This window comes from Ulvibacter litoralis, from assembly GCF_900102055.1.
In the GTDB taxonomy this organism is placed as follows: Bacteria; Bacteroidota; Bacteroidia; order Flavobacteriales; family Flavobacteriaceae; genus Ulvibacter; species Ulvibacter litoralis.
The window spans coordinates 115,343-172,603 of the sequence record NZ_FNBA01000005.1 but is presented as its reverse complement, the minus strand read 5'-3'; the positions used below and the strand labels follow the sequence as shown (position 1 = coordinate 172,603).

Sequence of the window (57,261 nt, the reverse complement as noted above, 5' to 3'; positions counted from 1 at the left end):
ATTCATGCAATACCAAAAAAGGAATTTGCACATGGTAACTTATTTTCGCTACTTGAGGTTTAAACAAAATACGTTGGAAAAAATTTAAGTTTTTTGCAATCATTGCAACCATATCTATTTGCATTGTAGTTACAAAAGACTGTAATGCGTTGTCTAGGTTTGGGTCTTCAATTACATGAAAACTAAGCGGAATATCACTCAAGCGCTCTTTTAATTCTTCTCTTTTTGTATTCTGAAAATTATCCAACGGTTTTTGAGTTTGCGCAACTCGTAAGACTTTTATGGATGACTGAAACATCTTAGTAACCTCATACAGCGTATCTATTACTTTTTGTTTATAAGACATGTTGAAGTCTGTTGGAAACCCAATATTGATAGGGTATTTGAAAGAAGCCTCTTCGGGAATCACTAAAATAGAACATTTAACACGCGTTATGACCGCTCCTGTTTTACTTCCCAATGTCATTTCTTTTACTCCTGAAGCGCCTTTAGTCCCCATAATTATAAAATCAATGTCCTTTTTTAAAATATAGTCTCGAATGCCCGAGATAAAAGTTGTTTGAGATATTAAATACTCGAAACTATGGTTCTCATTTGGATAATTGGATTTTATTCTTTGAATCCATTGTTCCATTTGATCTTTTAAGTGTTTAGGAATTTCTTTTTTTATAGAAAACCCAGCAACATGTAAATCTTCTTCCTTTACACTTGGCAATGAGATATCTATGTGTAAAAAATGAAAAGTAACCTTCTTTTTTTCAAAAAAACGTAAGGCGTACTTGGTTGCATTCCAAGCATTCTCAGAAAAATCGGTAGGTAATAATAATTGCTGCATTATAGGTATTGTTAAAACAAATGTATTAATGCAAACTATTAGGTTATATGATAAAAATCAGTTCTAGGAATTATTCTACAGTTTCGAGTTCCTGTAAGTTTAAAATGGTGATATTTCGTCCTTCAATTCCGATGAGCCCTCTTTTCTTAAATTCTGAAAGTGTTCGTATCAAACTTTCTGTTGCAATACCAGCAACACTCGCTAAATCACTACGGGAAATTTTAATAGCTTCATCAGGCTTCTTATTCAAAACACGGGCAAATTGAAGAATTGTCTGTGCTGTTTTTTTTCTTACAGAGCTATATGCCATTTGCAACAATTGTTCTTTAATTTCAGCAATGTTATTCGTTAAAACATTCATTAACTCTAAAGATAAATTTTGGTTTTTACCTAGAATGTTTTTTAACTCACTTTTTGAAATCCCCGCTACCGATACATTTTCAACGACAGTTGCCGTTTCTTGATAAGGTATATTTTCAATAAAAGACGTAAAGCCTAAGAAGTCGTCAGGCTTGTGCAAGGCTGTGATAAGCTCTTTTCCACCTTCTTCCATTTTATGGCTTTTTACAATCCCTTCAAGAATAAGATAAATCGTATTTGAATGGTCTCCTTCTTGATAGATTGTCTCTCCTTTCAAAAATGATTTTATGACTCCTGTATCATCAAAGAGATTTTTAAGTTCGTTGAGATTTCTTACAGTGTCTTCATCCTCTTTTTTTTTAGAAGAAACATCAAGGGCTTTTGTAAGTATTTCAGCTTTGGCTAACCTGCTTTCTACAGCGCTCAGCAATTCTTCTTCTTCAAAAGGTTTGGTTAGGTAATCGTCTGCCCCCATATCCATTCCTTTACGAATTTCTTTATGCTCTGTGCGCGCTGATAAAAAAACAAAAGGGATATGTGAGGTTGTTGGATCCATAGAAACGGCTTCCAACACCCCATAGCCATCAATTTCTGGCATCATGATATCGCATACAATAATATCTGGAAGCTGTTTTTTAGCGACTTCAATCCCTATCCTACCGTTCGTCGCTGTAAATACTGTATAATTGGCTAGTTCAAGTAATTCGGCCGTATTTTCACGTAAAGCTGCGTCGTCTTCAATTAAAAGGATGGTTTTCATAGTGCTGTATCAATGCTTAAAGGAATTGTCACTGTAAAAGTGGTCCCTTCGTTTTGTTTACTTGTAAAGGTAATTGTACCACCTAAGTTTTCCAAGTGAGTTTTCACAATATTAAGGCCAATCCCTGTTCCTTGATTCAACAATGCGTTTTCAGCTCTAAAATAGCGGTTAAAAACATGCTTTTGATCTGCTTCAGGAATTCCTATTCCTTCATCTTTTAGGCTTAGCACTAACGTTTCCTTTACTTGTTTAACGGTTAGATAAATTGTCGTATTTTCAGAAGAGTATTTAATTGCATTATTGATTAGATTGGTTAAAATTAATTCAATAATTTTTTCATCAAAATCTAAAAAGATACCATCTATGTTTTCAGGGTACTCTATATGTTGCCCATCTTTTAATAACATATTAGCATCATAAATTACCTCATTCACCACTTTACTCAAAGGAAAATGCGTAAACTTATAATTCACTTTTCCATTCTCTAAGCGTTCTATCGATAAAAAGTCATTGAGAATATTGTTAAGATATTTGACTTTACCCTGAATGGTTTTTATATGTTTTTCACGTTTATCTTGTTGTTCTTCTTTCTCATATTTCCCAACCAAGGTAGCAGAGGTAAGGATTCCGCTTAATGGAGTTTTAAATTCATGCGACACTAAAGAAAGAAATTTTGTTTTTAATTCGTTCAGCTCTTTTTCCTTGGTTAATGCTTCCTCAAGTTGTTTGGTACGCTGTGTAACGGTATTTTCAAGTTTTTGGGTGTATTGCTCCTGTTCGGTAATATCCAGAATAATAGCCACCATCATATCCTTTTCTCCTTTTGAAGATTTCTGTAAATGAACTTCTACAGGATAAATAGTTCCATTTTTCCGTTGGTGTCTAGTATTAAATTTTAATTTATCTACTTCTCCATCTACCAATGGAGCTATTTTAGCTAGAAATTGGGCTTTATTGTAATCGGGTTTTATATCAGCGGGAGTCATTTTCCGAAGGGTTTCTAAATCGTATCCAATATTAGTTAACGCTCCTTTATTTACATCTATAAAACACAGTGTTTTGGCATCAAAAATAAAAATCTCATTTAGAGATTCATTAAAAATATTTGCCCAATGTTGTAGTTCTTGCTCTGCTTCTTTACGCACAGAAATATCAATAACCAACGCCATCACATAGTCGTTCCCATCCATTGAAAACGGGTTTAACCCCGCTTCAACAGGAAATTGAGAACCATCTTTTCGAACACCGTATAAATCTCTTCCATGACCCATTTGACGTTTGTTACTGTCTTGCATAAAGCCATCAACATGTTTGTGATGATGCCCATGGAATTTTTTAGGAATAAGAACATCTAATTGCTGACCAACCAATTCATTTTCATTGTAACCAAATAATTCATTTGCAGATACATTTGCCATCACAATGGTTTGCGCTTTGTTTACAATAATAATTCCTTCTGAAACAGCTTCTGAAAGCAACTTAAATCCGTTGCCACCATTTTTAAATACATCCATCCTTCAAAAATACCAAATATATTTACATCTAACTGACAAATATCATAGTCTAATTCATGTATCAAAATTATTTTTACCTTATAAAAAACATTTATAAAAAATGAGCACAGTAAGTCCTCCAGAATTATTATTCTATCAAAAATTAGGTGAGCTATTTTATGCTGTAGCCGCTGCTGATAAAGTAGTACGCGAAGCAGAATACAAAATGCTAACAACTCTTGTGGAAGATGAATGGAAACAAATGGACGATTACAAAGATCAGTTTAAAACTGATGCTGCATATCAAATATCCATCGTTTTTGAATGGTTCGATTATGAGCGTATGGATGCTGACGATTGTTTTGAAAGCTTCACTAATTATTACAAAAATCATCAAAACCTTTTTTCAGAAGAAAGAAAAGCGCTTATTCTTAAAACAGTCCAAAAAATTGCTGATGCCTTCAATGGAATCAATAAAAGCGAATTAATAATGTTGACCAAACTTGGATTGTTATTCAAAAAAAACTAATTTACCTACTATGAAATACTATATAATATTACTTATCTCTGTATTGCTTTTATCTTGTAAAAATGATGTAAAAAAGCCTATAGACGATGTAAGATTAGAGTCTGACACCTTGCCTAAAACAGCTGAACCTTTTGAGAAAGTATTGCCTTTTGATTCTATTTATACAACCAATGAAACGGAATTAAAAAAAACAAAATCGGTAATCATAAAACGGCAAAACCTTATCGATAAGAAAGATGACAAGGAAGAGCTACAAGAGTTAGTAACTAAAAAAACATTCGTTAAAGATGAAGATTTATATCTTATAGATTTTACCTACCCCTATCTTAATGAAGGTTTTAAAGAATCCTATCACAACTTCAACGAATATTTAGAAGAAACTTATTTAGACATTGCTGGGGTTGAAGCTAGTATTCTTGAAGACAAAGAACTTATTTGCGACACTTTAAGCATCAACCGTTTTAAAGAAAAACGCTTTATAGATTACAAAGTGTACAACTTAAATAAAACACTGATTAGTGTTCTTTTTTACAAGGAAAACTATTATTCAGGAACGCTACACCCTTCTTATACGTTTGATTGTTTAAACTTTGACTTACAACGATCTGTATTTATGAATTATGAAGATTTTTTCAATGTAGGTACTGAAGAAGAAATGACTCACATTTTAAATGAAGTATTAGCCGAAAAAATTAACAGTGGTGATATGTATTATGATTGTTGGGAAATTTCTTTCGACGATTTCTTTGAGTATAAAAACAACTTTGTAATTGACGATATGAAGGTGGAATACTACTTCGACGATTGTGTAATTTGCCCTTCCTATACTGGAACTTTTTCTGTAGAAATCCCTTTAGAGCGTCTACTTCCTATTCTTAGAAAGTACAAACTAAATCCACTTTTACTTTAGTTTTCTTCTGAAACTTACACCTTAAAACACAATCAAACGTGAAAAACCTACATACATATATTGAACATACACTTCTTAAATCGACAGCAACGACTGAAGATATTACAAACTTATGTAACGAGGCTATCGAATATAACTTTTACGGTGTCTGTGTAAATACTTGTTATGTAACATTAGCCGCCAACACATTAAAAGATCATTCAGCAAAAGTGATTGCGACTGTAGGGTTTCCATTAGGTGCCAACTCCACAAAATCTAAAATTGAAGAAACAAAACAAGCTATTAAAGAGGGTGCAGATGAAATTGATATGGTATTGAACGTTGGTTTTTTAAAATCGCAACTCACAAAATCGGTCAGTGCAGAAATTAAGGCCATTAAAAAAGTTATGGGGCGTCGCATTCTTAAAGTTATTATTGAAACCTGTTATCTTTCTCAGGCAGAAATGAAATTAGCCTCTGAAATTGCAAGATTGGCAGGAGCCGATTTCGTAAAAACATCGACCGGATTTGGTTCTCGAGGCGCTACGGTAAAAGACATCATAACAATCAAAAAAAAGGTGGGCGACCACATGCAAATAAAAGCTTCTGGAGGAATAAAAACTGCGAGTCAATGTATCGAATTAATTGAAGCTGGCGCATCACGCATTGGCACTTCAAACGGAATTGGAATTCTCTACGATCATAAAAACCACGAAGCATGAGTACACACATTGAAGCAAAAAAAGGTGACATTGCCGAAAATGTTTTATTGCCTGGAGACCCAATGCGCGCCAAATGGATTGCAGAGACTTTTTTAGATGACCCCAAACTTTACAACGATGTTCGAGGCATGTTAGGATATACAGGCTCCTATCAAGGAAAGCTAGTTTCGGTTCAAGGGACAGGGATGGGAATTCCCTCTGCACTTATTTATTGCCACGAACTCATTAACGATTATGGCGTTAAAAACTTAATTCGGGTAGGAAGTGCTGGCTCATACCAAACCGATATAAAAGTTAGAGATATTGTTATTGCGATGGCAGCTTCTTCAAACTCAGGTATTAATAACTCCCGATTTGCAAATGCAGACTATTGCCCTACTGCCAATTTTGAGTTATTCATGAAAGCTGCTAAGTATGCTGAACAACAACACATACCCATCAAAGCAGGAAATGTACTTTCTAGTGATCAATTTTACGAAGATAGTAGTGATACTTTTAAAAAATGGGCCGAATTTGGTGTGCTCTGTGTTGAAATGGAAGCTGCAGGACTATACACCATAGCTGCCAAGCACAATGTAAAAGCACTTGCTATTCTAACAATTTCAGACTCATTGGTATCACAAGAAAGCCTTTCGGCAGACGAACGTGAACACAGTTTTAAAACCATGGTCGAAATAGCCTTACATACTTTATAATCTATCAAAATGAGCTACACAATTACAGCTACCTCAACTTCTGGAAAAGAAGGAGAACTTCATTTAAAAAACACCTCGGTTGCTTTTGGCACAACAAAAGCTACTGAAACGCTTCTTTCTAGTCCAGCAGATATTTATATAAGCTCGTTAGCAGCGTGCATTCTTAAAAATATTGAACGGTTCTCTATAATGATGAAGTTCGAATACACTACAGCTAGTGTGAGTATAACAGCAACCCATCTAACAAAGCCTCCTAGATTAGAAGGCATTGTTTATGAAGTGATTGTTTTCAGTGAAGAGAACAACATAAATATTGAACTACTTAAGAGAAATTTAGAAAAATTTGGAACAATTTATAATATGGTTTCAAGAGCGTGCGAAATCACCGGTGAGGTTTTATTGCGAAAGCCTTAATACCTTACTAAAAATTATTTCAATAGCGTTTAATTGCAATAATTACACTTTAAAAGTCATGATAGGTCGGTCGCTATGATTTACCAATGCTTCTCCTACATTTTCTGAAAAGAAATGAGCCAATCCGCGTCTTCCATGTGTTGGAATTACAATTAAATCTGCATCAAACGTATCGGAAAACCCATAAATACCACGCTCTAAATTGTAGTCGCAATAATACACGATGTTTTCAAATGTTTCTGAAGAATTAATCCCGCTTACATCCATAAAATGTTTGGCTTTTTCTTCCATTTCTTCACTTGCTAAAAAGCGTTCTGGAGTATTTACATACAACAACTGAAATTCAGTTTCTGAATCTTTAAAGAAATTCCAAGCCTTTTTAAATGGTGTGATATAATCTGTATTAAAATCGCATGCAAACACAATTTTCTCCATTTTAAAACTACTAGATCTGCTTTTTACAACGAGTACAGGCACTTCAGCGTTACGAACGACCTTCTCTGTATTAGATCCTACAAATACTTCTTTGTATCCACTTGCGCCATGAGACCCCATTACAATAAGATTTGCATTGAAAGAGTGTGCGACACTATTAATTTCATGAAATTCTTTATAATTCTGAATGGTTGTTTCTACTGTAACTCCTTCAAGAAAATCTTTATCAAGAAATTCATTAAAGCGTTTTTCAGCAAGCTTCATATAATAGATGGCCTCAAACATTTCCTTTGATTCATCTTTAGTTAGTACTGCTTCAGAAAGCCCCATCATATGTAAAACAACTAATGAAGCATTGGTCTTTTTAGCTAAGGTTGCCGCAACTTCGAGTGCATATTCAGAATGTTCAGAAAAATCAATAGGAACAAGAATCTTTTTCATAATACGATATTTAGGTTTTAGTTTTATTCTTTCAAAAGTATCTCTTAAATGAAAGAATTTCCATGATATTTATCACCTAAAACCAACATCCTAAACCACTCTCTTTCCATAAAAGAAAATAAGTTTAGAATTATATACATAAAACATTGAGAAATTATTCTCAACTCTCGTCTTGGTTACAGAAGATATCTCTTATTTTTATCCTGTGATAAAAATATAGGCAACTGAATCGCTTATTAAATTTGAAATAAAATAATAAACGTATGAAAACTGGTTTGGTTTTATCGGGTGGAGGTGTTCGAGGTGTCGCACACATTGGTGTAATTAAAGCGCTAGAGGAAAAAAACATTTCAATTACTCATATAGCCGGAACAAGTGCTGGAGCCATTGTAGGTGCACTCTACGCTGGCGGACTATCATGGGAAGAAATGCTTACTTTTTTTAAAACAGTACCCATTTTTCATTACAAACGATTTGCTCGAAATAAACCTGGGTTTATTGATACGAATAAATTTTACAAAGATTTTTTCCCACTCTTTCAAGAAGATGATTTTAAGGCATTAAAAAGAAAATTATTTATTCCTGCAACCAACCTCGCCAAAGGAACTGAAAAAATTTTTCATGAAGGAGAACTCATTAAACCTGTCCTAGCTTCAGCTGCTTTTCCAGGAATTTTCACTCCTGTGGTAATTGACAAAACACCCTATGTAGATGGTGGAGTGCTCAACAATCTTCCCATAGAACCCCTTCAAAATATTTGTGATACCATTATTGGTGTTTATGTAAATCCGTTAATTGATATAGAGCCCGCGAAATTGAAACACTCTTATCAAATAGCCAATAGAGCCTATCACATAAGTTTTGGTAGCCAATGTGTTTCTAAATTTAAAGATGTGGATGTATTAATTGCTCCAGAAAAACTAACCAAATTCGGAATGTTCAGTCTTAAAAATATTGACGCTATTTTTGAAATTGGTTATGAAGCCGCCATTCAACGTTTAGAAAATCAAGAAGCGCTATAACCCATCTTTGTTCTTTTATTAGGTACTTCCCACTGAATCATTTCTTTTAAGAATTCATCTACTTTTTCTATGATCATTTTTTCTGTTACTTCGGAAGGGTTTATCGTTCCAAATTCAGCCATATTATTCTCGATAGGCATTCCGTCTACTTCAGGAAACAGTACAAACATATAAACATCACCGCTATACGTCTGTGTAAATACCAATGCGCCACCAGGAATGAATTGATAGGAAGGAATTCGATTGGTGCAGTCCATCAATTCTTCTGGAAAAGATTCAAAACTAATATTAACTGCTTCGTTATTATGAATCCAATTGAGTTCTTGAACTTTCCAGCCAATAGCATATTTCGCTGCTATTGTTTTCAAGGTTTTTAACAAGAGTGGTTTCGCTTTTTGGGTCCACTCCTCCTTTTTAGAAACAACAGTTTCAATCGATGTTTTATAATCTAAAACGCGTTCTTGCAAATGTTCTATTTTCATTGCTTATATTGTTTTGAGGTTTTAGCTTTTTTCTTCTCAAGTCGCTCTTTTTTGTTGAAATAGCTTCGGAAGAAGAAATTATGCTTCAAGGCTTCCATATTTTCGTTTAGTTTCTTAGAGGCTGCTTTTATTTCCAACATGGTCGAATCTATGTGCTTCGGAAGTATTGTATCCTTCGTTAGATAGTTGAAGGCACTTTCAGAAGCATGTATTTCAGAAATCATGGCCTCTAACTGCTGTGTAGTTTCAGAAATATCTAAACTTGAACGCTCCAAATTACTTACAATATTTTCAACTTGATTCCCTACGAGCGTATCGCTTAAAAGCACACCTGCAGCACTTTTTTCAATATTTATTTTTGAAATTTTTTCATCCAAAGAGACGATTAACTGATTCGCTCCCTTCGTAGTTTGCTTTAAATTGGTTAAAATAACTCGAATGTCCTGGGTAACTAACGAATCGGTAATTAACATACCTAAAGCCCCCTCTCCGGTTAAAATTTTATTTGTTATTTTCAACAAATCTGACGTTAGTAATGCAGCGTTATCACTAGCTACATTTAACGTAGAAAGCATGTCGTCGGCGCCAATTTTGCTATAGGTAGGAATGGTATCTCCTGAAACTATCGGTTGCAGATTTTCTTTTCCTGGTAAAATATTTACAACCATACTCCCCACCAATCCGTCAGATCCTATCGTGGCAATAGCATCTTTTTTAATGAAAGCTCCCGTTTTTTCATCTACCATCATTTGTATCACAATTTTGGCTTCGTTCACCATTTCAATTTTACCTACGGTACCCACGTTAATTCCCGAGTAGCGCACATTATTTCCTAATTGCAATCCATTTACGTTTTGAAAAATAGCATATACCTTTATGTTTTTACTGAAAATGTGTTGTCTATTTCCAATAAAAAAGAGAGCGGCTACCAAAAGAAGCGTCCCAACAATAACAAACAATCCGACGCGGGTTTTATACGAAGCTGTTTTTTTCATAGCATTTAATTTTTAAAAAAGGCTTTCACTTTTGGGTCTTCGGAATTAGATAGTTCTTCAAACGTTCCTTCTATGTAGTTAATTCCGTCAATCAACAAAATCATTCTGTTACTAATTACTCGTGCACAATCTACATCGTGAGTAATAATGAGTGACGATGTGTTGTAGGTAACTTGAATTCTTCGCATCAATTCAATAATTTCTTTTGATGTAATTGGATCGAGACCGGTAGTGGGCTCGTCGTACAATATAATTTTTGGCTTTAAAATAAGCGCTCTCGCTAATGCGACCCGACGTTGCATTCCTCCAGATAATTCTGAAGGCATTAAATCGATTGTATTTGCCAATCCAACGTTTTCAAGGGCTTCTAAAACGAGTTCATCGGTACTCTGCCCTGTTTTTATTTTATCTTTATTTCTTCTAAGCGGGAATTCTAAGTTTTCACGTACCGTCATAGAATCGTACAAAGCACTTCCCTGAAATAGAAACCCGATTTCTGTGCGTAACACATCTAGTTCTTTCCGCCCCAGCGAAACAATATCGAAGTCATGTATTTTTATCGACCCACTATCCACTGCCATCAATCCGACAAGACATTTTACCATCACCGATTTTCCAGAACCCGATTTGCCCATAATTACGAGATTCTCACCTTTGTGTAGTTTTAGATTAAATCCGTTCAACACATGGTTATCCCCGAAACTTTTGTACACATCTTTTATTTCTAACACGACTTCTTTCATACCTCGTAAAATATATCCGTTAGAAAAACAGCAATAAAATCGATCACAAAGAGTAACATAGACGTGTACACAACGGCAGCATTGGACGCTTCCCCTACGCCCACAGTACCTTTTGAACAGTTATACCCCTTATAACAACCTACAAGTCCGATAGCAAAGCCAAAAAAGAATGATTTGACGGTGGCCGGAATCACGTCACTAAATTTTAATGCATCAAATACCTTATTAAAGTACAATAAATAAGAGACCTCCCCTTTTAAATTTTCAACGATCGCCGATCCCAATAATGCGATGGCATCTCCCATAATAATTAACAATGGGAGCATTAAGGTAGTTGCCAAAATTCGGGTTACGACTAAATACTTAAACGGATTGGTTCCTGAAACTTCCATCGCATCAATTTGTTCGGTAACCTTCATACTTCCTAATTCTGCTCCAATTCCAGAACCGATACGTCCAGCGCAAATAAGTGCAATAATTACAGGCCCAATCTCTCGAACAATAGAGATACTCACCATAGAGGGCATCCAAGAAGCCGCTCCGAATTCGAGTAAGGTAGGTCTCGATTGTAAAGTAAATACCAAACCAAGTATAAAACCAGTGACACTTACCAAGAGAAAAGAGCGATTTCCCATTTGATAACACTGTCTAATAAGTTCTTTCCATTCAAAAGGAGCCGTAAACACTTCTTTTAAAAAACGAATGGCGAAATAGGTCATATCGCCAACTTCTTCAAAAAAGCGTTTCGTTTTAACTACTATGGTATTTGATGTGCTCAATATCTATGAATTATAGCTTTAAAAGTAGGTTGTTAATTAGTACGGACAAATGATATAAATCAGTTGCAGTAGCTGATAATTGTCATTGTATTAAATAGCACATACCGTTATTTTTATTCCTTTAACAAAAGTTCTACTTAAAAGTTATTTCAAATACAACACTCATGTGTGATACTAGACTCTGTGTAACTTAAGTTACTGCATACAACTCTATTCTATCATATTTTTGAGTACGAAAAAAAATAAAAAATCATGAACATAGAACAAATTTATACAGGCTGTTTAGCACAGGGAGCATACTATATAGAAAGTAATGGCGAAGTTGCTATTATTGATCCCTTACGAGAAGTAAAACCGTATATCGACAAAGCTGAAGCTGCAAATGCAAAAATTAAATATATTTTTGAAACCCATTTTCATGCCGACTTTGTAAGCGGTCATATTACCCTTGCCAAAGCAACAGGAGCTTCCATTGTCTATGGACCAACGGCAAAGCCCGCATTCGACGCTGTTATCGCTACAGACGGTCAAGAATTTAAGTTAGGAAACATTACCATCGTTGCGCTACACACGCCAGGACATACAATGGAAAGCACCACGTATTTGGTGAAAGATGAAAACGGTAAAGACACCGCAATTTTTAGTGGAGACACCCTCTTCCTTGGTGATGTGGGGCGTCCAGATTTAGCTCAGAAAAAAGGAGTCGTAACTAAAGAAGATTTGGCCGGTTTCTTGTACGATAGTTTACGAAATAAAATAATGCCACTTGCCGACAATGTAATTGTATATCCTGCGCATGGTGCTGGTTCTGCCTGCGGAAAAAACATGATGAAAGAAACGGTTGATACGCTCGGCAATCAGAAAAAAATGAACTACGCCTTACGAGCAACTATGACGAAAAGTGAGTTTATTAAAGAAGTAACTGAAGGTCTGTTGCCTCCTCCAAAATATTTTCCACTCAATGTTCAAATGAACAAAGAAGGATATGAAGACATCGACGTCGTGCTGCAACGAGGAACGCAAGCCTTATCACCAGATGCTTTTGAAGTAGCTGCTAATGAAACTGCTGCCATTGTTTTAGACGTTAGAAGTAAAGAAGATTTTGCGAAGGGACATATCCCTAGATCCATTTTTATTGGTTTGGATGGAAACTTTGCTCCTTGGGTGGGTGCGCTAATTGCCGATGTAAAACAACCTATTTTATTGGTGTGTCTTCACGATAAAATAGTAGAAACCATTACTAGACTTTCAAGAGTAGGATTTGATCATACCATTGGGTATTTAAAAGGAGGTTTTGATGCTTGGAAAAAAGAGGCTAAAGAGTACGATACCGTAAGTACTGTAAATGCAAAAACGTTCAAAAGCATTTCTGAAGAGAAAAAAACAATGGTTTTTGATGTTCGAAATGAAAATGAATTTCTGTCTGAGCATGTGGTGGACGCTATAAATACACCACTAGACTATTTGAACGACCATCTAGCATCATTTCCTAAAAATGGTTTGTTTTATCTTTATTGTGCTGGTGGATATAGAAGTATGATTGTTTCTTCTATTCTGAAAAGCAGAGGCATTCATAATCTTATAAATATTTCTGAAGGTTTTAATGAGTTAAAAGAAGCTGGACTCCCTGTTTCAAACTATATCTGCCCTTCAACACTTAAATAAATAGAATCATCTAAATAAACATATATGAAAACTTCAATAATTGTACAAAATCTGAAATGTGGAGGTTGTGCAAATACCATTTCAACAAAATTAGCATCCATTAAAAACATATCAGGAATCCATGTGGATGTAGATGAAAGTAAAGTTTCTTTTAATTATCAAAATGAAATGGACGCTTTTTCGGTTAAAGATAAACTGAAGGCTCTAGGATATCCTTCTATTGAAGATGAAAATACATTTACAGCCAAAACTAAATCATTCGTAAGCTGTGCGACTGGAAAGTTTTCAAAATAATAACTAATGAAAAATATCACCTACCTTATTTTTTTATCCGTCCTACTTTATAGTTGCCAAGAAACAAAACATAAAGAGTATTCGGCTTCGCAAAAACAAGTTGAAGTTAATCATCCTGGCAAAAAATTAATGGAAACCAATTGTTATGTTTGTCATAGCCCTTCAGCAACAATGGAAGATCGAATAGGACCACCTATGATTGCAATAAAAAAACATTATATAGGTGAAAATACTTCAAAAGATGAATTTGTAAAAGCCATGCAAGCTTGGATTGAAAACCCGAACGAAAAAGATGCTAAAATGTATGGTGCAGTGAAGCGATTTGGTGTCATGCCGAAGCAGGCATACCCTTCTGAAACTATTGCTCAAATAGCTGATTATATGTTTGATTATGACATTGAACAACCTGAATGGTTTGAAGAACATTACAACAGTAAAAATGGAGGGAAACAATCTCAAGGCCAAAAGAAACAACACAAGAAAAAGTTTCAAAAACAACAAGCTAATGCTACCATTGACACTTTAGGTTATGGAGAACGCGGGTTACAATATGCTTTAGCAACCAAAGCGGTTTTAGGTAAAAACCTAATGGGAACTATTCAGAAAAAAGGGGTAAATGAAGCTTTGACTTTTTGTAATGAAAGAGCATATCCCTTAACAGATAGTATGTCTACGGTGTACAACGTTGCTATTAAACGTGTATCTGACAAGCCTCGCAACCCAAATAATCAGGCAAATGCAGCAGAATTAAAATACATTAATTCCTTCAAAAATGATATTAAAAATGCTGTTGAACCTACTCCTATTGTAGATCGTCAACAAGATGTGGTTAAGGTTTACTATCCTATTACGACCAATACTATGTGCTTACAATGTCACGGAAAACCAAATGAAAATATTGAAGCCACAACATTAAAAGAAATAGCGAGTTTATATCCTTCAGATAAAGCCACAGGCTACGAAAGTAATGAGGTAAGAGGAATTTGGAGCATTACGTTTCCTAAAACAAATAACAAATGAGTAAATTTTCAGAAATAATAAATCAAGAGACCCCAGTATTGGTCGACTTTTTCGCAGAATGGTGTGGCCCGTGTAAAATGATGAGTCCTATTTTAAAACAAGTAAAAGACACTTTAGGAGAAAACGTTTCTATCATAAAAATTGATGTCGATAAAAACCAACCTTTGGCAGCAAAATATCAAGTGAGAGGGGTTCCTACATTAATTCTTTTCAAAAAAGGAGCCCAAGTGTGGAGACAATCGGGTGTGCTTCAAAAAGACGAACTGATTAACATAATTACAAAAGCTTCTTAATGAATCTATCAGAAGATTTTTGGGATAGTAAATACAAAGCAAAAGATATTGGATGGGATTTAGGTAAAATTTCTCCTTCTTTAAAAGCGTACTTTGATCAGTTAACAAACAAAAATCTAAACATATTAATTCCTGGTGGTGGAAATAGTTATGAAGCAGAATACCTATTTAATAGTGGATTCAAAAATGTATTTGTAGTTGATTTGTCTAAAACCGCTCTGGATAATTTTAAAAAAAGAGTCCCCTCCTTTCCTAGCTCTCAGCTTATTCATAGTGACTTTTTTAAATTAGATAAGACCTTCGACCTACTAGTAGAACAAACATTTTTTTGTGCTATTCATCCAAAATTAAGAACCGACTACGCTTCCAAAGCCTTTGAATTATTAACTAAAAAAGGAAAAGTTGTAGGCCTCCTTTTTAATGTGCCCTTAAATCAAAATCATCCACCTTTTGGAGGATCTAAAGCAGAATATTTAGAAATTTTTAATCCGAAGTTTACCATTGATACTATGGAAATAGCCTATAATTCTATTGCATCAAGACAAGAAAAAGAATTATTCTTTATTCTAAAAAAGAATGAATAAAAACTTTTCAGTAAAATGTCGGAGAAAATAATTTTAACACTTTTTTAAGCTTAAAATTGTTCCTTGTGTAACCTAAGTTTCAAATAGATATTATTTATAGATGTAAATTTGTTGTATAGAACAAAACAATCATTAAAAATACATATTATGGAAGCTACACAGCAACAACAAGAAGTTTTTACAATGCCTAGAATTGGTGACAAAGCACCAGAATTTACAGCAACTACAACGCAAGGAGAAATTAATTATCCATCCGATTATAAAGGAGAATGGTCTATATTATTTAGTCACCCGGCCGATTTTACTCCTGTTTGTACTTCGGAATTTATGACATTTGCGCATTTGGAAGAAAAATTCAACAAAGCAAATTGTAAACTTATAGGATTATCGATTGACGGTTTATACAGTCACATTGCTTGGTTAAGAACAATAAAGGACAAGATAAAATTTAACGGTATGGAAAATATCGAAGTTAAATTTCCTTTAATTGAAGACATCTCGATGAATGTCGCAAAAAAATACGGAATGATTCAGCCAGGCGAAAGTAAAACGCAAGCCGTTAGAGCCGTTTTCTTTGTAGATCCTGAAGGAATAGTTCGTGCTATTATTTATTATCCGTTAAGTTTAGGACGTAATTTTGATGAATTATACAGAGCTTTAATCGCAATGCAAACCTCAGACAAATTCAATGTTGCAACCCCAGCAGACTGGAATCCAGGTGACGATGTCATCGTTTCTCCAGCAGGATCTTGCGGTGTTGCTGAAGAAAGAATGAGTGGCACAGACGATTTAGAATGTGAAGACTGGTTTTTCTGTACCAAGAAATTAGACAAGGATATGGTTTTAAAAGAAATTCTTAAAAACTAACATCAATTTTAATTAAAAAGAGTCTCAATTTGAGGCTCTTTTGTTACAAAAGTTACTTAATGTTTGCGAAGTGCTTTGTATTTTTATAGTCTAAATAGCCGAATATGGAAGACATGCTCTTTTATGATAGAATGCAGTTTGCATTTACGATCACATTTCACTACTTATTTCCACAATTAACCATGGGCCTTTCGCTTATGATTGTCTATTTTAAGTGGAAATTTCTCCGAACTCAAATTGAAAAATACAACGACGCCGCAAAATTTTGGATGAAAATTTTCGCGCTCAATTTTGCCATGGGTGTGGTGACAGGTATTCCAATGGAATTTCAATTTGGAACGAATTGGGCTAAATTTTCAGAGCTTACGGGCGGTATTATTGGTCAGACCTTGGCTATGGAGGGTATGTTCTCCTTCTTTTTAGAATCCTCCTTTTTAGGGCTCTTCCTGTTTGGAGAAAAACTATTGGGCCATAAGCTCCATTTTCTAACAGGATTCTTAGTCTTTTTAGGCTCTTGGGCTAGCGGTTATTTAATTATTGCCACACATTCTTGGATGCAATATCCTGTAGGTTACGAGATTTTAGAGAATGGAAAATTTGTCTTAACCCATTTTGGGGCATTGTTTTCAAATCCGTGGTTGTTACCTTCATACTTGCACAATCAAGCAGCTTCTTTAGTAACCTCATCTTTTGTAGTCGCTGCCATTGGCGCCTTTTACTTACTGAATAATAAGCATAATGAATTCGGGAAGCTATTCGTAAAAACAGGTGTTGTTTTCGGATTGATATCTAGTCTTATCGTAGCATTCCCAACAGGTGATTGGGCTGCTAAAAACGTGGCAAAACATCAGCCTGTAACTTTTGCTGCGATGGAAGGTATTTTTGAAACGGAAGACGGAGGATCGGAAATTGTTCTAATTGGACAACCCAATATGTTGGAAAAAAAATTAGATAACAAAATCGCTGTTCCCAATATTCTAAGTTTTTTAACCTATCAAGAATGGGATGCAGAAATAAAAGGACTCAACGAGTTTGACCCTAAAGATTACCCCACAAACGTTCCAGGATTGTATTACGCATATCATATTATGGTTGGCTTGGGCACCATTTTTATAGGTTTAATGCTACTAGCAGCGGTGCAGTTATTCAGAAAAAAATTATATAAAACAAAATGGATTTTATGGTCCATCATGTTTATGTTGCCTTTTCCATACATCGCAAATACTACAGGTTGGTATACGGCAGAATTAGGAAGACAACCTTGGCTAGTCTATAATTTGCTACGTACCGCAGATGGTGCTTCTCCTACTGTGTCAGCTGGAAACACTTTGTTTACTTTATTGGGCTTTATAGGGTTGTATTTACTTCTCGGACTCCTGTTTTTAATGCTCGCAGGGAAAATTATTAATAAAGGACCACAACTTAATCAACACTAACTATGGAATTATTTTGGTATATCGTATTAATGACAATGTTAGCGGTTTACGTTATTTTAGACGGCTATGATTTTGGCGCAGGTATTATTCATCTATTCTTCGCGAAAACTGAAAAAGACAAAAAAGCCATCACCAACGCCATCGGTCCGTTTTGGGATGCTAATGAGGTCTGGTTAATTGCCTCAGGAGGTGTTTTATTCTTCGCCTTCCCTACTTTATACGCGTCATCATTTAGCGGGTTTTATTTGCCTCTGATAATGATTTTGTGGCTGCTAATTTTTAGGGCGATCGGTTTAGAACTAAGAGGTCAAATTCACAACAAAATGTGGGAAAGTATTTGGGACAAGGCTTTTGGTATTTCAAGTTTATTATTAGCACTATTTTTTGGTGTGGCACTGGGTAACATTGTACGAGGTGTTAACTTAGGAAATGTAGTGGATGGTATTTCTACCTACGAAGGACATTATTTCTTTTTACCTCTTTGGAATCCGACGTTTAGCCCACAAGCGGAACAACTAGGGATTATCGATTGGTTCACTTTACTTTTAGGTATTGTTGGTGTTGTGGCACTAACCATTCATGGAGCTAATTGGATCATCTTCAAAACAAACTCTGACATCAATGAAAAGCTAAAAAAAGTAGCCTTCAATCTCAATTTTGTATTACTAGCCTTAGTAATTGTTTCATTGCTTGTTTGGCATGTTATTGAACCCAAACCCTTTCATAACTTTATCGAAAATCCTTGGTTATGGATCTTTCCTATCATCACATTTACAGGCTTGTTCGGACTCTTCAAAGTGAAATCCTTTCAAAAGCACGGAAGAGGTTTTTTATTTTCATCGTTATTTCTCTTAGGCGGATTAGCTTCTACAGTAGCTTCCATATTTCCGAAGGTATTGCCATCTACCAACATTATTAACCCAGACTTGACAATTTACAATGTCGCGGCTCATGAATATGGTCTATCGGTAGGGGTATATTGGTTTGTAATTGCAGTGGTATTAGTAGCTATTTATATGATAATCCAATACAGAGTGTTTAAAGGAAAGATGGACGATGTTGGATATGGAGAACATTAACTAGAATTTCAATACTATGACTGCTACCTTAATTTCTTTACTAAGTGTTTTTATTGGGATTATTGCAGCGAACCTAACTGGGTATTTTAAGAAAAAGTTTTCCTTCGGAAGCACTGGAAATACGTTAATAGGTGTTTTTGGTAGTATTTTATTCATCAAATCGTTTGGAAGACTCGGCTTCGACCCTTTGCGCATAATGTACAACGGAACATTTCATACTTCACTATTTATAATTAACGCAATCGTTTCTGCTCTAGGAGGTGTTTTCGGACTCATTTTAGCAAAATTTATATACCGTAAAATGAATCCTTAGCTCTTTAAGCTTTCTCCTTTCTATGTAACAAAAGTTACTGTTCAACTCCTTTATTTTCACAACCTTTATACTATATAAGAGGGTGTTTTTCAAGTAAATAATCGAACTGATATATATCATTTCACACCCTTTACATTAATAGTAATTTCACTTAACTAAATTATAGATAATGTCTAAAATTGTCATTTTAGGAGCTGGTATTTCTGGTCATGTGGCCGCAGCTCATTTACGGAGAAAACTGCCAAAAGAACATGAAGTTTTGGTAGTTTCTCCAAACAGCAACTATCAATGGATTCCTTCCAATATTTGGGTAGGAATTGGTAGAATGAAATCGAGACAAATTTTATTTCCATTAGCGCCCTTGTACAAAAAGAAGGGAATTCATTACAAGCAAGCAAAGGCGATCTCTTTTTTTCCTGAAGGTGATAACACCGAAGTCAAGCCGTATGTTCTAGCTGAATATGTTGCAGGAGACGAACAAGGACAACAAGAAAAAATTACTTACGATTACTTGATTAATGCCACCGGTCCTAAATTAAATTTTGAAGCGACTGAAGGTTTAATCCCTGGACAAAATAAAGTCTATTCCGTTTGCACATACACACACGCAAATCATGCTTGGGAAGGCCTTAAAGGCTTAATTCAAGAAATGAAAAAAGGAAAGAAAGCTAAAATACTTATCGGCACTGGCCACGGAAAATCTACGTGTCAAGGGGCAGCCTTCGAATATATTTTAAATGTAGAACAAGAATTACGTCGGCATAATGTACGAGATATGGCCGAAGTTACTTGGATTTCTAACGAATATCAATTAGGTGATTTTGGAATGGACGGTATGTTATTATCCTACGGAAGCATGACCATGAAGTCACATGAGATGGTAGAAATGGTGTTTGAAGATAGAGACATAAAATGGATACTTGGAGCCGGAGTCAATAAAATTGAAGATGGAATAGCGCATTATGAAAATTTAGACGGTGATTACAAAACCGAAACCTATGATTTTGCGATGCTGATTCCGTCGTTTTCTGGTCATGGTTTTAAAGCCTATGATAAAAACAATACCGACATTACAGATAAACTTTTTAAAGGGTTTATGATAGTCGATGCAGACTACACACCCAAACCTTATGAAGAATGGTCTGTAAAAGACTGGCCAGAGACTTATCAAAACCCAAATTACAAAAACATATTTGCTCCTGGAATTGCATTTGCACCGCCACATGCCATTTCAAAACCTAGAGTGAGCAAAAATGGAACGGTCATATCTCCCGCACCACCTCGTACAGGAATGCCTTCTGGTATTACTGCAAAGTTGGTCGCAGACAATATTATTGATTCTATAAAAAGTGGCAAAGAATCGTTAGAACACAAAGGCTCGATGGGAAATATGGGGGCTGCTTGTATTGCTTCAGCTGGCTTCGGAATGACAAAAGGAAGCGGTGTGAGTATTACCACCTACCCAATTGTTCCCGATTATGAAAAATACCCAAATACACAAGGAAGACAATTAGGAAAAACTTTTGGAGAAATAGGTCTTGCAGGACACTGGCTAAAACTAGCCCTGCACTACGCCTTTATTTACAAAGCTAAAATGAAACCATTTTGGTGGTTGATTCCTGAATAGGAATCAAACTGAAACTAGAAGATTCCTGAATAAAAAACAAAATAGTATGACCCAAAGAATTTCAAAATACCAACGATTTAAAATGATGAATCCAATTCTTCAATTTTTTAAATTCATTTATTTAAGTATCAAAATAATGCTCGTGGTAGCGGGTGGACATGGAGGTACAAGGAAGGTAAACTGATTGCTATCAGTGATTTTTAGTTGTTTTTGAAGAAGGCACTTATATGCAGTTATAAGTGCCTTTTTTCTTTTATATAACTAAATTATATTACTCTCAATTAGAATTGATACTGAACAAAAGCAGTAAAGTTTCTTCCTGGTTCTGTGATTGGAGTTCTTCCAAAATCCTCTTGATTTGTGAAACTAAAGTTTAAATGGTTGTTATACGCTTCATCAAAAACATTCAACACAGCAACGCCCAACGTTACATCTTTAAGCGGTGTAACCCCAAATTTAACATCTAAAGTTTCATAACCATCGGTTGTGGTTTCTCCAAAACTTTCAGCAATATCTTTTTGTTTGCTGGTTACATTATAAGCAATATTGGCCCAGTATTTTTCGCGTTTCAATCCTAAATTAAAATTTGTGGTTAAAGGAGGAGTAAGCGGTAGCGATTCATTTAAATCATTATTTTTTGCATAGACATAAGCCAATTGAGTTTTAAAATAAAAGTCGCTTAAAAAGTTAACTTGTCCCATTACTTCAAAACCAGTTTTGTAAGCATTGTTTAGATTTCTAAATACTTTTACAAACTGTGGATCTGCTGTAGGCATAAATTTGCGAGTAATCGTTGGGTCTTCAACGGCTACGATATAGTTTTCAAATTTTGAATAGTAAAAACTAGAAGCAAATTTAAAACTGTTGTCCTTGTTGTGACCTTTAAAACCAATTTCAAATTGATTGTTAACCTCGGGAACTAAGTTTGGATTTCCTAAATATTCATAAGGATCTTGTCCCACGGTAAAATGATTAATGTAACGCTCTATCATATTTGCAGAACGAATTCCTCTTCCGTAGGCCACTTCCATAGTAACATTCTTACCAATTATCTTTTTAATAGATACAGTTCCGCTAATATTATTGTCTGTTTTTTCTTCTAGATTGTATCGTGTTGCAAAACCTTCTTCAGGATCATTTATATTACTTTTTACCATGTCATATCGTATTCCTGCGGTTACAATCGCCGTAGAATCTATGGCCCATTTTGCTTCCGTAAAAACCCCGAAATCATCAATGTAAGAGTCTTGCCAAACCTTATCGTTAAAAACTAACGGTGTTTCTAAAGGCATCCCCATCATATTTAGTTTTACGGTTCTCGTTCTCCCTCCATCTCTTGCAATATGCATGGCATCAAAACCACTAAAAACAGTGATCTCTTCAAAAGGGTCCCAATTCAATTCTAACTTCCCTCCTATGGTTGTTGCGTCTACAGCAGATTCCGAAGCAGTAGTTTCAAATGAGGGTCTGTCAAAATTAGTCATTAAATGGTCCACATAACTATAGTAAGCTTTGGCTGAAAAACTCTTAAACAAATCACCCAAATCAGAAATTTTATAATCTAAAGAAAGAATGCTACTATTATCATAATCTGTATCCATTGCTAAAGCAGCATGTAATACGTCACGTCCAAACGATTGTCTCCAATGGGCTTGTAATCGTTCATTTTCAGAAAAATTATAACCGTATTTCACTCCGTAATCCGTACTTCGGAAAGAGGACGGAATCTCAACACCATTTCCGTCTTCATAGCTACCAAAATCTCTATACCCTACATTTCCAACAACATCATATTTATCTTCAATATACTGAAGCTGAAGCATGCTAGCGAGCGAACTTCCATTCGTTTCATACCCTCCAGATACCTTGCCGTGAAATCCTTTTTCTAAATAATTGGGCTTTTGTGTCACCATATTTATGATCCCTCCAAATGTGGCTCCGTAACGTACGGTGTAAGGGCCTTTAATTATTTCAATTTTTGAGATTTCTTCAGGAATAACATGTGTTGTAATCGGATCCATCCGATTTGGACACGCGTGCATCGCTTTGGTTCCACCATCATACTGAATGTTTAATTGTTCGTACTGACTCGCTCTAAAACTTGGGTCGATAGCGTAGTTTCCTCGTTTGATCACCGAGAACCCGTTAATGTCTTTAAATAAATCGGCAACGTTTTTTGGTTGTACGATTCCTTCTTCATAATTATTAGTTACAACCGTGTGAATAGGGTCCGTTCTAAGGTTTCCAGAGACAATGACCTCGTCTAAAATAGTCACTTTTTGTTCTGTTGTGTCTTGTTTTTTGTCATTTGTTTGACCAAAGGACATCGCGGTAATTACTGTGCATAGCAGCACACTATAAAATGTTTTCATCATAGTATTGTTTAAAATTTGGAATAAGTCTTTATGTTAGTATTGAATGAAAATTCATTACTTAACTAACATAGGTTGTATAGATAGACGTATCCTTGTGGAGGATGAAAACAAGAAATCTTATACTTAAAATTATATAGATTTATATAGGAAAAGAATGCTCTTTTTTGAGGCGTTAAGGAAGTAACAATTTTATAATCGATAAGAGGTTGGTGAAACAACAGTACTTCAAAACTCGACGTTTTATTAGTGGTTTTATCATCTTCAGCAGATTGTGTCACCTTTTTTAAATGGCATTTACCATTGCACTGAAGCTCGGGCTTATCTTGATTCACACAAAGATTTTCAATAAAGCCCACGGGATCTAACTCATAATATATAAACGTAAAAGGGACTCTTAAAGTGTTAAACATAATAAGAGTACTTAACCCAATAGAAAAAAAGAAAGTCCAATTTTTCATTGCTACAAAGGTATAGCAAGCAAGTGTTTTTAAAAGTGACTTATGTCACATAACACCTTTTTTTGGGGAATCGTTTCTATAAATTCTGAAGAATCTGTTTTCTATTTAAGGTAACATTACGATACAGATTCCGAAGTAATAATTTGAATTCCCATAGCAATCATTTCCTTCTTTATTTCTGAAAACTTTTCAGTATCTAATGCCATTGAAGCATCTTCAATAAAATAACAATTAAAACCTTCTTTAAGAGCATCATTAATGGAAAAATAAACACAAATATCTGCTGCTAAACCACATACATAAAGTTCCGAAACTCCTTTTTCCTTTAGATAGCCAGCCAACCCTGTTGACTTTAAATGGCTATTATCATAAAAAGCACTGTAAGAATCTATCTCTCTATCCGTTCCTTTTCTGAAAATAGCTTCAAATTTTTCCGTTTTTAGATCGGGATGAAATTCGGCTCCCTGGGTTCCTTGCACACAGTGATTGGGCCATAATGTTTGTGACTTTCCTTGAATTTCAATTTCATCAAAAACAGATGCTCCTTTATGGTTTGAAGCAAAGCTTATATGATCTTCAGGATGCCAATCTTGCGTGGCAATCACTAAATCGAATGTATGTTGCATCCCATTGATGATTGGGACAATTTTATCTCCTTCAGGAACAGGAAGCGCTCCGCCAGGCATAAAGTCGTTCTGTGCATCAATAATAAGAAGGGTTTTCATGGATTTATATGTTAAGCTTATGGCTAAATAGTATTAAAACAGGAGATCCGATTTAAAACTTATGTTTTTGAATTAATATATCTCGTTCTTGTTTCAGTGGAGTGCTAAGTCCTATTTTATAAACATGCGGATTTTGAAAACGCTTGTATTCATTTGGAAGTTGTTTTAATCGGGATTGAGAATATTCGGTAATTTCTGAAACAGAACGAGAAGGCACTATTCTTTTACCATTCTCCATAACTTTTTCAAGTAATGATTCCTTTTTAAAGCTATCAATTTCTAAACTTTTAGTACTATCGAAAGGATGCTCCATATACGTTATCTTATCTTCGGTATATAGCGCTACTGCATCTGCTCCATAAAACATTCCGTTCGCGTCTAGCATTCGATACACTTGCTTTTTACAAGGAAGTGATACCTTATTTATACTTTCGGAAAGTTTGATTCTAGACTCGCCATTGTATTCAGATAATTTATAAACACCATCTAGTGCAGCATCTGGTTTTCCAGTCACCAAGTTTGTCCCCACTCCAAAAATATCTATAGGAGCTCCTTGTTCCTTCAGACTTTTAATTACATATTCATCCAATTGATTTGAAGCTACAATTTTCACATATTCTAAATTAGACTCATCTAGTATTACTCGGACTTTTTTAGACAAATATGCCAAATCACCACTGTCTAAACGAATTCCCAACAATTGCTCCCCTTCACGTTCCATTTCTTTAGCTACTGTAATGGCATTTGGCAATCCGCTTTTTAAGGTATTATACGTATCTATTAAAAGGACACAGTTTTTTGGTCGTATGCGAGCAAAATCACGAAATGCTTTTAATTCGTCTTCATAACTTTGTATGAATGAGTGTGCCATGGTCCCTGAACACGAAATGTTATAATCTTCGGCTGCCTTCACATTACTCGTGCTGTCAAAACCACCAATAGCAGCAGCTCTTGATGCATAGTAGCCACCTGTTGCATGGGCGCGACGTAATCCCATATCTAACAAGACTTTATCCTTTGCACTTTGTCGTATTCTACAAGCTTTCGTTGCAATTAAAGTCTGAAAATTGAGAATATTTAGTAAAAGTGTTTCTATAATTTGGGCTTCTATGATGGTAGCTTCCACCTGTAAAATGGGGCGATTCGGAAAAACAACATCCCCTTCCTTGCTTGAATAAATAGTTCCTTTAAAACGAAAATTCTTTAAATATTCTAAAAAATCATCTTCAAATCCGTGTTGTTTCAAATATGAAATATCAGAAGAAGTGAACTCAAGTGTTTCGAGAATATCTAAGACATCTTCTAATCCGGCAAAAATAGAATAGCCGCTTTTAAATGGGTTATTCCGAAAATAATAATCAAAGATTGCACTTTCACGACGCTTCGTACTAAAATAAACTTGAGCCATAGTGAGTTGATAGAGATCTGTATACGCCGCAGTAATATTCATGATATGTATATTTGATTAGTGCTAAAAACACTAATAGTTAATGTATTATTTTTTAATTGCCTTTTACACGTTTCCACAATTCGGATAGCAATTTCTTTCCGTCACGTTTATTTTTAGGAGCTTCAGTGAATGTTACGCTGCCTGAAGCATCTTGCGTTATTTTATACTGAAACACAAAGTTCTGAGATTGTGGGGCCAAACTAAGTAGTCCGAAGCGCAAATCATTAAAATAAAGTCCGTCCTGCTTCTCGATAATCGTAAACCATCCTTCAGAAATACCAATCATACGCTTTACTTTTTCCTGTTCCGCTAGGCCACCTAATAAATTATGATTTTTCGGGTACGTTTCAAAAGTAATTGGCTTTGAATCAAAAAACGAATAATTCCCCAATAAATAGGCATCTTCAGTTTCCACATTAGCACTCCATAATACCGTATTCATAGGGGACGGTCTGGTGTCCAATTGTAAATAATCAATATTTTGAACCTCTAAAGCTTTTTCAAATTGATTAAAAGCAACCCATTTTAAAAGAAACGTGAGCGCCAAATAAGAGCTACTAATAAGCAATCCCAGGTTATTATACAGACGTCGCTTTTTAGAAGTCCGATTCTGAAACATAGCAAGAATCAAAAACACTAATAAAGGAATCGTATAAAGCGGATCGATTACAAAAATGGTTTTAAATGCCAATCGAATGTCATGAGGCCAAAACAATTGAGTTCCCCAAGTGGTGTGTGCATCTAAGATAGGATGTGTAATAAACGCCCAAAAGAAGAGCCAAGACCAACCTTTAAAATCTTTATATTTCTCATACCTAGAAACAAGCCAACCAAATATGGGTGCGAAAAGTACCGAAAAAACAATAGAATGTGTAAAACCACGGTGTATTGAAAGTGCTGTTACCGTATCAGTAATATATGAAGCAAATACATCTAAATCGGGTATAGTCCCTGCAATAGCACCGTACAGCATGGCTTTATTTCCAACTTTTTTGCCTAAAACAGCCTCTCCTACGGCTGCTCCTAATACGATTTGAGTAAGTGAATCCATATAATTTTCAAAAGTAAGATATGCCAACGAAACTACCTCTTTTCTTAATTCATAAATCGATTTTTGTTAAGTAACTTTTGTTACTGAGTTCTGCCTTTTATAACCCTATTTTTGTATCATCAAATTTAATTACTAATGAAAAAAACACTGTACGTACTATTACTTTCGATGCTGTTTGGAAATTTCTCTTTGTTCGCGCAAGAAAAAGTTTCTATTACTAAAGCAGAAGTAGTAGAAAAAGTTTCAGAAAATAATACTTCTTTAAAAATTTCTGAAGAAGATTATAATGCTGCCAGAGCAGATTACCGTCAAACCAATGCTGTTTTTCTACCCAATATCACAGCGAGTCATACTGGAATTGCCACTACCAATCCATTAATGGCATTTGGTTCGAAACTAAATCAAGAGATTTTAACGCAAAATGATTTTAATCCAGCTTTGTTAAACGATCCATCGCAGATAGAAAACTTTGCTACCAAATTTGAAATTCAGCAGCCACTGCTCAATTTAGACGGTGTGTATCAACGAAAAGCTGCCAAGTCTAAAATGGACGCGATGTCGTTAAAAACAGAGCGAACATCAGACTATTTAGTCCTTGAAGTTGAGAAAGCGTATATGCAATTGCAACTAGCGTATAAAGCTGTCGATGTTTTAGAAAAAGCATTGGAAGCTGCGAACGCCAATAAGAAAATCGTTGAAAATAATTTTAAGCAAGGGTATTTACAACGCACCGATGTGTTGTATGTAGAGGTTCGCGTGACGGAAGTTCAAAATCAGTTACAAGTTGCAAAAAGTAATGTACAGAATGCTTCCGATTATTTATCCTTCTTGATGAATGATAAAACCTATGTAATGTACCAACCAAGCGATGCGTTAGCTATCAATACTTTTACTGAATTTTCAGCCAACAGCATTTCTGAAAACCGTTCAGACATCAAGGCGATGGAATTCGCTTCTCAAGCCTACGAAGCTATGAATAAGGCTGATAAAATGGCTTTTTTACCACGACTGAATGCTTTTGGTAGTTACGAGCTATACGATGATCAAATTTTTCAAGGAGATGCCAACGGGTATTTGTTTGGTGCTCAAGTGAGCTGGGATTTATTTCAAGGTTCTAAGCGCTTCGGAAAAGCACAAAAAAGTAAGGCAGAATTTGAAAAATCAAAATTAGAATACAACCAATATGTTTCTCAAAGTAACTTGGAGTTAAACAAAGCGAAACGTGCTTTTACAGATGCCGAGAATAAACTGAAACTTACCACACTAGCGATGGAACAATCTGAAGAATCATTGCGAATTCTTACCAATCGTTTTAAAGAAGGTCTTGAAAAAACAGCAGATGTCTTAACAGCTGAAACAACTTTTTCGCAGAAGCAATTAGAATACTATCAAACAATTTTTGAATACAATTACGCGCAAGCTTATTTACAGTTTTTAACCAAAGAATAATCTAGAGATGAAGAAATATATATACCTAATCACCCTAAGTGCAGCCACTTTATTTTTAACGAGCTGTGGTAGCGAAGACAAAAAAGCGATGGTAGATAATTCACCAGCCATCCCTGTGGTTGTAAACCAAGTAGCAGCGAATAGTAATAGTCCTTTTTTAAGTGCGAGTGGAAAAATTCAAGCAGCCAACAGCGCCGATTTAAGCACGCGGATGATGGGCTACGTAAACAAAGTACATGTAAATGTTGGTGATAAAGTGTCCAAAGGACAATTATTAGTTTCCATCAACAACACCGATTTACAAGCGAAAAGCGCACAAGTGAATGCAGGAATTACAGAAGCAACTGCTGCCTTCAAAAACGCAGAGAAAGATTACAATCGGTTTAAAAATTTGTTTGCAGAGAACAGCGCTTCTCAAAAAGAAATGGACGATATGACGGCGAATTTCGAAATGGCGAAAGCTCGACTAGAAGGTGCTAGACAAATGAAAAATGAAATCGGTGCACAGTATGCCTACACAAATATTACCGCACCTTTTAGCGGAATTATAACGAGCAAAAATGTGGAAGCCGGAAATATGGCAAATCCAGGAGTTCCACTAATTAGTATCGAAACTCCAGGGAGCTTTGAAGTAATGGCAATGGTTCCTGAATCTGAAATTTCTGAAATTAAAAAAGGAACAGAAGTAGATGTCTTGATAAAATCTATCGATACGACTGTGAAAGGTACTGTGACTGAAGTGAGTAGTTCGGCTAAAAATACTGGCGGACAATACTTGGTGAAAATTGCCTTGAAAAAAACAGAGGCTTCCATCCTATCGGGAATGTTTACAACGGTTCAATTTCCTGTAGAAAGAAAAGAAAAAGCAACGATGGTTTTAATCCCTTCGGAAGCAATTATAACCAACGGACAACTATCTGGTGTCTATACGGTAAGTGAAAGTAAAACGGCTTTGTTACGCTGGTTACGATTAGGTAGAACATTTGGAGATCAAGTAGAAGTATTGTCGGGTTTAAATTCGGATGAGGCGTATATCGTTTCTGCGGAAGGAAAACTTTACAATGGAGCAAAAATTACATTCAATAACTAAAAAATTGCGTTAAGAACCTGCCAGCCGGCAGACAGGTAGCAGCAAAAATCCTTTTTTAGCGACATACAGAGCAAAAGCAAATGGTTCTGAAGCTAAAAAAGATTGAAACAACAGCCTGTTAAAACGCCATAATAAAAACAAAGATGAAAGAAGGTATCGCAGGGAAAATTGCCAAAATCTTTATACAGTCGAAGCTTACTGTGCTTTTAATGATCGTTTTTATGGTTGTTGGAGTCTACAGCTCGTTTTTGATTCCGCGCGAGGAAGAACCGCAAATTGATGTGCCAATGGCAGATATTTTTGTAGGCTATCCTGGGGCGAGTCCGACAGAAGTTGAGTCTCGAGTTATAAAGCCTTTAGAGCAATTAATTTCGAATATTAAAGGGGTAGAATATGTGTATTCTACGTCGATGAAGGAACAAGGAATGGTCATCGTACAGTTTTATGTAGGTGAAGATATTGAGCGTTCGTTTGTGAAATTGTACAATGAAATTAACAAGCATATGGACCAAATGCCGCAAGGTGTAACGTTTCCATTGGTAAAGACTCGAGCCATCGATGATGTTCCCATGTTGGGATTAACATTGTGGAGCGAAAATTACGACGACTATCAATTAGGTCAGATGGCACAAGAGCTTGAAGCCGAAATTAAAAAGGTGAATGATGTCGCGATAACGCATAAAATTGGAGGTAGAAATCGGCAATTACGTGTGGTGCTAGACAAAGATAAATTAGCGGCTAGCGGATTGGATTTCTTATCGGTTTCTGAAATGATTAGCGCCAATAATTCACAATTAAAGGCAGGGTCTTTCGATAAGAATGACACTGAATTTTTAGTGAATACAGGTACATTCTTGACTTCTGTTACCGATGTTGAAAACCTCGTGGTTGGCGTACAACAAAATCAGCCCATTTATTTAAAACAAATCGCAAGCATTATTGATGGTCCTGAGGTTCCATTAAATTATGTGAGTTTGGGCTTCGGAAAAGGAAGCGACAAGTCGGGAGCTTACAAATCGGAATATCCGGCAGTTACCATTTCGGTTGCCAAACGGAAGGGTGCCGATGCAATGAAAATTTCAGAAGTTATTATCGATAAAGTTGAACATTTACGAACTACTTTAATTCCGGATGATGTTCATGTAGAAGTGACTCGAAATTATGGTGAGACGGCTTCTCATAAAGTATCTGAATTACTCTTACACCTTATAGGCTCGATATTTGCCGTTACTTTAGTGGTAATGTTAGCCATGGGTTGGCGCGGTGGATTGGTGGTGTTTTTATCGGTACCAATTACATTTGCCCTCACCTTATTGAGTTATTACATGCTCGATTACACCCTCAACCGAATTACTCTATTTGCTTTGGTATTTGTGACAGGAATTGTCGTCGATGACTCGATTATCATTGCTGAAAACATGCACCGGCATTTCAAGATGAAACGCTTGCCTTTTAAACAAGCTGCCCTGTATGCGATTAATGAAGTTGGGAATCCGACTATTTTAGCAACATTTACGGTAATCGCCTCAGTATTGCCAATGGCCTTTGTTTCAGGTTTAATGGGGCCCTATATGGCGCCTATGCCTATTGGAGCATCTATTGCTATGATTTTATCATTATTTGTTGCTTTGACCATTACACCTTATTTAGGATACATCTTCTTAAGAGAAAAGGATAAAAAAGGAGTCGAAAACAAACCTGAAAAAGCGGTAGAAGATACTTTAATTTACAAGATTTACAACAAATTTGAGAGACCATTGTTAGAAAACAGCAAAAAGCGTTGGTTGTTTTTAGGAGGAACTTTTTTAGTCTTAATGGCAACGATGGTCTTGTTTTTTACCAAATCGGTGGCGGTAAAAATGTTGCCGTTCGATAATAAAAATGAATTTCAAGTTGTAATCGACATGCCTGAAGGTACTACCTTGGAGCGAACTGGTGTGGTTGCGCAAGAAATTTCACAATACTTATCGACGCGTCCAGAAGTTGTAAACTACCAAAACTACGTTGGAACCTCTGCGCCTATTACTTTTAATGGTTTGGTACGTCATTACGATTTACGAGGGGGAAGTAATATGGCCGACATCCAAGTGAACTTAATAGACAAAAGTGAACGTGATATTCAGAGTCATGGTATTGCAACTTTAATGCGTCCAGATATTCAGAAGATTGCATCCAAGTACAATGCGAATGTAAAGTTGGTAGAAGTACCACCAGGGCCTCCTGTATTATCGACGATTGTTGCTGAAGTGTATGGTCCAGACTATAACGAGCAAATGAAGATTGCGAATAGCATTCAAGACATTTTGAAAAACACAGACGATGTGGTAGATATCGATTGGATGGTTGAAGCCGATCAAACAGAATATCAGTTTGAGATCAATAAAGAAAAAGCCATGTTGTACGGGGTAGCACCTCAGCAAATTGCATATACTATGAATATGGCCTTGTCGAATCGTTCTGTTACCAACTTATATGATGAAGATGCAGTAACACAAGTTGGTTTGGTATTGGCGTTGGATGAAAAGGAAAAATCAACTATTTCAGATATCTCACAGCTTAAAATAAAATCGAATCAAGGAACGATGGTTCCTATTGCAGATCTTGTTACTATACAACAAACCACTGCTGCTAAAAGTATTTATCGTAAAAATCAGAAGCGAGTGGTCTATGTGATGGCCGATATGGCTGGGGAATTAGAAAGTCCTGCGTATGCTATTTTAGGAATGGAAGAGAAATTGAAAGAAATTCCGTTACCACAAGGCTACGAGATAAACGAAATGTATTTAGGGCAACCAGATTTTGAAGACGACTATACCGTGAAATGGGATGGAGAGTGGCAAATTACCTTGGAGGTTTTTAGAGACTTAGGAATTGCCTTTTTAGGAGCTATTATTCTGATATACATCTTAATTGTTGGATGGTTTCAAAACTTTAAAGCACCAATTGTAATGATGGTTGCGATTCCACTTTCTTTGATCGGAATTATTTTAGGTCACTGGATTATGGGAGCCTTTTTCACAGCAACTTCTTTTATTGGAATGATTGCATTGGCTGGAATTATGGTTCGAAACTCAGTATTGCTCATTGACTTTATCAACTTACGAACCGCTGAAGGAGTACCGTTAAAGCAAGCGGCCATTGAAGCTGGTGCTGTGCGTACTACCCCTATTCTGCTCACTGCAGGAACAGTAGTAATTGGAGCCTTTGTAATACTATTCGATCCAATTTTTCAAGGGTTGGCCATCTCGTTAATGGGAGGAACTATCGTTTCCACAGTATTGACGTTATTGGTTGTGCCGTTGGTGTATTACATGATAGAGAAAAAGAATCATAAATAATAACCTGTTTGATTGAATGCAGACGAACTCTATATAAAGCTTTATGCTGAAACGAATTCTCGACTGCATTCGAAGGGACAATAAATCATAAGAAAATGAAATTAGTTATCGTTACAGCTGTTGAGCAATTTCAAAAGGATGTTTTGAGGTTATTCAAAAATGCAAATATTGAAAATTTTAGTAGTTCGGACATTGATGGTCATAAAAATGGAACTTCAGTTTTAATGGCTTCTAATTGGTTTTCCGCAGAAAAAGGAGGCAATGAATCAAATCTATTTTTCTCTTTTACTGAAGCCGAAAATATCGATGTACTATTCAACTCAATCAAAGAATTTAATACTCAATTAGAAACAAACAATCCGATAAAAGCGGTAGTAGTTCCTATTGAAAAATCTATATAAACGTAAAAATTAATTACAATGTTAAATACATATTTTAGAGTTATTGTTGGTGTAATGGTCTTACTTAGCGTGGTGTTAAGTGTTTATGTGAGTCCGAATTGGATGTGGTTCACCGTTTTTATTGGTGTGAATTTAATTCAGTCGGCATTTACAAAATGGTGTTTATTAGAAACTATTTTGAAAAAATTGGGAGTTAAAAGTGATAGTGGAGCAAGTTGTTCGATATAAAGACCTTAATTTCAATTTTTAAAATCTCCTGAATTTACATCTTTTATAAATTGCACCAATCCTGAAAAATAGGTTTCTGGGTCGTCATATTGTGAAACGTGGCCAGCATTACAAGTAAGGCTTCTTCCGTATTGCACTTGAGTACTCATCCATTCCATATATTTTGGATCCATAGTATCGTATTTTCCACCGATCATTAAAGTTGGAGTTTTTATTTCTTTTAATCTATCGGAAATATCCCAGGTTTTTAATGTGGCATTAGCTGTTACACCAAATTCGCTATGCCCTTGCATATAGATATAAATCTTAGAATTAAGATGAGAAAAGGAGCGATTCACAAATTCTGGCCATTCATCTAAAGGCTTGCGAAGAATATGTTTTGTATAATAATTATTCATCACTAATTCGGCATACCTTGGATTTGAGAAGTCTTCGTTTGCCTCTATCTCTTTTATTTCTCTATAAATTTCTGGGGGAAGTTGAGCTCCCAATACTTCGGCATATTTTTCATACTCTGGGATGCTCGCCATCATATTTGAAATTATTAACCCTTTCAAATTATCTTGATATTTTAAAGCGTATTCCATCGCTAAAATACCACCCCAAGATTGACCGAGCAGGTAAAAATTGTTTTTGTCAAGATTTAAAGCTTTTCGAACTTGCTCCACTTCTTCCACAAAATGTTTGGTAGTCCAAAGCGTAGAATCGTTTGGTTTATCACTGTAATAACTGTCCAGCTGATCGTAATAGATGTATTCAATCTCTTCATTTGGAAGATACCCGTCAAAATTTTCGAAGAATTCGTGGGTGCCTCCTGGACCGCCGTGAAGCAATAATACCTTCATTTTTGGATTGTTACCCACGCGTTTTGTCCAAACATTGAAAGTCCCTTTTGGAGTAGTGATTGGAATCATCTTGATGCCTCCCGTAATTTGGTCATCACTGTTTGAATAATCCATATAACTGGATTTACTAACGGTTTCTTTCGTTGCTGTCTCTTGCTTTTCGGCACAGCTTAAAAGTAATACTGCGGAAATTATTAGAAAGTAAATTGCATTTTTCATGAAAGTCAGTTTAGATTAGTTCGTTTCATTCGCTTTAAAAACCCGAAGCAGGTTTCCGCCAAGGATTTTATCTATATCTTTTTCGCTATAGCCCTTTTCTACCAAAGCTTTTGTAATTAAAGGGTATGTGGTAACATCATCCAATTGTTTTGGTGGCTGATAAATTCCATCAAAATCAGAACCAATACCTACGTAATCTACTCCTACTAGTTTAATAACATATTCTATATGCTGAATTACAAAAATAAAAGCTGCTCGAAGTTTATATGATTCATCCGTATATTTTCTATACATAGCTTCTTCAGCGTGATATTTATACATTCCCGTTTTTACGAGCGAATCTATTTCTACTTTGTGATTTTTTAATTTTAATTTAGATTATTGGTTGCGTTTTTATTGTTTCATTTCTACTCGAATCAATCGAATGGATTTTGTATTACTTAAATTAACTACAGAGTGAGGAGCTTCAGATTCTTTGCACATTGTAAATGGCATGGATAGTGGTTCTGGAAGTTCTCGTGAAGCGAAAATAACGGTGCCGTCGCCATCATAATCGACAAAATCTCCAACAGCGGTTCGATTACCTTCATCATCCATACTCACAGCGCCAGAAATTTTAATGTCATTTCCAATTTTCACGGCATGGGTATAACCAAAAGCTTTCCCTATTTAGGGACGCAAATCGCTCGGAAAACAGTAAACCACTATGCACCAAAACCGGTACAAGAATCTCTTTTATCACCCCGCGAAAATGAAGTGGTTAAAGAAATTGTTGCGGGTAAAAGCTATCAAATGATTGCAGACAATCTCTTTGTTTTAATTAACACGGTACGCACTCATATTAAGAATATCTACAAAAAGCTGAATTGATTTGGAAATCGTATAATAATAAGCTTTAACATTTTGGTCATTTTTTGTTTGAAAGGAAATAGTACTTCAGATTAAATCTGAGATTATTTAATTAGACTACCTTTGTTACTAATAATCCTAGACCTTGAAGAAACAGCTAAAAATCGTCGAATTATTTTTAAAAAGTTCGCACTTTTATAGTGGTATTAGGCTCAGTTTTGCCGTGGTTGCTCCTTTGGTTATTTTAAATTTTCTAGGCCTCTTTGAATACGCTCCATCCATTGTTATCGGTGCTTTTCTAAATGCTCCTGGAGATATTCCTGGAAGTTTAAAGAGGAAAGTCAACGCTATTCTAATTAGTATAGGCTTGACGATGCTTATTACAACGGTTATCTTATTTTTAAAACCCTTCACATTAATTCTTGTTGGTGTAATCGCCGTTATTTCTTTTTGTACCTCACTCATCTCTATTTATGGGTTTCGCGCTTCTTTAGTCTCCTTGTCAGGTTTATTATCTATGGTATTAGCGTTTGCTATTCAAAAGGAAACCGCTACAGAAATAGGTGAACATGTTGTTTTAATGGGAGTTGGCGGACTCTGGTATTTAGTGGTTTCTTATGTTTTTCTGAAATTAGCCCCCAATAAAGATGGAAATCAGCTCCTTTCTGAAACCCTTCATTTACTTGGGGAATATCTAAAACTTAGAGCTCGTTTACTTACCAAAAAATCGGATCGTGAAAATTTGATGCAACAATCCATTTCGTTGCAAACAAAAATTACTGAAAAACAGGAAACCTTACGCGAATTACTTCTTTTAGAACGGAAACGGACGGGACGTTCCCATTACGACGAAAAACAACTCTTAATCTTTATTTCTACAATAAATATTGTGGAATTAATTGAAGCCAAACATTTAGATTACAGTGAAATTGACTCCTTATTTGAAAATAGAAAAGACTATTTAAAAGCTTCAAAAAGATTAAATAAGACGATGGGAAACCATCTTATCACGCTTTCAGAATGTCTTATTCAAAAAGAAAAAATACCGAGTAAAGACTCTTTATTAGAAGCCTTACAAAAAGCGTATGAGGCTATTTCAGTTTATGTCGATGCCATTACTTTGCCTAAAGCTAGAGAGGGCGCACTTGTTTTGAGAAACCTCTACGATTACCAAGAACAATTACTTCAAGAAATAAGAGCGATTCGAAGAGTTATGGCGAATGTGAACAATGCTTCTAAAGTCTCTATAAAACGCCAAGACGGGCGTCAGTTCTTAACGCTTCAAGAATACCGCTTGAATGTAATTACTCAAAATTTCAGTTTAAATTCTACGCTTTTTAGACATGCTTTACGATTTACAGTAGCGATACTTTTTGCGCATATTTTAGGAACACTTTTGGGAATTCATAACACCTATTGGATTTTGTTGACCATCGTTGTGATTATGAGACCTAATTACGGATTGACCAAAGAGCGATCAAAAAACCGCATCATTGGAACACTCATTGGAGCTGTAATTGCCATCGGTATTGTTCTCGTTACACACAATGTTATCGTGTATTCGGTGTTGGCTATTTTATCGCTAACCATGGCGATTGCACTACTACAGCAAAACTATAAATCGGGCGCAGCTTTAATCACTATTAATATTGTATTGGTGTATTCCCTTATCAATCCTGATGCTTTTTTAGTAATTCAATACCGCGTCATTGACACCATTATAGGGGCTAGTATTGCTGTAATTGCAAATTACGCATTATGGCCAAGCTGGGAGGTTTTTAATATGAAGCAAGTACTTTTAAATAGTCTTCAGCGAAACAAGGAATATCTTATTGCTACCAAAGCGCTGTACCACGATAAAAAAAATAATGACCTTATGTATAAAGTTGCTAGAAAAGAAGCCTTTTTAGCCATTAGCAACTTAAATGCCGCCTTTCAGAGAATGACTCAGGATCCGAAGTCGAAACAACTAGAATACCCCTTAATTTATGATATGGTAACCTTAAATCAGACCATGGTTTCGGGAATTGCTTCAATAGGTACGTTTATTACCAATCATAAAACAACACCTGTTTCTAAAGAGTTCGAAGTTCTTATTTTAAATATTGAAAATAGCCTACAAGCCTCTATTTCCATTTTAAATAACTCCAAATACAATGAGATTAAACCTTCCGCTAGCATTAGTAATGCTGAAGAAAAGCTTTTAGAAGGATATCAGTTATTATCTAAACTTCGCGATCAAGATATTAACGAAGGGAATTCAGAAATCGACACTGAAACCTTACATCGCTTGCAGGAAGCGTATCTAATTAGCAATCAGCTAATATGGATGAAAACACTTTCAGAAAATCTAAAAAAAGCGACTTTTAAATACGATGCTGTTTTAAAAGAAAATCTATAAATTATTGTTTTCATTTCCTAAAGTAAAAGACACTTTAGGCTTCAATTGCCTCACCTTCATTCCTAGTCTATTTTTACATAATCCCTATTTCTCTTTTCTTCGGAAACATACGAGGTAAAATGTATCAGTCGAGACATTCTTACCCACTTCGATAGTCATAAAAATTATTAAATTTCTTCAAAAACAGCTGAAAATAAGGTGTTACAGCCACTTACCACTATCCACAAATAGAATGGCACGGGGATTGAAAATTGGCAACACTTATTCTAATCAAATTGTTTAAAACGTCAAAAAACGACTTTTAAAATCAAAAACAACAACCAAACATGAAATACATCGGGATAGTAAAAGAGCCCCATTTTGAAAAAAGAATTTGTTTTTTACCGAAGGAGGTTCGTTTAGCTATAAAAGAATTAGGGTTAGAAGTTCTTATTGAAAATGGTTTGGGAGAAACGGTAGGAGTTTCAGATACTGATTATAAAACAGCGGGAGCAACCTTAAATTCTCGCGCCTTTATCTTAGAAAACGCCGACTACATCTTATCGATTAACGACATTCAAGATGTCATTACAGAAGGAAAACCAAAAACCGTGATTGGTATTTTTAATATGCTATTCTATCCAGAAAGGATGGACAAATACCTCCGCAAAAATACTTCTGTCTTTAGTTTAGATTTATTACCACGTACGACCCTAGCCCAATCTATGGATGTATTATCTTCCATGGCCTCCTTATCGGGTTATAAGGCTGTATTGAAGGCTACTTCTTACTACAACGGTTCTTTTCCTATGTTTACAACAGCTGCGGGGACTTTAAACCCTGCTAAAGTTTTAGTATTAGGAGCGGGTGTTGCAGGACTTCAAGCAATCGCAACGGCCAAGCGATTAGGAGCCATTGTTGAAGTGTTTGATGTTCGGAAATCTTCTGCGGAAGAAGTTAGAAGTCTCGGAGCTAAATTTATAGAAGTTGAAGGCTATGAAGAAGGAGAAAATGCAGGAGGTTATGCCATAGCACAATCACAAGAATACCTCGACAAGCAAAAAAAGTTAATCCATGAGCGGATTAGCAATGCGAATATTGTGATTACAACAGCAAATATCCCCGGAAAGAAAGCACCTATACTAATTGATACGGAAGCTCTTGATACGATGTTACCAGGCTCGGTTGTAATCGATTTGGCAGCAGAACAAGGCGGAAATTGTGAAAAAACTCAAAACCAAAAAACAATTACATACAACCATATTACCATTGTTGGAGATTCTCATCTCTCGAGAGAAATGTCACAAGCAGCGTCTCAGTTGTTATCTTCCAATTACTACAGCTTTTTAAAGTACGTACTACAGTCAACCAAAGAAGAAGATATCATTATTAATGGTTGTCAAGTAATCGCTACTGGTAAAATTACACACCCACAACTAACTACTAAACTTGAACTCGCATAACCCATGGAATTTATTCAAAATAATCTTGAAATTATATACTTTGTCATATTCTGTGTCTTCATAGGAATTGAAGTCATCGCTAACGTACCCGCCATTCTTCACACTCCTTTAATGTCTGGCGCCAATGCAATTAGCGGTGTTATTATGGTAGGAGCTATTATAATGATGATTCAAATACCTCCAACCAATTACGTCTTACTTGGCTTAGGTGGAATTGCAGTGTTTCTTGGTGCATTAAATATATCAGGTGGCTTTTTTGTGACTGGCAGAATGCTAAAAATGTTCAATACCAAAAAATAAGCTAGATGAATGTATTTGTTGAAATTGGCTATTTAATAGCCACAGTATCTTTTTTAGGTGGATTGAAGTTTATGAGCTCACCAAAAAATGCCAAATTAGGAAATAGCATCGCAGCCGCAGGAATGATTATTGCCGTAGTTTGCACATTTCTGTTATTAAAATCTAATGAAATTCCGACCCCAAATGTGGTTATCATCCTTGTCGCTATTGCACTAGGAACCCTGTTAGGGAAACGCATGGCTTCCAAAGTAGAAATGACTGCAATGCCACAATTGGTTTCGCTTTTTAATGCGACCGGTGGTGGTTGCGCTTTAATTTTAGGAATTATTGAAGCCCAACAAATAAATCTGAGTACCTCTTTTATCGGAATTCAAATCTTATTGCTATTAAGCTTAACTACGGGAGCCATTGCTGCCACGGGAAGTATTGTTGCGTACAGAAAACTTGCAGGTAAAACCAAAGACAATCGTAAAGCAATTACAGTTATAGGTTCAAGAACACTTTTAGTTCTAATTTTTATCATTCCAACGCTCTACTTTTTAGGGCTACTCCCTATCAGCTTTGAAATTTTCATCTTTACCATCGCTTTTATATCATTAGCCTACGGAATTTTATTTGTCCTCCCTATTGGTGGAGCAGACATGCCTGTTGTAATTTCATTATTAAACTCAATTACTGGTGTTGCGACAGCACTTTCAGGTTTTGTGTACGGAAATAAAGCTATGATTGCTGGAGGTATTTTTGTAGGTGCTGCTGGAATTATATTGACGCTACTTATGTGTAAGGCGATGAATAGATCTCTACTGAAAGTGTTGGCAGGTAAATTTAAGAAAACAACACTCTCAACTACTTCTGAAGAGCAAAACATTAAATCGATATCTATTTCGGAAATAACCATGCAACTTTCATTTGCGAACAAAATAGCAATCGTTCCTGGATATGGTCTTGCCGTAGCTCAAGGGCAACATTTGTGTGGACAACTTCAAAAACTATTGGAATCGAGAGGGGTTCAGGTAGATTTTATCATCCATCCTGTTGCTGGAAGAATGCCAGGTCATATGAATGTACTTCTAGCCGAAGCAAATATCGATTACGATCATTTGAAGGAAATGGACGAAGGAAACGAGCTTATGAAACACTATGATATGGTATTGGTGATTGGTGCAAACGACGTCGTGAACCCTGCTGCAGAAACAAAACCAGACAGTCCTGTGTACGGAATGCCAATTATAAAAACACACGAAAGCAAAAAAGTAGTGGTAATGAAACGAGGAATGAGTACAGGATATGCAGGTGTTTCCAACGATTTATTTGGTATGGACAATTGCAATCTTTTATTTGGAGATGCTAAAGATTCACTACAGGAAATTATCAATCAACTTAAGTTAATTTAGTCCTTGTATAAAAAAGAGAATACGAAACTCTTTTTAAGCTTTACCCATCATTTTAGTCATATGAAATAACTTTTATAGCTTTCAGGAATTGTGTTAATATTCAATAATGAACCGGGTATAAATACGGATAAATTTCATTAAAAGTCAGTACATGATACAAATGTACTCTTTTACTAATATGATTTCGAGTTACTTCCCTTGGCTCATTAAGACCAATTGCCAGTACTAGTTCTAAAAAACTATGTATGGTGGTTTCATGGAAAGCGTTAGGCCCGTATAGCTTTGCTTTCTAAGACGAAACCCAGTGATTGAAAATTAAATTTCAGTTTTATAAAACATATTAGAGATCTAAAATAGAACTATTTATAAAAGATACATTTTAAACAACTAACAAATATGATACAAAAAGTGTTCCTTACCCCCTTTCAAAAATTTGTGAAAATTGAAAGTTTTAGTGGCATTTTACTATTATTAGCAACAATACTAGCACTTATTTGGGCCAATTCTCCCTTCGGAAATACATACAACTCCATTTGGCAATATGAATTAGGGATTGTTACTGAAACTTTTGAATTTAAAAAACCATTAATTCTTTGGATTAATGATGGATTAATGGCACTATTTTTCTTCCTAATAGGACTTGAGATTAAGAGAGAGTTGCTTATTGGTGAATTGAACTCGATAAAAAAAATCACCTTCCCTTTGTTTGGAGCATTGGGCGGTATGATTGTTCCCGTTCTATTTTTTTTCATATTAAATCAAAATCCTGAAACAGTTGGTGGTTGGGGAATTCCAATGGCTACCGATATTGCTTTTTCTTTGGCAATCTTAAATAGTTTAGGAAAACGAATCCCATTAAGTCTCAAGATATTTTTAACCGCTTTTGCAATCGTAGATGATATTGGAGCCGTTTTGGTTATTGCACTATTTTATAGTGGTACTATTAATTTAACCTTATTGTTTATTGCAGTTGCATTACTTGGGATACTTTACTTCTTATCGTTTAAGGGCTTTTACTCGAGATTTGTTTTATTTATCTTCGGAATAGTTATTTGGTTTTTATTTTTAAAATCTGGTATTCACCCAACAGTTGCAGGGGTTTTATTGGCATTTTCTGTTCCTATTAGACAAAAAATAGATACCTCACAGTTCTTAGCTCAATTAGAACTGGTGTACAATAACATTAAAAATGCTAGTATTTTAAACAAGCCTATTCTTTCAACAGAGCAAATTGAGCACATCGATGATTTAGAAGATTGGTCATCAAAATTTCAATCCCCTTTACAACATTTAGAACATAGTTTACATGGGTGGGTAGCCTATTTTATTATTCCTATTTTTGCACTTGCTAATGCAGGTGTACTTGTTACTAGCGGTAGTGAAATGGATACAAATTTAATGCTAACTATCATTATTTGCTTGATACTAGGAAAAGGGTTAGGGATTCCTTTTGTAATTTTCTTAGCAAAAAAGGTAAAACTCCTCGATATTCCAAAAGACATCAATACGCAACAAATTATAGGAGTTTCATTTTTAGCTGGGATTGGCTTCACAATGGCTATATTTATATCGGGATTGGCATTTTTATCAAAACCTTACTACATTGACTCTGCAAAAGTTGGTATTCTTATAGGTTCCTTCATTTCAGGGATCATTGGATATCTTATTTTAAGATTTAATAAAGTTAAATAAAGAAGTAAGTGAAACTTTTAATACTAATAAACTTTTAATGGAAGCATTTTTCAGCATAAACAAATCTGAAATAATTGGAGGAGCAATTGTTATTTTTTTGGTAGTAATCCTTCATTTTTTAACCAATATATTACACAAATTCTTATTAAAACAGGAACGCATCAAATTTCCAAATGAAAAGGCTACTCCTTTTAACATAATAAAACGAATTCTTAATACATTATGGTTGGTATTGGGGCTTATTTCACTCGCTTATATCTTACTCCCTGACGAAGAACACGGTGTATTAAAAGGGCATTTTGAATTGGTTCTATATCTTGGTTTTGTTTCCGTTTCAACCATTGTTACAGCAACGGTTGCTAGTCTGTGGTTTAAAAAAAGTATTAAAGATAAAATTGAAAACAACTACGATCCAACCAGTTTTAAGTTTCTTCGTTATGTAGCTATTTTTAGTATCTATGCTATAGGAATACTATTAACATTATTGGCTTTTCCGTCATTAAGAGGGGTCGCACAAACCGTTTTAGGCGGTGCCGGGGTACTTGCCCTTATTGTAGGTGTAGCATCTCAAGAGGCGCTTTCTAATCTAATTGGAGGTTTCTTTATCATTTCTTTCAAACCTTTCAAAATAGGAGATCTTGTAAAAGTTACAGACACAATGGTAGGTACAGTCATAGATATTACATTACGTCATACAGTAATTAGAAATTTTGAAAACAAGATGATTGTGATTCCTAATTCAATTATTAATAAAGAAAAACTGATTAATTACAATATGGGCGAACTTAAATGTTGTGAGCGCATCGAGATTGGTATATCTTACGATAGTGACATTGATTTAGCTAAAAAGATAATGCAAGAAGAATGTGAAAAGCATCCCTTAATCTTAGATAATCGTATAGAATTGGAAATACAGGAAGGAAAACCTGTTGTAAAAACGGCATTAACACAGTTAAATGATTCGTCTATGACCATACGAGCTTGGGCTTGGGCAAGTAATTTTAATGATGTTTTTCAACTTAAGGTTGATGTATTAGAAAGTATTAAAAAAAGATTTGACAAAGAAGGTATAGAGATCCCCTTCCCATACCGAACTATTGTAATGAAAAAAGAAACTAATATTTAAAAATGAGCACTACGGAAGAAGCTTTAAAAGAGCGCATTAAAGAGTTAACGTGTCTTTATGAAGTCTCGTCTATTATTGTAAATGCAGATAGTTTACCGTTAGAAGAAACCTTTCAGGCAATTACTTTAAGTCTCAAAAAAGCCTTTCAGTTTCCTGAAAAAACTGAAGTTGTTATTGAAACGTCTTTTGTTCCGTATAAGAACATCGAAAATTTAAATGCGCAATCACTTTCTTCTAATATCAGTATTTTCAATAAAATTGAAGGACAGCTAATAGCCACTTTAAACAATACTAAAGATACTTTTTTAACCGAAGAACAACACTTACTAGACAACGTAGCTCTTAAATTAGGAAACTTATTAGAGCGTTTCGAAATTCAGAAAAATGAAACCTTGCTAAAGCGGCAAATGGAACGCGCCGACAGATTGGGAATTTTAGGTGAAATTACCGCCGGTATTGCCCATGAACTCAATACGCCACTCGCGAATATTTTAGGATTTGCAGAATTATTGAAGGACGATTTTAAAGATGACAAACAGATTTCGGAAGATGTCGATAAAATAATTCGCAATGCTATTTTCTCGCGTGAAGTCGTTAAGAAACTAATGTTCTTCGCCTGCGAAATGCCACAACATATGCAGGAAGTGAATATCGTGCCTAGCATTAAAAATGCGATTAAATTACTAGATGCTTCATTCAAAAAAGCAGATGTAAAATACATCGTTAAAATTGAAGACGAAACTCTTTTATTGCGAGCCGATACCATTCAACTCACGCAAATAATCTTCAATTTAATAATGAATGCTATTTATTTCTCTCCAAAAAATGGAGTGGTGACAATAGAAACCTTTCAAACTAAAAAGCACATTGTTTTGAAAATTTCGGATGAAGGCGACGGGCTTTCAGAAGAGGCATTGGAAAAAGTATTTCAACCATTTTTCTCAACTAAACCAACGGGAGACGGCTCTGGATTAGGCCTAAGCGTTGTGCACGGTATTGTGGCTAGTCATAATGGTACTATCGTGGCAGAAAACAATACAACAAAAGGAGCTACCTTTACTGTAACACTTCCAAAATCGTAATTGATGCATTTAAAAAAAGAAAACATACTAATTGTAGATGATGACATTCATATTTTAGAACTTTTACAACGTCATTTACAATCTTGGAATTATCATACCTACAAAGCTGTTTCGGTTAAAGAAGCCGTTACTATTTTACGTGACACATCTATCGACTTATTGATTACCGATTTAAAAATGCCCGAAATTGATGGTTTTGAGCTAATAAAATTTGTTTCAGAACATTATCCAAACCTTCCTAAACTTGTTGTAACAGGCTATCCTTCGGTTCAAGATTCACTTTCTGCAATAAAATCTGGCGTAGTTGAATATCTAACCAAACCCTTTACCAAAGAAGAATTAGGAAAAGCCATAGAGAAATCATTCAACCTAAAAAAAACAGCGACTACTTCCCTACCTACTGCAACCATTCTGAAAGATAAGTCGTATGGTGACATTATAGGACATTCAGAAAAAATAAAAGATGTTATTCAGGTTATAGAACGCGTTAAAGATAACAAAGCAACCATATTTATTAAAGGGGAAAGCGGAACAGGAAAAGAACTCATTGCACGTGCAATTCACTATCAAGGTAAATTTTCAAGAGCGCCTTTTATTGCGGTAAATTGCGGTGGTATTCCTGAAAACCTACTAGAATCTGAATTGTTTGGATATACCAAAGGTGCTTTTACCGGTGCTGAAAAGAACAGAGAAGGGTTTTTCCAAGCGGCCAATGGTGGTACTATTTTTTTAGATGAAATTGGAAATGCTTCAACTGCGGTACAATCAAGATTACTACGAGTGCTTCAGGAGAAAGAAGTGGTAAAAGTGGGCTCACAAAAAGCAGAAAAAATTGACGTACGTATTATTGCTGCAACCAACAGTGATCTAAAGGATATGATTAAAAAGGAGACCTTTAGAGAAGATTTATATTACAGACTTACCGTTGTTGAAATTGACATTGCACCGCTTCGTGAACGCAAAGAAGACATTCCGTTATTGATTGAAAAATTTCTGTTTAAATACGGCGTAGAATACAAAGATCGCTTTGTTCAAATTACTCCTGAAGCTTCCGTAATTTTGCAACGTTACAATTGGCCTGGAAATATTCGAGAATTAGAAAATGTGATTCAGCGCGCCGTCATTATGTGCGATAAAATTATTGAAGTTGAACACCTACCAGATTCATTAAAATTTAATATTGATTTTCCAGATGACGAACTTGTTTCGTTAAAAGAAATGGAGAAACGGTACATTCAGAAGGTACTTGCAACGACCAATAATAACAAAACAAAAGCTGCCGAAATTCTCGGAATCGACCGGAAAACAATCCGTCAAAAGCTTTCAGAATAGTACATTTTTAATGGTACGTTTTACTCCAACTGGGTGATTTTGTACCAGTTTCTATATTCTTCTTACTCATAACGTAAATACACAACCCCCTTTATTACAGGCACTTGTGTAGTTGTAGTGCTTTTTAAATTTTAAATGGCACGCACATTGCTTTTTGGTACATAAACTATAACAATGTACTATGAAGACAAACTCATTCAATATATGCCCTACGTGCGAACATAGAGAAACTTGCATACTAACCGATCAAAAAGCTCAAGTATGGTCGTGTAGTGAGTATGAAGAAATATCGAACGTGGTAGTTACTATACCCCAAGAACCTTCAGTAAAAAAAGAAGACCAGCCAACAATGGCAATGGCATAATACAATGCATATGAAAACTAAGATTATCAACTTCGTAACAAACTTGTTTACAACTCGAAGCGTGTTAAAACCTAAATTACAATCAGTACCCGTAAAATTAGATTTTATTGAAATTTCTTTCAGAAATAAATACGAGCAAAGAAAAATAAGTAACCGTCTTTTTAAATAAAACATTCATTTTAAACATCCGTATAAACGGTATATCATTATGACTACAATCACAGCAGAAGTAAATAAAAAACAAAAAAAAGTACCTGTAAGAGGTATGATGGATAATGTGATGGAGCAATTTAATAGTGCTGCAGACCAAATTAACCTACATCCTAATATTCGTAAAATCCTAAGCATCACCAACAATGAAATTATTGTTCATTTTCCTGTAAAAATGGACAATGGAGAGGTTGAAATCTTTACTGGATATAGAGTACAACACAACAATGCATTAGGGCCTTACAAAGGTGGTCTTCGTTACCATCCAACAGTAGATATTGATGCTGCAAGAGCACTTGCTATGTGGATGACTTGGAAAACATCGCTTGCTGGTTTGCCTTACGGTGGTGGTAAAGGAGGAATTCAATTAGATCCTTCAAAATATTCGCAAGGAGAATTAGAGCGTATTACACGCCGATTCACTTTTGCATTGGCCGATAATATTGGTCCAGAGCACGATATTCCTGCTCCAGACGTAAACACCAACAGCCAAACAATGGCTTGGATTGCAGATACTTATATGAGTACGCGTCCGCCAGCAGAGCGAACTGCAAATCAACACGTAGTTACAGGGAAACCTGACGGAAGTGGTGGTTTGGAAGGTCGTGACCGAGCAACTGGATATGGTGTTTTTCTGAACATTAAATTTTGGGCAGAAAAAAACAATGAAAGTTTATTCGATAAAAAATACATCGTACAAGGCTTCGGAAACGTAGGTTACTGGGCTTCATATTTTATGGAAAAAGAAGGAGCCAAATTAGTGGCAGTACAAGATGCCTTCGGAAGTATTGAAAACCAAAACGGAATCAATGTAGAAGATCTTTTTAACTATAGTTTAAGTAACAACGGAAGTATTGTCGATTTCCCGGAAGCTTCAGCATTAAAAAGTGAAAACTTCTTCGCTACTGACTGTCAGATTTGTATTCCAGCAGCTTTAGGAAATCAAATTACTGCTAAAAATGCAGATTCAATTAAAGCGCAACTAATTGCGGAAGGTGCCAATGGACCAACCAACGTAGAAGGAGAAAAAATCCTACTAGATCGCGGTGTTTCAATTATACCAGATATTTTATGTAATTCTGGTGGTGTTGTAGGTAGTTATTTTGAATGGTTACAAAACAGAAACGGGGAGCTTTGGCTACTTGATGAAGTGATGGCAAAACTTGACAAAAAGATGAGAGAATCCTTCAATAAAGTATATGAATATTCTGAAAGAGAAGGAATGGATTTACGAACAGCGGCTTATTGTATAGCCATAAAACGTATAGAGAAAGCTTATATTCAAAGAGGTATTTTCCCTTAATTAAATAAAATTATTAAAACGAAAAATCATGAAGTACGGAAATTTAATATTAGAGAAGAAAGAATATGTTTTTCTGAAGCGAATACTCAATATATCAGGTTATGCTGAAAATTTTGAAATTCAAAAATCGCTGCAAAGATTAAGTGAAGAAATTAAAACTGCCCAAGTCTTAGATGAAGCAGATATGCCGAAGGATGTGATTCGATTTAATAGTAAAATAATGGTGTATTCTGAAACCGGATGGGAAAAAACGATACAACTCGTGATCCCATCCGAAAAGGATACAAAAAACGATAAAATATCGGTGCTCACTCCTATGGGAACTGCACTTTTCGGTTATTCTGAAGGAGATACTGTTGTTTGGGATTTCCCAACAGGCGAACAAAAAATAAAAATTGTAGCTGTAACACAAAGCAGTAATGCCAAAAAAATTGATATGTCTATTTAATAGGAAGCAAATGAAAACGTCACAAACAGATATTTACAATCACGATACGGATATAGATGTCACGCATAAAATAAACACGATTGAACTAGACAATTGGATGAACCATTTACGGTACATTAAAAAGGAATTAAAAAACCTTATTGGCCTGTATGGAGATGATTTAAGTGCAAAGATTGATTCTGAAGATGTTCTAATGAAGCTTCAGAAAAAGGATACCGAAAATGACAACTTATTACATGCACTTCAAAAATACATGAGTTCGAGAAGAGATATTATTGAATGTGAAGACACTCAATGCGACATGGCATATATTACTGAACACGAAAGTTATCGAAGAAGTTATTTGTATCATTTGGATAAATACCGAAGGATAAAAGATGAATTTTTCAGTAAAATCCAAGGAAGCTTTAAAATACGATCTATTTCGTAAGTATGATTACAATCTATTTTTGTTAAGATTTAAAAAGCCCAAGGAAAGACCTTGGGCTTTTTTTATGGTTATATATTGCTGTTTTACAAAACATAGGTATTAAAAATTTCTTCCAATTCTTTTGCAGGATCTGTACACAATCCTGGATGGGTTTTAGAACTTTGTATTATTGTACTTCTAGATGCTGCCAACCATCGAAAACGGTCTGATAGTTCCAGTCTTCCAATCGCGCCTCCTAAAGGCATTCCAGCACAAATTGACTCCCACGCTTTTAAATTATCGTTCAATATGTTACAATCTAAGTCTTTTGAAAAAGCAGCTAACTTGGTTTGATCTATTTTATATTTAATGCCCAGAAATTTCTTTCGTTTTGAAAAAAGAAGCACGCCCACATTAAAAAACTCTTCCCGTTCTACTTTCGGAACCACTCTAATAATCGCATATTCAAATGTAACTCTATCGTGCATCCTCAGCTTCTTTAACAAGTGAATCAATCATCGCCAGCTTCGCTTCTAAATACTCCATATACGCCGCTCTAATTTCGTTTGGAGACATCGTATCTGACTCGTTCAACAACCAATCATTAGGAATTAATGCTACAATCTCAGTTAGCTTCTCTTTTGTTAATAGTGCTTTTATTTGTGCAGAAGCTTCTGGTAAATGAGTTGCTTGTGCAAGCAGTACATGGTCTTTTATCAAAGGAAAAGTACGTGTTAAATGATTTCTCCACGTTTCCCAATTGTGATGAAAATAAAAACTCGCTCCATTATCGATAATCCACAGTTCGTTATTCCATTGTAATAAATTCGTATTTTTTGCGGTACGATCAATATTACTCAATAAGCTATCTAACAACACAACTTTTGAAGCCAACAATCCATCGATTGTAGTAACCAAAGGGTCGAATGTAATTGCGCTCGTTAAAAAGTGTAACCCTAGGTTGAGTCCAACGCTAAACTTCAACAAGTCCTGAATCTCTTCATCGGGTTCGGTCTTACTAAACGAATCGTCTAGATTCATAAATACCAATTCAGGAACTTTTAAACCAATAGCTCGTGCAATTTCACCTCCTAAAAGTTCAGCAATAAGTGCTTTTTTCCCTTGTCCGGCGCCTCTAAATTTCAGCACATATACGTATCCATCATCCGCTTTTACAATAGCTGGAAGCGATCCCCCTTCGCGCAGAGGTTTTATATACTGAACAACCTCAACGGTTCTAATATTATGCGTTGTTTTCATATTTCGAAGGTACTAAAAAGTTACTTTTAAATTTTCTTTATTTATTCTGAAAATGCGCTGATACCATTCCTTTTTCAGCGTAAAAAAATAGTTCGACTTCCATAAAAAAAAAGTAAATGCACTCGATAAAAAGAAAAAATTAGTCGAATTTTACAAGACACATATATTTAATCTTTTCATTCTATTCTCCGTTACTATGAGTAAACCAGCTTTTATCAATCAATTATCGTTACCCGCTATTGCAGCTCCTATGTTTTTAATTTCAGGCCCCGAATTGGTCATTTCGTGTTGTAAAAATGGAATTGTAGGAACCTTTCCTGCCTTAAATCAACGAACGACCGAAGGCTTTGAAGCTTGGGTCATTGAAATTAAAGAAAGTTTAGCTGCCTTTGAAAAAGAAACTGGTAAAAAAGCAGCTCCGTTTGGTGTTAATTTAATTGTACACCAATCCAACCCGAGAATGATGGCCGACTTAAAAGTATGTATGAAGCATCAGGTTCCTCTAATTATTACATCTTTAGGTGCTGTTTCAGATGTAGTAGATGCTGTTCATAGTTATGGTGGTTTGGTATTTCATGATGTGATTAAAAAACGTCATGCCGAAAAAGCTTCAGAAGCAGGTGTCGATGGTCTTATCCTCGTTGCCGCAGGGGCTGGTGGTCATGCAGGAACTTTAAATCCGATGCCGTTTGTTTCAGAAATAAAATCCTTTTTTAAGAAAACAATTCTACTATCTGGATGTATCTCTTCTGGTAGAGACATAGCTTCCGCTCTTCAAATGGGTGCCGATTTGGCCTATATGGGAACTCGTTTTATCAATACACAAGAAAGTAAAGCGCCAAAGGAATATCGCGATATGATTATTGATGCAGGTGCAAGTGATGTAGTGTATACGGCTGCTGTTTCAGGAGTCGAAGCTAATTTTCTCGCTCCCAGCCTAGAAGCCATGGGAATTACCGAAGAAATGTGGAGCAAAAAAGGAAAAGTGAATTTTGGAGAAGAATTAACCGTACATAAAGATGAAGCGAAAGCATGGGCTACAATTTGGTCTGCGGGACAAGGAGTTGCTACTATTCACGATGCTCCAAGCGTTACCGATTTGGTTTCAGAATTAAAAACAGAATTTACCTCCGCTATTGAAGCACAATGTGAGCTTCTTAAAAAATACAAGTAAAAAATACTATGCCAAACGAATCGATACCTGTAAACAAAGAATACGATCTTATCTGTGTGGGTGGAGGCATTATGAGTGCTACCCTTGCCTTACTTACCAAACTTTTAAAACCTGAGCTAAAAGTTTTAATCTTAGAACGTTTAGAAGATGTGGCTCAAGAGAGTTCTGCGGCTTGGAACAATGCAGGAACCGGACATTCGGCCTTATGCGAATTGAATTATACTCCAGAAGATGCTTCCGGACATATTTCAATTGAGAAGGCGATTTCTATTTGTAATCAGTTTGAAATTTCGAAACAGTTTTGGTCGTATTTAGTACGTCAGAAACATTTAAAAAATCCTTCCGATTTTATCAATAAAGTCCCACATCATAGTTGGGTTACTGGAACCGAAAATGCAGCATACCTCGAAAAAAGATTTCATGCTATGAAAGAACATTTTATGTTCGAATCGATTGAATTCACCAAAGATATAGAGGTGATGAAAAAATGGTTTCCGCTAATCATGCACGACCGCACAGACGACGAAGTAATGGCAGCTTCAAGAATTAATCGCGGTACCGAAATGAACTATGGGAATCTTACCAAAGATCTTTTCAAAATATTAAAAGAAGATTTTAACACAGAAATTCGTTGCAACGAAGAAGTATTGGATATTGACCCTGACGAAAATGTTGAATGGTCTGTAATTACACGAAATACCGAAACAAAAAAACTGCAACATTTAGATGCGAAACATGTGTTTATTGGTGCTGGGGGAGGCAGTTTATTATTACTTCAAAAAGTAGAGATTGAAGAAAAAGAAGGCTTTGGAGGTTTTCCGATTAGCGGTGAATGGTTGGTTTGTAAAAACCCTGATATAAGTAAACAACACAACGCCAAAGTATATAGCAAGGCAGGCATTGGCGACCCACCCATGTCCACTCCGCATTTAGATACGCGATATATTAATGGCAAACGCGAATTATTATTTGGACCGTTTGCTGGTTTTAGTCCTAAGTTTTTAAAAGAAGGATCTAATTTAGATTTATTGAAATCGATAAAGTTTGACAACATACCTTCTATGCTTGGGGTTTTCTGGCATAATTTACCCTTAACCAAATACCTCGTTGAGCAAGTTACCATGTCGTTTGATGACAGAATGGACGATCTGCGGAAGTTTGTAAAAGATGCCAAAGATGAAGATTGGGAGATCCTTGTCGCTGGACAACGTGTACAAACCATAAAAAGAGATGAATTTGAAGGAGGTAAACTAGAATTTGGAACCCAAGTAGTATGCAGCAAAGATGGAAGCATTACATGTCTTCTAGGAGCTTCACCAGGGGCATCCACTTCAGTTAGTATTATGTTAGATGTTCTTGACAAAGCATTTCCCGAAATTTTAAATGCTTCGGAAGGAAAAGCAATTCTGAAAGAGATGGTGCCTACCTGGAACACCGAAGTAACTAAAAATTTATTTGAAGAAGCGTTACATCAATCTGAAACTACTTTAGAATTATAAACACTTTTCATTTTTCTGAAAAACTGAAGCTTCCGAAGAAAAAATTTATAGTAAACGTTAAAAATTAACAATTCAAACTACCTTTTAATTATACCTTAACAGCTTGTGTTAAAGCAATCTCAATTGTGAAAACACTAAGACAAAACGAGTATTTCTAAATGTATCTTTGAGTATAATTTAAAACTAAATACTATGGAAACGACTAAAGAAAAAGCAGACTTGAACATTCATAATAATCTTGTGAATAATCTTCAAGGGTTATTAGAAAAAAATTATGATGCTGAAAAAGGGTTTAAAAAAGCCTTCGAAACAACAAAAAATGAACCTCTAAGAGGCTTCTTAAAAGATAAAGCTGTTCTACATAGTAGATTCGCCAACGAAATTAACGACGAGCTACTAAAACTTAATGAAACCCCAACAACAACGGGAAGTACCACAGGTGCCCTACACCGTGGTTGGATAGATGTTAAAACAGCCTTTAAAGCCAATACTGACGAAGCTATTTTGGAAGAGTGCATTAGAGGTGAAAAAGCAAGCATGAAAGAGTACGAGGAAACGCTTCAAAAGAATAATTTTCCTCCACAAATTTCAGGAGTGTTAAATAATCAGTTAAATGATATTAAAAACACTGTGTCCAAGGTAAAAAAACTGGAAGACATTGCTGAAAATTGGGGATAATAAACCCATAGCCTTTATAAATTTAAAGCCTCGATACAAATTTGTATCGGGGCTTTAAGTATAATATAAAATTAAATTTTATGCTGTAATAGCTATATCAGCTTCTTTTATGGCTTTAAATCCGCCAGCTACATCGATCACATTGTGAATCCCTCTACTTTTTAAAATGGAGGCTGCAATCACAGAACGATATCCTCCTGCACAATGCACATAAAAAGGTTCGTCTTCCGGATATTCTTTTAGATAATCATTTAAGAAACTAAGTGGTGTATGCACTGCCGATGGAATATGCGCAGATGCAAATTCACCATCATTTCGAACATCAAAAACAGCTACATTATCTTCTAGTTTCTCTTTTAAGGTTGCTGCTGAAACAGATTTCATACTTGCGGTTTCTTTACCTGCTTTACTCCAAGCAGAAATGCCCCCTTCTAAATACCCTAAAGTTTTATCGAATCCTACACGTGACAAACGAGTAACAGCTTCCTCTTCTCTACCTTCTGGTGTAATTAATAAAATAGGTTGTTTTACATCGGCAATTAAAGCGCCTACCCACGGAGCGAATCCGCCGTCTAATCCAATGAATATAGAACTAGGAACGTGCTCTTTCATGAAATCCTTCTGATGTCTAACATCCAATACTATCGCTCCTGTTTCATTTGCCAAGGCTTCAAAAGCATCTGGGGTTAACTTCTTTGTCCCTCTATCGATAACGGTATCAATATCTTCATAACCTTCTTTATTCATTTTCACATTTAAAGGAAAATAAACAGGAGGCGGTACCAATCCGTCGGTAACTTCAGCTATAAACTCTTCACGCGTCATATCTGCGCGAAGGGCGTAATTCATTTGTTTTTGATTTCCTAAGGTATCCACCGTTTCTTTCATCATATGCTTTCCGCAGGCAGAACCAGCACCATGTGCAGGATATACAATTACATCGTCAGGTAGTGTCATTATTTTTGTGCGCAAACTATCAAATAAAATACCTGCAAGATCTTCTTGTGTAACTTCAGCCCCTTTTTGCGCCAAATCTGGACGTCCAACATCTCCTAGAAATAGCGTATCACCACTAAAAATAGCATGAGCTTTCCCGTTTTCATCTTTTAGCAAATACGTAGTACTTTCCATAGTATGGCCAGGTGTATGTAATGCAATAATAGTAACATTACCTACTTTAAACTCCTGATTATCTGTTGCGATAAGCGCCTCAAAAGAAGGGTCTGCATTGGGTCCGTAGACAATAGGAGCGCCTGTTTCTTTTGAAAGTGTTACGTGTCCACTTACAAAATCTGCATGGAAATGAGTTTCAAAAATATATTTTATAGTGGCTTTGTCCCGTTTTGCACGATCTAAATAGGGATTTATTTCACGTAGGGGATCTATAATTGCTACTTCGCCATTACTTTCAATATAATAAGCACCTTGCGACAAGCAGCCTGTGTAAATTTGTTCAACCGTCATTTTTCAAAATTTTGACAAAGATAAGAAAGTTATGATGCGAGTTTCTATTTTGAAATACTTAGATGCAGTTTTCACATAACTTTCACAGTTTCAAATGTAGGTTCTAGTATCTTTAACCCTTTATAAATGTATTAATGAAGTCCATTTTTTCTTTTTTACTAATTTTCTTAGTACTTGCTTGTTCTACTGAAAAAGAGCAAATGCAAACCATACGTGATTTGGCAGTGCGAGATTCTATTGAAAAACTGCAACTCCCAAAAGAAACTATAATTACTCATAAAGACATCGTTGTTTCAGAAGAGAAAATAAATTTAGAAAATTTAGGTGCAACTTATACAGTAACAATTACTGTCGCATCGCAAAATAGTACTGGAGAAAAAGTATTGGATACACATACTTTAACATACACTAAAATTAGTGAAGGAGGGTTATCTCCGCACGATTATCAACTTAAATCATTTGAATAAATAATTATGAAATTTCTATTCCTACTCCTAACTGTTTTGTCAGTTTCTTGTAATTCTGCTCAAAATTCGGTTACCAAAACCCCTAAATCAACAATGACTCGTGTTGATTATGCAAATACAATCACTGCTTCCGATTTAAAAAAACACCTATATATTTACGCTGGAGATGAAATGCGCGGACGTATGACAGGAACCAAAGGACAAAAATTAGCAGTAGAATACCTTCGGAATTTTTACCAAGACCATAACATTCCCTCTCCAATAGAAGAAAACAACTATTTTCAAAAAGTACCAAAAGAATACTTCGGAAGAAAAAATGTTGAATTAGATTCTGAAAATGTTCTCGCTTTTATTAAAGGTTCTGAAAAACCAGAAGAAATTGTTATTCTTTCTGCTCACTTGGATCACGTTGGAACCGACGATCAAGGAAATATTTTTAATGGTGCCGATGATGACGGAAGCGGAACTGTGGCTATGTTAGAAATGGCGGAAGCTTTTCAAAAAGCTGTAGAAGATGGAAACGGACCTAAACGTTCTATTCTATTTCTTCACGTAACAGGAGAAGAAATTGGTTTGTACGGTTCTAAATATTACACTGAAAATCCAATTTTTCCATTAGAAAATACTGTAGTCAATTTAAATACCGACATGATTGGGCGTATCGATCCTAATAAAGCAGACAATCCTGAATACATCTACCTCATCGGAAGCGATAAGCTAAGTCAGGAACTTCACGATGTTTCAGAAGCGGTAAATAAAGAATATGTTAACCTAGAACTTGATTATACTTTCAATGATGAGAACGATCCAAATCGTTTTTACTACAGAAGTGATCACTACAACTTCGCAAAAAATAATGTTCCTGTGATTTTTTATTTTAATGGAGTGCATGAAGATTATCACAAAATGACCGACACGCCAGACAAAATCGAATACGAATTAATGGCAAAACGCACACAACTTATTTTTCAAACGGCTTGGGAAATTGCCAATAGAGAAGGTAGAATTACAGCAGATAAAAAGTAACTAATAAAATACTTACACATACAAAAGCCTCGTAGTTTGTTTACTACGAGGCTTTTTTTTGATACTTCTATACACAAAAAAAGTCTTTCATTTCTGAAAGACTTTTTACTTCTGGGTGGAAGACCGGGCTCGAACCGGCGACCCTCGGTACCACAAACCGATGCTCTAACCAACTGAGCTACAACCACCGTTTTAATTTCGCTCTGAAAGCGGATGCAAATATAATTCAATTATAACTGTTACGCAATAGAAAAAGATGAGATTTTTTTAAATCAAATCAGATAATGTCTTTACAGCTACGAAACGCTCTGAGGTAAAGCCTTCTGCGTGCTCTACTCCTATTAATCTTCCTAAATCTTGTGCGCGATAAGTTATGCTATCTCTAAAATTAGTAGAAGTTATTGGAGTTTCTGGTTCATTTGCATTCGCATTGTGAAACTGACTTTCATACGCAAACACCGCAGCTCGTTTTTTATCTATAAATCCTGTTACATCTACCACAAAGTCAGGTTCAATATTTTTCCACTGAATGTAATGATACACATGTTTAGGACGCCACGCTTTTTGATGATTCCCTTCGTGAAAGGTTTCTATTTTTGGCAGACCACTTAAAAAACAAGCATCGCTAGCCAATTTACTTCCTTTTCCGTGATCAATATGTCGATCGTCTATGGCATTACACAAAACAATGTCTGGCTGATACTTTCTAATGATCTTTATGATTTCCAATTGCGTTGCGGCATTATTGACAAAAAAACCATCCGAAAATTCTAAATTATGACGCATAGAGGCGCCTAATATTTTTGCAGCATTTGCAGCTTCAATATCACGGATTTCAGCACTTCCGCGGGTTCCTAATTCGCCGCGTGTTAAATCTAAAATTCCAACTCTTTTTCCGTTACTTATTTCTTTTGCTATGGTAGCGCCACATCCTAATTCT

At 35.5% G+C, this 57,261-nt stretch carries 59 protein-coding genes, 1 tRNA gene and 1 pseudogene (2 of these 61 only partly in view); 40 read left to right on the top strand and 21 right to left on the bottom strand.

Translation table 11 applies throughout. The features are described from left to right. The 3 genes from BLQ00_RS14540 to BLQ00_RS14530 all read right to left on the bottom strand — a co-directional run. Positions 1-835, bottom strand: partial view of a universal stress protein gene (locus BLQ00_RS14540; protein WP_093145042.1) — the 5' portion only. 2 nt of this gene lie to the left of the window's left edge; 835 of the gene's 837 nt are visible here — the first part of the coding sequence; its start codon is at positions 833-835; only part of the stop codon is in view: it crosses the left edge, with 1 base visible at position 1. Positions 836-905: 70 nt separating this feature from the next. Next, entirely contained in the window at positions 906-1,955 is a 1,050-nt protein-coding gene (locus BLQ00_RS14535) for a response regulator (RefSeq protein ID WP_093145041.1), read from the bottom strand. Beyond that, positions 1,952-3,469, bottom strand: a complete 1,518-nt coding sequence (locus tag BLQ00_RS14530) for a sensor histidine kinase (protein ID WP_093145040.1) — start codon at positions 3,467-3,469, stop codon at positions 1,952-1,954. The genes BLQ00_RS14535 and BLQ00_RS14530 overlap by 4 nt, the downstream gene beginning before the upstream one ends. 100 nt (positions 3,470-3,569) lie before the next feature. On the opposite strand from BLQ00_RS14530, the gene BLQ00_RS14525 reads away from it, so the two are divergent. Genes BLQ00_RS14525 through BLQ00_RS14505 form a run of 5 tightly spaced genes read left to right on the top strand, consistent with a single transcriptional unit; the run spans position 3,570 to position 6,697 of the window. After that, entirely contained in the window at positions 3,570-3,977 is a 408-nt protein-coding gene (locus tag BLQ00_RS14525; protein WP_093145039.1) for a hypothetical protein, read from the top strand. Between the two features lie 10 nt (positions 3,978-3,987). Next, on the top strand, positions 3,988-4,887 hold the full coding sequence (locus BLQ00_RS14520; RefSeq protein ID WP_093145038.1) for an RsiV family protein: 900 nt from the start codon (positions 3,988-3,990) through the stop codon (positions 4,885-4,887). A gap of 38 nt (positions 4,888-4,925) precedes the next feature. Then, positions 4,926-5,588 carry a deoxyribose-phosphate aldolase gene (gene deoC, locus BLQ00_RS14515; RefSeq protein ID WP_093145037.1) on the top strand — a complete coding sequence of 221 codons (663 nt, stop codon included), beginning with the start codon at positions 4,926-4,928 and terminating at the stop codon, positions 5,586-5,588. Next, a complete protein-coding gene (deoD, locus tag BLQ00_RS14510) occupies positions 5,585-6,283 on the top strand; it encodes a purine-nucleoside phosphorylase (RefSeq protein WP_093145036.1) in 699 nt (232 codons plus the stop codon). The genes deoC and deoD overlap by 4 nt, the downstream gene beginning before the upstream one ends. Before the next feature lie 9 nt (positions 6,284-6,292). After that, on the top strand, positions 6,293-6,697 hold the full coding sequence (locus BLQ00_RS14505; protein WP_093145035.1) for an OsmC family protein: 405 nt from the start codon (positions 6,293-6,295) through the stop codon (positions 6,695-6,697). Between the two features lie 42 nt (positions 6,698-6,739). Here BLQ00_RS14505 and BLQ00_RS14500 read toward each other — a convergent pair whose 3' ends face one another. Continuing rightward, on the bottom strand, positions 6,740-7,573 hold the full coding sequence (locus BLQ00_RS14500; protein ID WP_093145034.1) for a universal stress protein: 834 nt from the start codon (positions 7,571-7,573) through the stop codon (positions 6,740-6,742). A 263-nt stretch (positions 7,574-7,836) separates the two neighbouring features. Here BLQ00_RS14500 and BLQ00_RS14495 point away from each other — a divergent pair, with 263 nt between their 5' ends. Continuing rightward, entirely contained in the window at positions 7,837-8,595 is a 759-nt protein-coding gene (locus tag BLQ00_RS14495; RefSeq protein ID WP_093145033.1) for a patatin-like phospholipase family protein, read from the top strand. Here BLQ00_RS14495 and BLQ00_RS14490 read toward each other — a convergent pair. The 4 genes from BLQ00_RS14490 to BLQ00_RS14475 are packed head-to-tail and all read right to left on the bottom strand — an operon-like array spanning position 8,580 to position 11,594. Beyond that, positions 8,580-9,077 carry a hypothetical protein gene (locus BLQ00_RS14490; protein WP_093145032.1) on the bottom strand — a complete coding sequence of 166 codons (498 nt, stop codon included), beginning with the start codon at positions 9,075-9,077 and terminating at the stop codon, positions 8,580-8,582. The two genes, BLQ00_RS14495 and BLQ00_RS14490, sit on opposite strands and share 16 nt — an antisense overlap. Further along, positions 9,074-10,072, bottom strand: a complete 999-nt coding sequence (locus tag BLQ00_RS14485; protein WP_093145031.1) for an MlaD family protein — start codon at positions 10,070-10,072, stop codon at positions 9,074-9,076. The genes BLQ00_RS14490 and BLQ00_RS14485 overlap by 4 nt, the downstream gene beginning before the upstream one ends. A gap of 5 nt (positions 10,073-10,077) precedes the next feature. Next, positions 10,078-10,815, bottom strand: a complete 738-nt coding sequence (locus BLQ00_RS14480; protein WP_093145030.1) for an ABC transporter ATP-binding protein — start codon at positions 10,813-10,815, stop codon at positions 10,078-10,080. Then, on the bottom strand, positions 10,812-11,594 hold the full coding sequence (locus tag BLQ00_RS14475; protein ID WP_262891384.1) for an MlaE family ABC transporter permease: 783 nt from the start codon (positions 11,592-11,594) through the stop codon (positions 10,812-10,814). Before BLQ00_RS14475 ends, BLQ00_RS14480 begins: the two co-directional genes overlap by 4 nt. A 252-nt stretch (positions 11,595-11,846) precedes the next feature. Here BLQ00_RS14475 and BLQ00_RS14470 point away from each other — a divergent pair, with 252 nt between their 5' ends. The 11 genes from BLQ00_RS14470 to BLQ00_RS17630 all read left to right on the top strand — a co-directional run bounded on the left by BLQ00_RS14470 (position 11,847) and on the right by BLQ00_RS17630 (position 20,956). Further along, on the top strand, positions 11,847-13,259 hold the full coding sequence (locus BLQ00_RS14470; RefSeq protein WP_093145028.1) for an MBL fold metallo-hydrolase: 1,413 nt from the start codon (positions 11,847-11,849) through the stop codon (positions 13,257-13,259). A gap of 24 nt (positions 13,260-13,283) precedes the next feature. After that, a complete protein-coding gene (locus BLQ00_RS14465; protein ID WP_093145027.1) occupies positions 13,284-13,553 on the top strand; it encodes a heavy-metal-associated domain-containing protein in 270 nt (89 codons plus the stop codon). 6 nt (positions 13,554-13,559) lie between these two features. After that, complete coding sequence (locus BLQ00_RS14460) at positions 13,560-14,573, top strand: c-type heme family protein (protein WP_093145026.1); 1,014 nt, start codon at positions 13,560-13,562, stop codon at positions 14,571-14,573. Then, entirely contained in the window at positions 14,570-14,866 is a 297-nt protein-coding gene (trxA, locus tag BLQ00_RS14455; RefSeq protein WP_093145025.1) for a thioredoxin, read from the top strand. Before BLQ00_RS14460 ends, trxA begins: the two co-directional genes overlap by 4 nt. Further along, on the top strand, positions 14,866-15,450 hold the full coding sequence (locus BLQ00_RS14450; protein WP_093145024.1) for a methyltransferase domain-containing protein: 585 nt from the start codon (positions 14,866-14,868) through the stop codon (positions 15,448-15,450). The genes trxA and BLQ00_RS14450 overlap by 1 nt, the downstream gene beginning before the upstream one ends. 147 nt (positions 15,451-15,597) lie before the next feature. Next, positions 15,598-16,317, top strand: a complete 720-nt coding sequence (locus tag BLQ00_RS14445; RefSeq protein ID WP_093145023.1) for a peroxiredoxin — start codon at positions 15,598-15,600, stop codon at positions 16,315-16,317. Between the two features lie 104 nt (positions 16,318-16,421). Then, positions 16,422-17,753 (top strand): cytochrome ubiquinol oxidase subunit I, encoded by a 1,332-nt coding sequence (locus tag BLQ00_RS14440; RefSeq protein ID WP_093145022.1) that lies wholly within the window; start codon positions 16,422-16,424, stop codon positions 17,751-17,753. Positions 17,754-17,755: 2 nt separating this feature from the next. Beyond that, complete coding sequence (gene cydB, locus BLQ00_RS14435) at positions 17,756-18,832, top strand: cytochrome d ubiquinol oxidase subunit II (protein WP_093145021.1); 1,077 nt, start codon at positions 17,756-17,758, stop codon at positions 18,830-18,832. 16 nt (positions 18,833-18,848) lie between these two features. Next, positions 18,849-19,145: a hypothetical protein gene (locus BLQ00_RS14430; protein ID WP_093145020.1), complete on the top strand. Its 297-nt coding sequence runs from the start codon at positions 18,849-18,851 to the stop codon at positions 19,143-19,145. A 169-nt stretch (positions 19,146-19,314) separates the two neighbouring features. Beyond that, positions 19,315-20,772, top strand: coding sequence for an NAD(P)/FAD-dependent oxidoreductase (locus BLQ00_RS14425; protein ID WP_093145019.1), 1,458 nt, complete (start codon positions 19,315-19,317; stop codon positions 20,770-20,772). 46 nt (positions 20,773-20,818) lie between these two features. Then, the gene (locus BLQ00_RS17630) at positions 20,819-20,956 is read left to right on the top strand and encodes a hypothetical protein (RefSeq protein ID WP_175445459.1); all 138 of its coding nucleotides are present in this window, start codon (positions 20,819-20,821) and stop codon (positions 20,954-20,956) included. A gap of 97 nt (positions 20,957-21,053) precedes the next feature. On the opposite strand, the gene BLQ00_RS14420 is transcribed toward BLQ00_RS17630, so the two are convergent. The 5 genes from BLQ00_RS14420 to BLQ00_RS14400 form a co-directional block, all read right to left on the bottom strand. Next, positions 21,054-23,147: a TonB-dependent receptor gene (locus BLQ00_RS14420; protein ID WP_093145018.1), complete on the bottom strand. Its 2,094-nt coding sequence runs from the start codon at positions 23,145-23,147 to the stop codon at positions 21,054-21,056. Between the two features lie 62 nt (positions 23,148-23,209). Beyond that, positions 23,210-23,605 carry a hypothetical protein gene (locus tag BLQ00_RS14415; protein ID WP_093145017.1) on the bottom strand — a complete coding sequence of 132 codons (396 nt, stop codon included), beginning with the start codon at positions 23,603-23,605 and terminating at the stop codon, positions 23,210-23,212. 116 nt (positions 23,606-23,721) lie between these two features. Continuing rightward, a complete protein-coding gene (gene pncA, locus BLQ00_RS14410) occupies positions 23,722-24,330 on the bottom strand; it encodes a bifunctional nicotinamidase/pyrazinamidase (protein WP_093145016.1) in 609 nt (202 codons plus the stop codon). 52 nt (positions 24,331-24,382) lie between these two features. Then, positions 24,383-25,783, bottom strand: a complete 1,401-nt coding sequence (locus BLQ00_RS14405) for a nicotinate phosphoribosyltransferase (RefSeq protein ID WP_175445461.1) — start codon at positions 25,781-25,783, stop codon at positions 24,383-24,385. Positions 25,784-25,832: 49 nt separating this feature from the next. Further along, complete coding sequence (locus BLQ00_RS14400) at positions 25,833-26,831, bottom strand: metal-dependent hydrolase (RefSeq protein WP_093145014.1); 999 nt, start codon at positions 26,829-26,831, stop codon at positions 25,833-25,835. Between the two features lie 135 nt (positions 26,832-26,966). On the opposite strand from BLQ00_RS14400, the gene BLQ00_RS14395 reads away from it, so the two are divergent. From BLQ00_RS14395 to BLQ00_RS14375, 5 genes are all read left to right on the top strand, one after another. After that, positions 26,967-28,280, top strand: coding sequence for a TolC family protein (locus BLQ00_RS14395; protein WP_093145013.1), 1,314 nt, complete (start codon positions 26,967-26,969; stop codon positions 28,278-28,280). Between the two features lie 7 nt (positions 28,281-28,287). Then, complete coding sequence (locus BLQ00_RS14390; RefSeq protein WP_093145012.1) at positions 28,288-29,370, top strand: efflux RND transporter periplasmic adaptor subunit; 1,083 nt, start codon at positions 28,288-28,290, stop codon at positions 29,368-29,370. A 143-nt stretch (positions 29,371-29,513) separates the two neighbouring features. Next, complete coding sequence (locus BLQ00_RS14385; protein ID WP_093145011.1) at positions 29,514-32,708, top strand: efflux RND transporter permease subunit; 3,195 nt, start codon at positions 29,514-29,516, stop codon at positions 32,706-32,708. A gap of 95 nt (positions 32,709-32,803) precedes the next feature. Further along, entirely contained in the window at positions 32,804-33,109 is a 306-nt protein-coding gene (locus BLQ00_RS14380; RefSeq protein WP_093145010.1) for a hypothetical protein, read from the top strand. An 18-nt stretch (positions 33,110-33,127) separates the two neighbouring features. Then, entirely contained in the window at positions 33,128-33,337 is a 210-nt protein-coding gene (locus tag BLQ00_RS14375; RefSeq protein WP_093145009.1) for a YgaP family membrane protein, read from the top strand. A gap of 11 nt (positions 33,338-33,348) precedes the next feature. Here the strand turns inward: BLQ00_RS14375 and BLQ00_RS14370 are convergent, their stop codons facing one another. The 3 genes and pseudogenes from BLQ00_RS14370 to BLQ00_RS17825 form a co-directional block, all read right to left on the bottom strand. Then, positions 33,349-34,401 carry a proline iminopeptidase-family hydrolase gene (locus BLQ00_RS14370; RefSeq protein WP_093145008.1) on the bottom strand — a complete coding sequence of 351 codons (1,053 nt, stop codon included), beginning with the start codon at positions 34,399-34,401 and terminating at the stop codon, positions 33,349-33,351. A 15-nt stretch (positions 34,402-34,416) separates the two neighbouring features. Further along, positions 34,417-34,722 carry a membrane dipeptidase gene (locus BLQ00_RS14365; protein WP_093145007.1) on the bottom strand — a complete coding sequence of 102 codons (306 nt, stop codon included), beginning with the start codon at positions 34,720-34,722 and terminating at the stop codon, positions 34,417-34,419. Positions 34,723-34,959: 237 nt separating this feature from the next. Then, positions 34,960-35,070: pseudogene (locus BLQ00_RS17825) on the bottom strand (RidA family protein); the annotation flags it as partial. Here BLQ00_RS17825 and BLQ00_RS14355 point away from each other — a divergent pair. The 13 genes from BLQ00_RS14355 (at position 35,044) to BLQ00_RS14295 (ending at position 48,774) form a co-directional block, all read left to right on the top strand. Next, positions 35,044-35,271: a response regulator transcription factor gene (locus tag BLQ00_RS14355; protein WP_229792655.1), complete on the top strand. Its 228-nt coding sequence runs from the start codon at positions 35,044-35,046 to the stop codon at positions 35,269-35,271. The pseudogene BLQ00_RS17825 and the gene BLQ00_RS14355 overlap by 27 nt on opposite strands. 124 nt (positions 35,272-35,395) lie before the next feature. After that, positions 35,396-37,651, top strand: a complete 2,256-nt coding sequence (locus tag BLQ00_RS14350) for an FUSC family protein (protein ID WP_093145006.1) — start codon at positions 35,396-35,398, stop codon at positions 37,649-37,651. A gap of 326 nt (positions 37,652-37,977) precedes the next feature. After that, a complete protein-coding gene (locus BLQ00_RS14345; RefSeq protein ID WP_093145005.1) occupies positions 37,978-39,093 on the top strand; it encodes an NAD(P) transhydrogenase subunit alpha in 1,116 nt (371 codons plus the stop codon). A gap of 3 nt (positions 39,094-39,096) precedes the next feature. Continuing rightward, positions 39,097-39,393 carry an NAD(P) transhydrogenase subunit alpha part 2 gene (locus BLQ00_RS14340; RefSeq protein WP_093145004.1) on the top strand — a complete coding sequence of 99 codons (297 nt, stop codon included), beginning with the start codon at positions 39,097-39,099 and terminating at the stop codon, positions 39,391-39,393. A 5-nt stretch (positions 39,394-39,398) separates the two neighbouring features. After that, positions 39,399-40,787, top strand: coding sequence for an NAD(P)(+) transhydrogenase (Re/Si-specific) subunit beta (locus BLQ00_RS14335; protein ID WP_093145003.1), 1,389 nt, complete (start codon positions 39,399-39,401; stop codon positions 40,785-40,787). Between the two features lie 396 nt (positions 40,788-41,183). Next, positions 41,184-42,479, top strand: coding sequence for a Na+/H+ antiporter NhaA (nhaA, locus tag BLQ00_RS14330; RefSeq protein ID WP_093145002.1), 1,296 nt, complete (start codon positions 41,184-41,186; stop codon positions 42,477-42,479). Between the two features lie 37 nt (positions 42,480-42,516). Beyond that, entirely contained in the window at positions 42,517-43,605 is a 1,089-nt protein-coding gene (locus BLQ00_RS14325; RefSeq protein ID WP_093145001.1) for a mechanosensitive ion channel family protein, read from the top strand. Between the two features lie 2 nt (positions 43,606-43,607). Then, the gene (locus BLQ00_RS14320) at positions 43,608-44,687 is read left to right on the top strand and encodes a sensor histidine kinase (protein ID WP_093145000.1); all 1,080 of its coding nucleotides are present in this window, start codon (positions 43,608-43,610) and stop codon (positions 44,685-44,687) included. A 3-nt stretch (positions 44,688-44,690) separates the two neighbouring features. Next, positions 44,691-46,019, top strand: coding sequence for a sigma-54-dependent transcriptional regulator (locus tag BLQ00_RS14315; protein WP_093144999.1), 1,329 nt, complete (start codon positions 44,691-44,693; stop codon positions 46,017-46,019). Between the two features lie 181 nt (positions 46,020-46,200). Next, positions 46,201-46,383 carry a hypothetical protein gene (locus tag BLQ00_RS14310; RefSeq protein WP_093144998.1) on the top strand — a complete coding sequence of 61 codons (183 nt, stop codon included), beginning with the start codon at positions 46,201-46,203 and terminating at the stop codon, positions 46,381-46,383. 208 nt (positions 46,384-46,591) lie between these two features. Then, positions 46,592-47,896, top strand: coding sequence for a Glu/Leu/Phe/Val family dehydrogenase (locus BLQ00_RS14305; protein ID WP_093144997.1), 1,305 nt, complete (start codon positions 46,592-46,594; stop codon positions 47,894-47,896). A 28-nt stretch (positions 47,897-47,924) separates the two neighbouring features. Beyond that, positions 47,925-48,344 carry a GreA/GreB family elongation factor gene (locus tag BLQ00_RS14300; protein ID WP_093144996.1) on the top strand — a complete coding sequence of 140 codons (420 nt, stop codon included), beginning with the start codon at positions 47,925-47,927 and terminating at the stop codon, positions 48,342-48,344. Between the two features lie 10 nt (positions 48,345-48,354). Beyond that, positions 48,355-48,774 (top strand): hypothetical protein, encoded by a 420-nt coding sequence (locus tag BLQ00_RS14295; RefSeq protein WP_093145088.1) that lies wholly within the window; start codon positions 48,355-48,357, stop codon positions 48,772-48,774. Positions 48,775-48,857: 83 nt separating this feature from the next. Here the strand turns inward: BLQ00_RS14295 and BLQ00_RS14290 are convergent, their stop codons facing one another. Together BLQ00_RS14290 and BLQ00_RS14285 are read right to left on the bottom strand one after the other, a co-directional pair. Next, positions 48,858-49,241, bottom strand: a complete 384-nt coding sequence (locus BLQ00_RS14290; protein WP_093144995.1) for a DUF3037 domain-containing protein — start codon at positions 49,239-49,241, stop codon at positions 48,858-48,860. Further along, positions 49,231-50,013, bottom strand: a complete 783-nt coding sequence (locus BLQ00_RS14285) for a HipA family kinase (RefSeq protein WP_093144994.1) — start codon at positions 50,011-50,013, stop codon at positions 49,231-49,233. The genes BLQ00_RS14290 and BLQ00_RS14285 overlap by 11 nt, the downstream gene beginning before the upstream one ends. A 196-nt stretch (positions 50,014-50,209) precedes the next feature. Here BLQ00_RS14285 and BLQ00_RS14280 point away from each other — a divergent pair, with 196 nt between their 5' ends. The 3 genes from BLQ00_RS14280 to BLQ00_RS14270 all read left to right on the top strand — a co-directional run bounded on the left by BLQ00_RS14280 (position 50,210) and on the right by BLQ00_RS14270 (position 53,364). Then, entirely contained in the window at positions 50,210-51,187 is a 978-nt protein-coding gene (locus BLQ00_RS14280; protein WP_093144993.1) for an NAD(P)H-dependent flavin oxidoreductase, read from the top strand. 8 nt (positions 51,188-51,195) lie between these two features. Then, positions 51,196-52,686, top strand: coding sequence for a malate dehydrogenase (quinone) (mqo, locus tag BLQ00_RS14275; protein WP_093144992.1), 1,491 nt, complete (start codon positions 51,196-51,198; stop codon positions 52,684-52,686). Between the two features lie 192 nt (positions 52,687-52,878). Next, complete coding sequence (locus BLQ00_RS14270) at positions 52,879-53,364, top strand: ferritin-like domain-containing protein (RefSeq protein ID WP_093144991.1); 486 nt, start codon at positions 52,879-52,881, stop codon at positions 53,362-53,364. A gap of 78 nt (positions 53,365-53,442) precedes the next feature. Here BLQ00_RS14270 and BLQ00_RS14265 read toward each other — a convergent pair whose 3' ends face one another. Beyond that, complete coding sequence (locus tag BLQ00_RS14265; protein WP_093144990.1) at positions 53,443-54,828, bottom strand: MBL fold metallo-hydrolase; 1,386 nt, start codon at positions 54,826-54,828, stop codon at positions 53,443-53,445. A gap of 134 nt (positions 54,829-54,962) precedes the next feature. Here BLQ00_RS14265 and BLQ00_RS14260 point away from each other — a divergent pair, with 134 nt between their 5' ends. Continuing rightward, a complete protein-coding gene (locus BLQ00_RS14260) occupies positions 54,963-55,295 on the top strand; it encodes a hypothetical protein (RefSeq protein WP_093144989.1) in 333 nt (110 codons plus the stop codon). A gap of 6 nt (positions 55,296-55,301) precedes the next feature. After that, the gene (locus BLQ00_RS14255) at positions 55,302-56,321 is read left to right on the top strand and encodes a M28 family metallopeptidase (protein WP_093144988.1); all 1,020 of its coding nucleotides are present in this window, start codon (positions 55,302-55,304) and stop codon (positions 56,319-56,321) included. Between the two features lie 113 nt (positions 56,322-56,434). Here BLQ00_RS14255 and BLQ00_RS14250 read toward each other — a convergent pair. Continuing rightward, positions 56,435-56,510, bottom strand: a tRNA-His gene (locus BLQ00_RS14250). Between the two features lie 78 nt (positions 56,511-56,588). Beyond that, positions 56,589-57,261 carry the 3' portion of a bacillithiol biosynthesis deacetylase BshB1 gene (bshB1, locus tag BLQ00_RS14245; RefSeq protein ID WP_093144987.1) on the bottom strand. 44 nt of this gene lie beyond the right edge of the window, so the window shows 673 of its 717 coding nt (coding positions 45-717); its start codon lies beyond the right edge, outside the window; the stop codon is at positions 56,589-56,591.

What these genes read in the sequence shown, in the direction of transcription:
- BLQ00_RS14535 (WP_093145041.1), bottom strand. Translation starts at nt 1,955, where the DNA reads ATGAAAACCATCCTTTTAATTGAAGACGACGCAGCTTTACGTGAAAAT.
- BLQ00_RS14530 (WP_093145040.1), bottom strand. Translation starts at nt 3,469, where the DNA reads ATGGATGTATTTAAAAATGGTGGCAACGGATTTAAGTTGCTTTCAGAA.
- BLQ00_RS14525 (WP_093145039.1), top strand. Translation starts at nt 3,570, where the DNA reads ATGAGCACAGTAAGTCCTCCAGAATTATTATTCTATCAAAAATTAGGT.
- BLQ00_RS14520 (WP_093145038.1), top strand. Translation starts at nt 3,988, where the DNA reads ATGAAATACTATATAATATTACTTATCTCTGTATTGCTTTTATCTTGT.
- deoD (WP_093145036.1), top strand. Translation starts at nt 5,585, where the DNA reads ATGAGTACACACATTGAAGCAAAAAAAGGTGACATTGCCGAAAATGTT.
- BLQ00_RS14505 (WP_093145035.1), top strand. Translation starts at nt 6,293, where the DNA reads ATGAGCTACACAATTACAGCTACCTCAACTTCTGGAAAAGAAGGAGAA.
- BLQ00_RS14500 (WP_093145034.1), bottom strand. Translation starts at nt 7,573, where the DNA reads ATGAAAAAGATTCTTGTTCCTATTGATTTTTCTGAACATTCTGAATAT.
- BLQ00_RS14495 (WP_093145033.1), top strand. Translation starts at nt 7,837, where the DNA reads ATGAAAACTGGTTTGGTTTTATCGGGTGGAGGTGTTCGAGGTGTCGCA.
- BLQ00_RS14490 (WP_093145032.1), bottom strand. Translation starts at nt 9,077, where the DNA reads ATGAAAATAGAACATTTGCAAGAACGCGTTTTAGATTATAAAACATCG.
- BLQ00_RS14485 (WP_093145031.1), bottom strand. Translation starts at nt 10,072, where the DNA reads ATGAAAAAAACAGCTTCGTATAAAACCCGCGTCGGATTGTTTGTTATT.
- BLQ00_RS14480 (WP_093145030.1), bottom strand. Translation starts at nt 10,815, where the DNA reads ATGAAAGAAGTCGTGTTAGAAATAAAAGATGTGTACAAAAGTTTCGGG.
- BLQ00_RS14470 (WP_093145028.1), top strand. Translation starts at nt 11,847, where the DNA reads ATGAACATAGAACAAATTTATACAGGCTGTTTAGCACAGGGAGCATAC.
- BLQ00_RS14465 (WP_093145027.1), top strand. Translation starts at nt 13,284, where the DNA reads ATGAAAACTTCAATAATTGTACAAAATCTGAAATGTGGAGGTTGTGCA.
- BLQ00_RS14460 (WP_093145026.1), top strand. Translation starts at nt 13,560, where the DNA reads ATGAAAAATATCACCTACCTTATTTTTTTATCCGTCCTACTTTATAGT.
- trxA (WP_093145025.1), top strand. Translation starts at nt 14,570, where the DNA reads ATGAGTAAATTTTCAGAAATAATAAATCAAGAGACCCCAGTATTGGTC.
- BLQ00_RS14450 (WP_093145024.1), top strand. Translation starts at nt 14,866, where the DNA reads ATGAATCTATCAGAAGATTTTTGGGATAGTAAATACAAAGCAAAAGAT.
- BLQ00_RS14445 (WP_093145023.1), top strand. Translation starts at nt 15,598, where the DNA reads ATGGAAGCTACACAGCAACAACAAGAAGTTTTTACAATGCCTAGAATT.
- BLQ00_RS14440 (WP_093145022.1), top strand. Translation starts at nt 16,422, where the DNA reads ATGGAAGACATGCTCTTTTATGATAGAATGCAGTTTGCATTTACGATC.
- cydB (WP_093145021.1), top strand. Translation starts at nt 17,756, where the DNA reads ATGGAATTATTTTGGTATATCGTATTAATGACAATGTTAGCGGTTTAC.
- BLQ00_RS14430 (WP_093145020.1), top strand. Translation starts at nt 18,849, where the DNA reads ATGACTGCTACCTTAATTTCTTTACTAAGTGTTTTTATTGGGATTATT.
- BLQ00_RS14425 (WP_093145019.1), top strand. Translation starts at nt 19,315, where the DNA reads ATGTCTAAAATTGTCATTTTAGGAGCTGGTATTTCTGGTCATGTGGCC.
- BLQ00_RS17630 (WP_175445459.1), top strand. Translation starts at nt 20,819, where the DNA reads ATGACCCAAAGAATTTCAAAATACCAACGATTTAAAATGATGAATCCA.
- BLQ00_RS14420 (WP_093145018.1), bottom strand. Translation starts at nt 23,147, where the DNA reads ATGATGAAAACATTTTATAGTGTGCTGCTATGCACAGTAATTACCGCG.
- BLQ00_RS14415 (WP_093145017.1), bottom strand. Translation starts at nt 23,605, where the DNA reads ATGAAAAATTGGACTTTCTTTTTTTCTATTGGGTTAAGTACTCTTATT.
- pncA (WP_093145016.1), bottom strand. Translation starts at nt 24,330, where the DNA reads ATGAAAACCCTTCTTATTATTGATGCACAGAACGACTTTATGCCTGGC.
- BLQ00_RS14400 (WP_093145014.1), bottom strand. Translation starts at nt 26,831, where the DNA reads ATGGATTCACTTACTCAAATCGTATTAGGAGCAGCCGTAGGAGAGGCT.
- BLQ00_RS14395 (WP_093145013.1), top strand. Translation starts at nt 26,967, where the DNA reads ATGAAAAAAACACTGTACGTACTATTACTTTCGATGCTGTTTGGAAAT.
- BLQ00_RS14390 (WP_093145012.1), top strand. Translation starts at nt 28,288, where the DNA reads ATGAAGAAATATATATACCTAATCACCCTAAGTGCAGCCACTTTATTT.
- BLQ00_RS14385 (WP_093145011.1), top strand. Translation starts at nt 29,514, where the DNA reads ATGAAAGAAGGTATCGCAGGGAAAATTGCCAAAATCTTTATACAGTCG.
- BLQ00_RS14380 (WP_093145010.1), top strand. Translation starts at nt 32,804, where the DNA reads ATGAAATTAGTTATCGTTACAGCTGTTGAGCAATTTCAAAAGGATGTT.
- BLQ00_RS14375 (WP_093145009.1), top strand. Translation starts at nt 33,128, where the DNA reads ATGTTAAATACATATTTTAGAGTTATTGTTGGTGTAATGGTCTTACTT.
- BLQ00_RS14370 (WP_093145008.1), bottom strand. Translation starts at nt 34,401, where the DNA reads ATGAAAAATGCAATTTACTTTCTAATAATTTCCGCAGTATTACTTTTA.
- BLQ00_RS14365 (WP_093145007.1), bottom strand. Translation starts at nt 34,722, where the DNA reads ATGTATAAATATCACGCTGAAGAAGCTATGTATAGAAAATATACGGAT.
- BLQ00_RS14355 (WP_229792655.1), top strand. Translation starts at nt 35,044, where the DNA reads ATGGGTATAACCAAAAGCTTTCCCTATTTAGGGACGCAAATCGCTCGG.
- BLQ00_RS14345 (WP_093145005.1), top strand. Translation starts at nt 37,978, where the DNA reads ATGAAATACATCGGGATAGTAAAAGAGCCCCATTTTGAAAAAAGAATT.
- BLQ00_RS14340 (WP_093145004.1), top strand. Translation starts at nt 39,097, where the DNA reads ATGGAATTTATTCAAAATAATCTTGAAATTATATACTTTGTCATATTC.
- BLQ00_RS14335 (WP_093145003.1), top strand. Translation starts at nt 39,399, where the DNA reads ATGAATGTATTTGTTGAAATTGGCTATTTAATAGCCACAGTATCTTTT.
- nhaA (WP_093145002.1), top strand. Translation starts at nt 41,184, where the DNA reads ATGATACAAAAAGTGTTCCTTACCCCCTTTCAAAAATTTGTGAAAATT.
- BLQ00_RS14325 (WP_093145001.1), top strand. Translation starts at nt 42,517, where the DNA reads ATGGAAGCATTTTTCAGCATAAACAAATCTGAAATAATTGGAGGAGCA.
- BLQ00_RS14320 (WP_093145000.1), top strand. Translation starts at nt 43,608, where the DNA reads ATGAGCACTACGGAAGAAGCTTTAAAAGAGCGCATTAAAGAGTTAACG.
- BLQ00_RS14315 (WP_093144999.1), top strand. Translation starts at nt 44,691, where the DNA reads ATGCATTTAAAAAAAGAAAACATACTAATTGTAGATGATGACATTCAT.
- BLQ00_RS14310 (WP_093144998.1), top strand. Translation starts at nt 46,201, where the DNA reads ATGAAGACAAACTCATTCAATATATGCCCTACGTGCGAACATAGAGAA.
- BLQ00_RS14305 (WP_093144997.1), top strand. Translation starts at nt 46,592, where the DNA reads ATGACTACAATCACAGCAGAAGTAAATAAAAAACAAAAAAAAGTACCT.
- BLQ00_RS14300 (WP_093144996.1), top strand. Translation starts at nt 47,925, where the DNA reads ATGAAGTACGGAAATTTAATATTAGAGAAGAAAGAATATGTTTTTCTG.
- BLQ00_RS14295 (WP_093145088.1), top strand. Translation starts at nt 48,355, where the DNA reads ATGAAAACGTCACAAACAGATATTTACAATCACGATACGGATATAGAT.
- BLQ00_RS14290 (WP_093144995.1), bottom strand. Translation starts at nt 49,241, where the DNA reads ATGCACGATAGAGTTACATTTGAATATGCGATTATTAGAGTGGTTCCG.
- BLQ00_RS14285 (WP_093144994.1), bottom strand. Translation starts at nt 50,013, where the DNA reads ATGAAAACAACGCATAATATTAGAACCGTTGAGGTTGTTCAGTATATA.
- BLQ00_RS14280 (WP_093144993.1), top strand. Translation starts at nt 50,210, where the DNA reads ATGAGTAAACCAGCTTTTATCAATCAATTATCGTTACCCGCTATTGCA.
- mqo (WP_093144992.1), top strand. Translation starts at nt 51,196, where the DNA reads ATGCCAAACGAATCGATACCTGTAAACAAAGAATACGATCTTATCTGT.
- BLQ00_RS14270 (WP_093144991.1), top strand. Translation starts at nt 52,879, where the DNA reads ATGGAAACGACTAAAGAAAAAGCAGACTTGAACATTCATAATAATCTT.
- BLQ00_RS14265 (WP_093144990.1), bottom strand. Translation starts at nt 54,828, where the DNA reads ATGACGGTTGAACAAATTTACACAGGCTGCTTGTCGCAAGGTGCTTAT.
- BLQ00_RS14260 (WP_093144989.1), top strand. Translation starts at nt 54,963, where the DNA reads ATGAAGTCCATTTTTTCTTTTTTACTAATTTTCTTAGTACTTGCTTGT.
- BLQ00_RS14255 (WP_093144988.1), top strand. Translation starts at nt 55,302, where the DNA reads ATGAAATTTCTATTCCTACTCCTAACTGTTTTGTCAGTTTCTTGTAAT.